This is a genomic window from Comamonas sp. BIGb0124, assembly GCF_003752175.1.
In the GTDB taxonomy this organism is placed as follows: Bacteria; Pseudomonadota; Gammaproteobacteria; order Burkholderiales; family Burkholderiaceae_C; genus Comamonas_F.
This window is the reverse complement of sequence record NZ_RJVF01000008.1, coordinates 1-56,927: the sequence shown is the minus strand read 5'-3', so window position 1 is coordinate 56,927 and position 56,927 is coordinate 1. Positions and strand designations below refer to the sequence as shown.

Genomic DNA, 56,927 nt, shown 5'->3' with positions numbered 1-56,927 from the left:
GCTCAACCGCGCGCACGCCTACAAAGCCTCGGTCGACCGGAACGCCGCTGCCGGCCAGGATCCGGATGCCGACGTCACGGCTGGCCTGTTCATGTATCCGGTGCTGATGGCTGCCGACATCCTGATGTTCAAGTCCCACCTCGTCCCGGTGGGCCGCGACCAGGTCCAGCACATCGAGATGGCACGCGACATCGCCAGCAGCTTCAATCATCTCTACGGCGAGCACCTGGTGCTGCCCCAGGCTGCCGTCGACGAGCAGGTCTCGACCCTGCCCGGCCTCGATGGCCGCAAGATGAGCAAGAGCTACAACAACACCATCCCACTCTTCACGCCGACGGCCGGCCTGCGCAAGCTGATCGGCGGCCTGCTGACCGACTCGCGCCTGCCCGGCGAGCCCAAGGACGTCGAAGGCAGTGCCTTGTTCCAGATCTACCAGGCCTTTGCCACGCCCGCTGAAACCGAGGCCATGCGCCAGGCCTATGCCGACGGCGTGGCCTGGGGCGATGCCAAGGACCTGCTGTTCCAGAAGGTCGACACGACCGTGGCGCCCATGCGAGCCCAGTACGAAGACCTCATCGCCCATCCGCAGCGTCTCGAGGAAATCCTGCATGCCGGTGCAGCCAAGGCCCGCGCCCATGCGACCCCGCTGCTGGCCACGGTGCGCCAAGCAGCAGGCCTGCGCCCGCTGGTGGCCGTCGCCGCGCCTGCTGCCGCCCGAAACACGGCTGCGACGCGCAGCGCGAGCTTCAAGCAATACCGCGAAGCCGATGGCCTGTTCTATTTCAAGCTCAACTCTGCCGAAGGCCAGACTCTGCTGCAAAGCGGCGGTTTTGCCTCGCCCAAGGATGCCGCGGCACTGATCGCCCGGCTCAAGACGCAAGGCTGGCCCGCCTACCAAGCCGAGGTGACCCGGTTCGACCCGGTTGACGAAACCAGTCACTCCGCGTTACAAAACGTACTGAGCCAGCTTCAAAAAGATTCCGAGGCTGCATCGAATGCTGCACCGGATTCCGCCACCACACGGTGAGTTTTTCCTCGGTCAACCACCCACACTTGAACCGGCCACTACAAACCATGTGCCTTTACGTCATCGACGACCACCCGCTCATGAGCGATGCCATGGGCATCATGCTCCGCAGGCTCTATCCCGACGGCCAGATCGTCAAGCTGGCACGGCTGTCTGCGCTGGCCTCGGCCGTGCGCACGCACGGTGAGCCGCGACTGATCTGCCTCGACCTGAAGTTGCCGGACACCACCGGCGTCTCCGGTGTCATGCAGGTCCGTGCCATGTTTCCCGAACTGCCGCTGGCCGTGATTTCTGCCTCGCCTGCCGACGACATGGAAGGTCCCTGCCTGGCTGCAGGCGCCGACGTCTACATCGAGAAATCGGCACCGGCACAGCAGATCCAGTCCGCGCTGGCGAGCCTGCTGGCCATCGACGAAGACCTTGCGGAAACGGCAGGCGCCAGCAGCCAGACGCTGTCGAAGCGCCAGAAGCAGCTCATCGGCATGCTCGACGAAGGCCTGAGCAATCGCGACATCGCCGACAAGCTCGCCATCAGCGAGCACACCGTCAAGGTTCACCTGTGGCGGCTGTTCCGCCGGCTGCAGGTCAAGAATCGCAGCCAGGCCGTGCATTACGCACGCCGTCACGGCTACCTGCAGAGCTGACGGCTCGGCGGACGAGCCTGACCGGTCCACCGAGCAGGTGGATCCGCCGCGGCCTTCGGGCCGTTTTTTTTTTGCGCGGCCGAAGCCGCCCTCAGAGGGCCGAGACTTCGGCGGCCACCCGGGCCTGCGGGTCGATCTGGCTGGTCACGCTGTCGTCGAGCGTGATGCGGAAGGTCGATCCGCGCCCCACGCGCGAACGCATGCGCAGCGAATGGCCCAGCGCGTGCGCGAGCCGCGAGACGATGGCGAGCCCCAAACCGACGCCACCGGTCGACGGGCTGCGCGCAAACGACGGCACGGTGATGAACTCGCCGAAGATGTCGTTCTGGTATTGCTCGGGGATGCCCTGACCGGTGTCGACCACGCTGACGCAGGCCCTGTGGTGCCCGCCGGGGGTGACACGGATCTGCAGCGACAGCAGGATTTCACCGCTGTGGGTGTACTTGATGGCATTGTCCAGCAGGTTGCCGACGATGCGCCGCAATTGCACCGAATCGGACAGCTGCGTCACGTGCCGGCTCGGCAGACGCAGGCGCAGCACCAGACCTTTTTCGCGCGCCAGCGGCTCGAACACCACGTACAGGTCGTTCAGCATCTGGTCGACACGCACCGGTGCGATGCGAAGGCTCATGCCGCCCGACTCGATCTGCGCATAACTCAACAGCGAGTCGAACAGGTTGTTGATGGCGCGGCTGGCCTGCACGATGCGGGGGGCCAGCTCGCCGCCTTGCGAAGGATCGTCTTCGAGGTACTGGGCATAGAGCGACAGCGCATGGATGGGCTGGCGGATGTCGTGGCTGGCAGCGGCCAGCAGCCGGTTCTTCAGTGCCGCGGCGCGCAAGGCGGCTTCGGTCTTGCGGGTCAGCGAGCGCGTGAGCTGCTGGTTGCGGTACTGCAGCCTGAAAGTGCTCTGCAGCACCTGATGGAAACGGTCGCCCCCCATGAGCAGGATCAGCCAGCACAGACCGACGATGATCATCAGGAAACTCTCGATCACCGGAATGTCGCTCCAGCCCACCGACAGCGCGTGGACGAGCATGACGGCGATCACGCCGCCGAACGCAAAACTCGTGTACCAGTACAGCACGGCGGGCCACGAAGAAAAACGATCGACGGCCATCGCGATGAAGGTGACCATGATGAGCAGGAATGCCGCCTGCAGCGAGATCGAGACCTTGCCGTAACACATCCAGAAGGCAACCGCCCACACCAGACCGCTGACCGCCCACAGCCAGCCGATGCGCAACTTGAAGCGTCTCAGCATGCCGTCTTCCGAGAGGCTGGCGTGCAGCTTGAGGTAGCGGGTGTAGACGTAGTGCCGCACGAAGATCAGCGCCAGGGCGAGTGCCAGCCAGGCCAGCACGGCCGTGTGGTCGATCTCCTGCCACAGCAGGATGGACGTGGTCAGCACGATGGCGATGCGCAGCGGCGTGCCCGAATACGAGTTGTGCATGAACACGTCGAGCAGCCTGGCGTCGACCCACTGGTCACGCCTTGCACGGCTCTCGGCGGATTTGGCCTGATAGGAATCGGTATTCGGCATAAGGGATTGCGGACGGTCTGAGCGCCCAAGCATACGTGAGGTCGGGCTCCTCGGGGCCGTCGGCGAGCCCCGACTCAATCTTCGATGCCGCGCTGCGCCGGTATGCCGGCATCGAAAGCATGTTTGACGGCACGCATCTCGGTGACCGTATCCGCCAGACCCACGATCTCCGGGGGACAGTCGCGCCCGGTGAGCACCACATGCACCGAACTTGGCCGCGCCTGCAGCGTGGCGAGCACGTCGGCCAGATCGAGCCAGCCGTAGATCAGCGGGTACGTGACCTCGTCGAGCGTGACCATGAAGAACTCGCCGCTCAGGATGTCGGCCCGGGCACGCGCCCAGCCGTCTCGCGCGAGCTGCGCCGAGTGTTCGAGATCCTTGCTTTTCCAGCTGAAGCCATCGCCCAGTCCCTCGATCGGCACGCCGAGTGTCTCGAACGCGCGGTGTTCGCCGAAACGCGCACTGGGCACTTTCATGAACTGGTAGATCTTCACGGCCTTGCCCCGGCCATGGGCACGCATCGCCAGACCGAAGGCGGCCGTGCTTTTGCCTTTGCCGTTGCCGGTGTTGACGATGATCAGGCCGCGGCGCTCGCCGGTGGGCTTCTCGTAAGGGGTTTCGGTGGGAGGGACAACAATTTCCATAGTCGTTCTTTCAATGCGGAAGGACAAGCCAATGGCCGTTCACGGCGTGCAATTCGATGCGGCCGTCGAACACATCGATCAGGCACTGGCGGGTCGCGGCCTCGGCCACGGCGCCATGGTGCAGCACCTGCCCGTTGCGCACCAGCAGCAGATCGTCGGCCTGCAGGGCCGCGCCCAGCTCGTGAAGCACGGTGAGCAACGTCGTGCCCGCGTCGCGCAGGCCACGCACCAGCTTCACCCAGTCGGCTTGATGGGGCGGATCGAGATTGGTCAGGGGCTCGTCCATCAGCATGACCTCTGCCTGCACCGCCAGCACGCGGGCCAGCAGGACCCGCTGGCGTTCACCGCCCGACAAGGTGGAAAACAGGCGGTCGGCCAGCGCTTCGCAGCCGGCCAGAACCATGGCGCGGGAGACGGCGTGGGCATCTCCATCGCCGGGCCGGCCCAGCCACCCCTGATGGGGCAGACGCCCCAGCATGACGATGTCGCGGACGTGCAGCTCGGCACTGACGGCTTCGTCCTGGCCCAGCCAGGCGAGGGTGCGGGCTCTTTCACGGCCGTTCCAGTCGTTCAGCGGCCGTCCCAACAGCTCCACACCGCCGCGCCGGGCCGGCAGCAGACCCGCCAGCGCCTTGAGCAGGGTCGACTTGCCACTGCCGTTGGGACCCACCATGGCCGTCCAGCGGCCGGCGGGCAAACGCAGATCGGCTGCATGCACGATGTCGCGTCCGGCCAGACGGATGCTCAGGTCGTGTGCGGCCAGCGCGCCCCTGTCGGATGGAGACGGTGTCGTGGGTTTCACGCCTGGCGCCTCGACATCATCCACAGCAGATAGACACCGCCGAGCAGCGCGGTCAGCACGCCGACCGGCAGCTCCTGCGGGGCCATGGCAGCCCGCGCCAGGATATCGGCCGCCAGCAGCAACGCGCCGCCCATGAGGGCCGAAAGCAGCAGCAGGCTGCGATGCAGCGGACGCACCGCCAGCCGAACCAGATGCGGCGCAACCAGACCGATGAAGGCCACCAGGCCGACCTGCGCCACGGCGGCGGCCGTTCCCAGCGCCAGCGCACCGATCAGCACGGCTTGGGCCAGCCCCAGCGGCAGCCCCAGGCTGCGGGCGGAATCGATGCCCAGGCTGAGCACATCCAGCGCCCGCGCACAGGCCCATGCAGGAAGCACCACGCCCACGGCGGCGATCGCCAGCACCCCGGCTGCCGTCCAGCCGGCAAAGGCCGTCGTGCCCAGCATGAAGACCTGCATGGCCTGCAGCAGTTGGGGGTGGCGCGCCATCGCGAGCGAAGCCAGCGCGCCCAGGACCATGCTGACCACGACGCCCGCCAGCAGCAGGCGCAGCGGCTGACGCGTGCCGCGGGCCAGCGTCAGGGTCAGCAGCACGGCCAGCACGGCGCCGCAAAAGGCCGCCCCGGTGAGACCCAGATTCAAGCCCAGGCTGTCCAGTCCGGGCGTTGCACCGACGGCGATCAACAGCAGCGCGACAGCCAGGTTGGCGCCTGCCGCACTGCCCAGCAGATACGGATCGGCCAGTGGATTGCGGAAGAGCCCTTGCGCGATCGCGCCGGACAGGCCCAACAGCGCGCCGGCCAACCAGGCGCACAGCGTGCGGGGCAGACGCACCTCCCACACCACCGTGGCCAGCGCCGAGGACGGATCGAAGAACACGTCGCGCCAGGCCGTCCACGGCATCCAGCCCAGGCTGCCGATGAGCAGCCCGGCGACCATCATCGCCCCGGTCGCCAGAGCCAGCATCGTGGCCAGCATGACCTGCGCGCGGGCCGACGACTCGGCTCTTGCAGGCTCGGTCGCAAACGTCTGGGCAGAAGGAGCGCTCACGGGCGCCTCCCGGCGTCGGGGGCGGCGTCCCCGCGTGCGTCCACCCGCTCGCCGCGCAGGCCGGCCATGCGTCCCGCCAGGCAGTCCGCCAGCAGCCGCGCGGCGTCGCCCAGCCGGGGTCCGGGGCGGACCAGCACATCCATCTCGTCGGCAGCGAAAACGCAGACGGCGTCCTGCTGCAAGGCACGCAGTCGAGACCAACCGGGTCGCGACGCCATCTCGCGCGCACCGTAGGCGCCGACGACGATGCGATCGGGCTGCGCCTGCAGCACGGTTTCCGGGTTGAGGCGAGGATAGGCTCCCAGTTCGGCAGAGACGATGTTGCGGGCTCCCAGCCGTTCCATCAACCCGCCGATGAACGAAGACGGGCCGGCCGCATAGGGGCCGCTGGCCAGTTCGACATAAAGCCGCTGACGGGCCTGGGCCGGCTTCAGCGTGGCGGCGGCCTGTGTCACCTCGGCGTCGAGCGTGTGCCACAGAGACTGCGCGCGGCGCGGTGCGTCGGGCAAGCCCAGCATGCGTGCGGTGCGCTCCAGCACCCGGGCGACGTCGTCCAGCGATTGCGGCTCGAACGAGGCGACGTTCAACCCCAGCGCTTCGAGCCGGACCGCGGCGCGCGACGAGCGGGACAGCAGCACCAGATCGGGGCGCAAGGCCACGACACGTTCGATCTGCGTCGTGTCCAGTCCCCCCAGGCGCGGCAACGCGGCCGCCTGCGGGGGCCAGTTGGAATAATCGTCGACCCCGACCAGCCGGTCGCAGGCGCCGAGCGCACAGACCGATTCGGTCAGCGAGGGCAACAGGCTCACGATACGGGCCGGCGGGCCGGACAGACGGACGGTCTGGCCACGGTCATCCTGCAGCACGATCGCCGCCGCGTTAGACGGCGCGCCCTCGGCGGCCTGGACGAGCCCGCCCGACAGCGTCATCAGGGTGACGGTCGCCCCCAGCACCACGCCGGCAGCGCGCCGCAACATGCCACCGCCACCGCCACCTCCCCCGCCCCCGCCCCTCTGCGGACGATGCGGTGGCGAAGGGCGCCGTGCGGGCACGAAACGCACCGCACGGGCCAGGCGAACGCGGGCCGGGATCAGGCTCATGAGCGGATTGTCGCCGAGCGCGTCGCCAAGGCCGATCAGCGCGGTTGCCAGCGCAGCGTCAGGAATGCTTCACGGCCCGGCTGGTTGTAGCCGTAGGCGGTCTCGTAGTCCTTGCCGGCCAGGTTGTTCAGGCGCAGTTGTGCGCTCCAGTCGCGGTTGATGGCGTAGCTGGCATACAGATCGGCCGTGGTGTAGCCGCCGAGCACCTTCTTTTCGGTCGCATAGGTCGCGTCGTTGAAGAAGGCTTCCTCGCGTTCGCCCACCACACGCAGCGCGCCACCCAGTTTCCAGGCACCCAAGGGATAGTCGGCACCGGCGGTGAGCTGGCGCCTGGCGCGGCGCGGCAGCAGGTCGCCCGTCACGGTGTTGCGGGGATCCAGCAGATCGAGATTGGCGTACAGCGACAGATCCTGCAGCTGGCCGCGGTAGCCCAGGCTCCAGCCTTCGATGCGGGCATACGGAATATTCACCGGACGAGCGCCCGAGGTGATGAAACCACGGATCTTGTTGCGGAAATAAGTGGCCGACAGTTCTTGCCCCGCCGCCGACCAGGTCAGGCCGATCTCGCCGTTGCGGCCCTTTTCGGGTTCGAGCTTGGTATTGCTGAAACCCGGGTAATACAGCTGGTTGAACGACGGCGCCACAAAACTCGTGCCGTAACTGGCATGAGCACGCAGGCTGGGCAGCAATTGATAGCCATAGCCCAGCAGACCGGTGGTCTTGTCACCGAATTGCGAGTTGTCGTCCCGGCGCACGCTGGCCTGCCAGGTGTGGCCTGCAGCCTCGCCATTGATGCCGGCAAACACCGACGTGATCGAACGGCGTGTCACCTCATACGCAGTCGTGCCGTCGACACGCTGGTCCAGCCGCTCCAGGCCGGCCACCACGGTGCCGACCGGCGTGACGATGTCGTTCTGCCATGTCAACTGATCCTGACGGGTCTTGAAGATGTCGGCAGACTGGCCGCTGACGGTCCAGTCCTTGCTGTCGTCGCGGCTTTGACGGTAGTCGATGCGTGTGGTCCAGACCCGGGTGACCTGTCCCTTGAGACCCAGACGGCCGACAAAGGTGTTGAGGCGGCCGTGCGGGTTGTCTGCCGGGACGGCCGCAAAGCTGCTGTCGTAATAGCTGCCGTCGTAATAGTTGCTGCTCTCGCTGCGCAGGAAACCGCCGGACAAGGTCCAGTCACGCGTCAAGTCCCAATCGAAAGCGCCATCGACGGAACGTTGACGGAAGCCGTCGCGATCCGGGTTGTAGGCTGCGGCATATTTGCCGTTGGTCGCCGAGATCCCGCCGTCGTTGAAGCCGCTCGCATTGAGGCTGTAGCCGACCTGGCCGGCCTTGCCGCTCACGCCTGCGGCCGCACCGCGGTAGTCGTGGCTGCCCACGGTGACTTCGGCATAGGGATGGGCACCGTCCTGGGTGCCGCGCCGCGTGAAGATCTGCACCACGCCACCCGCAGCGTCGGCACCGTACAGCGAAGAGGCCGGCCCCTTGAGCACTTCGATGCGCTCGATGCTGGCCAGCGGGATGTTGTTCCAGGTCGGTATACCCAGCGTGGCCGAACCATAGCGCACGCCGTCCACCAGCAGCAGCGTATGGCGCGATTCCGCACCACGGATGAAGACACTGCCGGCCTTGCCCCGTCCACCGTTGGCGGCGATCTGCACACCGGCGTATTGCTGCAGCACTTCCGCAAGCGTGCGGCCGGCAGACTGCTCGACCTGCTCGCGGGTGATGACGGTGACGTCGCTCACCACCGCATTGGCACGCGCCTCGCTGCGGGTGGCCGTGACCACGGTTTCAGCCAGTTGCGGTTCTTTGTTGTTCTGGGCCTGAGCGGACGTCGCCAGCCATGCAGCGGCGGCCAGTGCGGTCAAGCGCACGGTGGGGTGAAAAATAGCCATTGGAATGAGAAAAGCACGGACCCCCTGGACCGCCCTCCCCGACAATCCTTGGGTAATGTGGCGCGCCCTGCATGAAGCAGGCCGGCAGCCGCTGTGTTGGCCGGTATCCGGGCTGGCGGCACGCCTGCATCGCCTTCCCAGCCGCTTGTTCAAGGCAGCCAGTGGCATCTGTGATGCAGGTGGGGCATCGGGATGGACCTGTCGGGTACACGCTCTCACGCCGTACCCCACCCTCCTCCATCCAACCCCGTCCGCTTGACCGTTGCGGGGGCAGCGCAGGCACGAGCACGGCATCCTGTCTGCCGCGGCTCTCCTGCTTCCCGTTGAACTGCCACCCACTGAACATGAATGGCGAGCACCAACGCGGCGATTGTAGCGGTCCGGCTTCCGGCCATGCCTTCGTTACCGGGTATCGCTAACGGCCGCTGCACAAATGTGACTGCAATGCGACACCCCGCCGGGCCGGCTCGCGTGTCAGCCGGGTCCGAAGGCGGCTCGCTCAGGCCGATGCCACGGGGCAGGCCTGCGACCACAGCGCGTCGTGCACCACGATCTGGTTGCGTCCGGCGCTCTTGGCGCGGTACAGCGCCTGGTCGGCCGCCTGCAGCAGGCAGGACGCAGCCGAATCCGCATCGAAGGGTTGCCGGGACACATCGGGATACAGCGTGGCGACACCCGCGGACAGGGTGATGCCACTCGCCGGTTGCGCGCCTTCGGGCATCTGCAGGCCGCGCATGGCCTGCTGAAGACGCAAGGCCACCGCATGGGCGCCCTCGGGCGGGGTATGCGGCAGCACCGCCATGAACTCTTCGCCGCCGAAACGCCCCAGGCAATCACCCTTGCGGCTGATCACCGTGGCGATCTTGTCGGCCACCAGCCGCAGGCACTCGTCTCCGGCCTGGTGGCCGAAACGATCGTTGTATTGCTTGAAGTGGTCGAGATCCAGCATCAACAGCGAGGTGGGAGCGCCTGCGCGGTGTGCACGGGCCAGTTCGGTCCGCAGCACGCTGTCGAGGTGGCGGCGGTTGAACAGGCCGGTGAGGTAGTCCTCGTAGGCATGGCGCGCCAGTTGGCGGTTCATGCGCGCGAGCTCCTGTTCGACATTCTTCTGAGCGGTGATGTCCGTCATGGCAACCGACAGCCGCGGACGATCGCGCGGATCGTCGGGAAGCGTGGTGATGGTGAGATGGAACCAGCGCGCACCGATCTCGAGCTCGGGCTGCGCCTCGCTGCCCAACGTATCGAGAGCGGCGAAGCTGGCCACCAGACAGGCGTCGAGTCCGGGCAGGAACTGGCTCACAGGCTGCCCCTCGATGGCCGAAGTCGCCATGCCCAGCACGGCTGCCAGCGCCTGGTTGGCCATCACGAAACGCCGCTGCACGTCGACGATGCACAAGGGCACGGGCACGAAGTCGCAGACGGCCTCGAGTTGCAGATAGCGCTCGCCGATATCGGTGATGTCGCGATCGATCCCCCGGTAACCCACGAAGTCGCCGGCCGGGTTGAACAACGGCACCCCGCTGGTTTCGAGAACGACGATGGAGCCGTCGGGCCTGACATTGCGGTTGACCAACCCCCTGAAGGCCGAGTGCGTCGACGCGTACTGCTGGAAAATGCGCATCACGCGCTGCTGCTCGCCGTCGGGCATGAAGTCGAACGGCGTCCGGCCGACGACGTCCTCGGGCGGACGACCCAGCAGAACCCGGCACGCATTGGAGCTATAGGTGTAGCGGCCCTGGGCATCGACTTCCCAGATCCAGTCGGTGTTGTAGTCGAGTATCGATTGCAGATGACGCAGCGTCGTGGCTTGACTTGCCTGCTGCGCGGTGTTTTCGGTCGCATCCATGTCTTGCTTGGCCTATCACGACATTATTGTGTCGACAGGCAATTTTTGACCTGTCCCCCCTTACTGAACCGAAGAGTGTTCCACAGCCGTTCGCCGGACTCAACCCTTTTTGCCCGGGTCGATCGGGCAAAAATCCCTCGAAAACCGAGCGAGTCAGCATAAGACGACCGCATGCAGTCACCTGGTGCTAGCAAAACAAAAGTTTGACTTGGATCAGTTCAAACGGTCTCGCTGCGCAAGTTCCGGAAACAGCCGCCGCCAGCACAGCGCCACGGCAATCGTCCCCACCCCGCCCAGCACCACCGAGCCCACCGGTCCCAGCAAGGCCGCCGTGGCACCCGACTCGAACTCGCCGAGCTGATTGCTCGCGCCGATGAACACCGAGTTGACCGCGCTCACCCTGCCGCGCATGGCGTCGGGCGTCTCGAGCTGCACCAGGGTCTGGCGCACGACCACGCTGACCATGTCCATGGCACCGGTCACGGCCAAGGCCGCCATGGACAGCACCAGATTGCGGGAGAACGCAAACACCAGCGTGGCCACGCCGAAGATCGCCACCGCGGCCAGCAGTCGGGGCCCCACGCGCCGCTCGAGCGGCCAGCGGGTCAGGATCACCGAGGTGACCAGCGCGCCCAAGGCCGGCGACGCCCGCAGCAGGCCCAGGCCCCAAGGCCCGGTGTGCAGGATGTCCTTGGCGAACATGGGCAGCAAGGCCACCGCGCCCCCCAGCAGCACCGCAAACAGATCGAGCGAGATCGCGCCCAGCACCGGCTTGCGCTGCCAGATGAAACGCACACCGGCGAACAGGCTGTCGAGAGACATCGGCGCACGCGCCTGGGGCGTGTAGTTGTAGCGCAGGCCCGCCATCAGCAGGCAGCCGCCGATGAACAGCACCGCGCTGGTGGCGTACACCGCCGAGGCGCCCGCCACAAAGATCAGGCCCCCCAGCGCCGGCCCGCCGATGATGGCCGCCTGCAGCCCGGCCGACGAGAAAGCCATGGCCCGCGGCAGCATGGCCGGCGGCACCAGCGAAGGCACAAGCGACTGCTGCGCCGGCATCTGGAACGCCCGCACCATGCCCAGCACGACCGAGATCCCCAGCAGCAGATCGCGGGTGACCCAGTGGCCTTCGGTCGCCGTCACCAGCATGATGGCCGACACCGCATCGACACCGAGGCAGATCGCCACGATGCGCGCACGGTTGAACCGGTCGGCCGCATGGCCCGCCAGCAGGGTCAGGAGCAGCGCGGGGGCGAACTGGTAGAGGCCGACCAGGCCCAGGTCCCAGGCGCTGCCGGTCAGGTCGTACATCTGCCAACCGATGGCGACCATCAGCATCTGCGTGGCCGCGGTGCCCAGCAGACGTGTGCCCCAGAACCTGATGTAGGACCGCAGGGCCAGCAGGTCCCGGAAAGTGGGTCGGGTGTCGGGCATGGGGTGATGGTCGGCAGGCATGGGGCGCGACTTTAGCGCAAACGCCCGTCCCTTGCTTGCGCGCGGCTTCCCGCCAGGGCGATGGCCGCACCCGCCCGAACGCGGTCGCCCTCAGTCGGTCGAGACGGGACGCAACCCCTGCGTGCTGCGCGGCCCCACGGGCAGGCGCTTGACATACTTGAAGGTGCCGGTGGCGTGGGCACACAGCTGGCCGGCGGCATCGACGATGCGTGCTTCGGTGAACGCCATGGTGGCGGTGCGGTGCAACAGCTTGCCGTGAGCCACCAGTGCCCCCCGGGAGGGCCGCATGAAGCTGGTCTTCATCTCGATGGTCACCGCGCCCATGTCTTTTTCGACACTGCGCGCAGCGGTCGCCATCGCAACATCGAGCAAGGTCATGCAGGCACCGCCGTGGGCCACGCCGAACGAGTTGAGGTGGGCTTCCTCGGGGGTGTAATGCAGTTCCGAGGCGCCATCGGCAAACTGTTCGAGCGTGAAGCCCAGCAGGCTGACGAAGGGAATCTCGACGCCGAAACGGGGATCGGGTGTCATGGGGCTAGTCCTTGTGGCGGGTCCGTGCCGGTGCAAAGCCGGGTGCGATCGGGGCGAGACCCCCTGCATCCGCTCGTCTGCGCGGGCAAACCGCCACTCTAACCTGCTCAGCCGCCGGTCACCACGCTCATGCCGCCGTCCACGGCCAGCCACTGCCCGGTGATGTGTTTGCCGGCGTCCGATGCAAAGAGCAGGCACAGGCCCTTCAGGTCCTCGTCGTCGCCGAGCCGTCGCAGCGGGGCGCGGGCCGCCATGGCGTCCGGCCCGCCCGTGGCCTCGAGCAGGCCATGGGTCATCTTGCTCGGGAAGAAGCCCGGGCAGATCGCATTCACCCGGATGTTGTAGCGTCCCCATTCGGCCGCCAGCGCCCGGGTGAAATTGATGGCTGCACCCTTGGAGGTGTTGTAGGCCAGGGTCTGCATGGACACCGGATTGCCCCCCAGCCCGGCAATCGAGGCCAGATTGATGATGCTGCCGCCTTGCCTGGGAATCATCGAGGCCCGTGCCACGGCCTGCGACAGCAGGAAATAACCGCGGACATTCAGATTCATGACCTTGTCCCAGGCTTCGAGGGGATGCGACTCGGCGGGGGCGCCCCAGGTGGCACCGGCGTTGTTGACCAGGATGTCGAGATGGCCGAGGTGCCGATGGGCGTCGTCGCACAGGCGCTGGAGGTCGGCGGGATCCGCACAGTCGGCGGCCGCGGCGTGCACGTCGTGCCCGGCACTGCGCAGGCCGGCGGCGGCCTGCTCGAGCTCGGCGGCCTTGCGCGAACTGATGACCACGCGGGCGCCGGCCTCTGCAAGGGCCTGGGCGAACTGCAGTCCCAGTCCGCGTGAACCGCCCGTGACCAGGGCCGTGCGGCCCTCGAGATTGAACAGTTGCTGGATGTTGCGCGCCATGTCGTCTCCTGCCGGCCCGGTGGTCGTGCCCTGCCCCGCGCCTGCGGTACAGGGGCAGGCCCAGTGCCTGCACGCGTCATTGTGCGCACAAGAGATGGCCTCTCCTGTCTCAGTCGCGATAGCCCGATCGGGGGCCTTTTCGAGCGCCGATCAACGGCCGCCCGGAACGGCCATCACACGGTGTAGTCCATGCATTGGCGCTCCTTGCGCGCCGCACTCATGAAGGGCTTGAGCGCCACATGCTGAGGATGGTTCTGATAGGCGTCGAGTGCTGCCTGGTCCTCGAACGCCGAGTACAGCACCAGATCGTAGGTGCAGTCCATCCCCGGCTGCGCGATGGCCACTTCGAAGGCCAGCGTGCCGGGGACCAGCGATGCGCACGCATCGAGCAGCGCCTTGGCGCGCGTCAGGTTGGCGGCCTTGTCGGCGCCGTCGGCCTGCTCGTGGAAAGTCCAGAAAACGATGTGTTTGATCATGGAAGATGAAGGGCACGGCACGCCGAAACGCACCGTACCCGGCTCGGTTCAGTGGTCGGATACGTCCTTGCCATGGCCCACAGGGGTCATGAGGCGGTCGCAATAGGCGATCGCGATGGCGGACAGCAGGAAGGTGATGTGAATCACGGTCTGCGAGATCAGCACCTTGTCCGAATAGTTGTCGGCATTGATGAAGGTCTTGAGCAGATGGATGGAGCTGATGCCGATGATGGCCGTGGCCAGCTTGACCTTGAGCACGCTGGCGTTGACGTGGCTCAGCCATTCCGGCTGGTCGGGATGGCCCTCGAGGTTCATGCGCGAGACAAAAGTCTCGTAGCCGCCCACGATCACCATGATCAGCAGGTTGGAGATCATCACCACGTCGATCAGCGCCAGCACCACCAGCATGATGATGGTCTCGTTGAGACCGGTGGGCATGACATCGGTCTTGTAGCCGATGCTGCTGACCAGCTTGTGCAGCGCGTCGGTGTTGCCGAAGGCCGCCTCGAGCAGATGGACCAATTCAACCCAGAAGTGAAAAACGTAGATGCCCTGGGCCAGGATCAGGCCCAGATACAGCGGCAGTTGCAGCCAGCGGCTGGCAAAGATGAGATGCGGCAGAGGCCGGATCGGAAAACGTGCTTTTTCGTGCGAGACAGGTTTACGGGGGGTGCTCATGGAAGAAGACAGGACAAACACCAAAATCGGTGCAAGCGCGGACCCTGAGGCCGCGGCAACGGGACGATCGGGCGATCGCCCCGCGCGGAAGTCTAGCCCAGCTCATGGCGCTGCGGCGTGACAAACGTCCGCAGATCACTCCATCTCAACGAGGAGAGTTCCTTTTTTCATAGCAATGAGTACCCATCCGATGGATCGGGCACAGGCTTTCAGTTCATCATGGATTTCAAAGAATTTCGAAAATCCCGGCGGCCCCCATGCCGCCGCCGATGCACATCGTGACCGCGACGCGCCGGGCGCCACGGCGTTTGCCCTCGATCAAGGCATGCCCGACCAGCCGCTGGCCGCTCATGCCGTAAGGGTGGCCCACGGCAATCGCGCCACCGTTGACGTTCAAGAGATCCGGCGGAATGCCCAGCCGGTCGCGGCAGTAGAGAACCTGCACCGCAAACGCTTCGTTGAGCTCCCACAAATCGATGTCCTTCACGGACAGGCCCAGCCGATCCAGCACTTTGGGCACCGCGAAGACCGGGCCGATGCCCATCTCGTCGGGCTCGCAGCCGGCGACGGCAAACCCCAGGAACCGGCCCAGCGGCACCAGCCCGTGGCGCTGGGCGTAGGTCTCGTCCACCACCACACAGGCGCCTGCTCCGTCGGAGAACTGGCTGGCATTGCCGGCCGCCACCCGTCCGCCCGGCAACGCAGGGCGTATGGTGCTGACCGCCTCGAACGTGGTGCCGGGGCGTATGCCTTCGTCGTCGCTGACCGTGAGCTCGCGTGTGCGCAGCCCGGTGACGGCATCGGCCAGGCCGGCAACGACCGTGATGGGCGCGATCTCGTCCGAGAACAGCCCGGCCCGGCGTGCCGCCTCGGCCTTCTGCTGGCTGGCGGCGCCGTACCGGTCCATGGCCTCCCGGTCGATGCCGTAGCGCTGGGCGACCTGTTCGGCCGTCTGGAGCATGTTCCAGTAGATCTCGGGCTTGTGCTCGAGCAGCCAGGACTCTTCGGCCATGTGGCGGTTGGCCTCGTTCTGCACACACGAGATGCTCTCGACGCCACCGGCCACCAGTACCTCGCATTCACCCGCGACGATGCGCTGAGCCGCCAGCGCGATGGTCTGCAGACCCGACGAGCAGAAACGGTTCACCGTCATGCCGGACGTGGTGACCGGGCAGCCCGCGCGCAGGGCGATCTGGCGCGCGATGTTGCCGCCGGTCGCCCCCTCGGGGGTTGCGCAGCCCATCAGGACGTCCTCGACCTGCGCCGGCTCCAGCCCGGCGCGAAGGATGGCGTGCTGCACGGCATGCCCGCCCAGCGTGGCACCGTGGGTCAGGTTGAAGGCGCCCTTCCAGCTCTTGGCCAGGGGCGTGCGGGCGGTTGAAACGATGACGGCGCGGCTCATGACGCGGCTCCTCCTCTTGAATGATCGGCCCCGAACGAGCCGCCTTGAGCGGCCAGTTTCTCGAGCAGGGGTGCGGGCTGCCAGAAAGCGGCGTCGTCGTGCGGATTGGCGGCGAACCGCCGCATCGTCTGCACCACCGACAGCAGGCCCTGCTGGTCCGCAAAATGCATCGGTCCGCCCCGCCAGACCGGAAATCCGTAGCCCGTGAGGTAGACCATGTCGATATCGCCGGACTTGGCAGCGATGCCTTCCTCGAGCAGCCTGGCCCCCTCGTTGACCAGCGCATAGACCAGGCGCTGCACGATTTCCTGGTCGCCGATGCGGCGCGGTGCGAGACCCAGAGTCGCGCGGTGCGCCTCGATCATCTGCGCGACCTCGGCGCTCGGCAGCGCCGAACGCTGGCCGGGCTGGTAGTCGTACCAGCCGGCACCGGTTTTCTGGCCGAACCGGCCCATTTCGCACAGCCGGTCGGCGGTGCCGCTGTAGCGCATGTCCGGTTGTTCGCTGTAGCGCCGCTTGCGGATGGCCCAGCCGATGTCGTTGCCCGCCAGGTCGCTCATGCGGAACGGCCCCATGGCGAGTCCGAAGCGCTCGATGGCCTGGTCGATCTGGCCCGGCGTGGCCCCCTCGTCGAGCAGAAAACCGGCCTGCCGAAAGTATTGCTCGAGCATGCGGTTGCCGATGAAGCCGTCGCAGACCCGCGCGACCACGGCCGTCTTCTTGATCTGGCGGGCCAGGGCCATCGCGGTGGCCAGCACGTCGGGTGCGGTTTCGCGTCCACGCACCACTTCCAGCAGCTTCATCACATGGGCCGGGCTGAAGAAGTGCAGCCCCACCACATCCTGCGGCCGTCGCGTGCAGGCGGCGATGCGGTCGACATCGAGTGTGGAGGTATTGGTGGCCAGGATGGCACCGGGCTTGGCGACCGCGTCGAGCCGCCGGAACACCGCAGCCTTGACATCGAAGTCCTCGTATACCGCCTCGATGAGCAGATCGGCCCGGCCCAGGTCGCTGTCGTCGAGCGTCGGCTGCAGCAGGGCCAGCCGCTGGGTACAGGCTTCGGCCGACAGCTTTCCTTTCTTGACCCGGCCCTCGAAGATGCGGGTCACGGCGGCAGTGCCACGCTCGAGTGCCTCCGCGCTGCTCTCGAGCAAGGCCACGGGCAAACCGGCATCGAGGAAGTTGACCGCGATGCCGCTGCCCATGGTGCCCGCGCCCACCACGCCGACGGCCAGGACCGGCCGCCGCGGGGTGTCATCGGGCACATCGGCGATACGGGCCGTGCCGCGTTCGGCCAGAAACACATGGCGAAGGGCCCGGCTCACGGGTGTGTACATGAGGCCCATGAAACGCTCGCGCTCGTAGGCCAGCCCGACCTCGAACGGACGTGTGGTGGCGGCCTCCACCGCATCCACGCAGGCCAGCGGAGCCGGGATATGGGGTGCCATCGCACGAGCCGTGTTGCGCGCGAACTGAAAGAACGCCGCGCCCTGCGGATGTCCGGCCGGAAGCCGGCGCACCTGCGGCAGCGGACGGTCAGCCGCGACCGAACGCGCAAACGAAACCGCGGCATCGCGCAGTTGCTGCGGATCGCTGACCAGCAGATCAAGCAGCTTCTGGCCCGGCAGCCGGGCCACGGCCTCGGCCAGCACGGCTTCGCCCGACAGGATGAGGTTGAGCGCCGCCTCGACACCCAGCACGCGCGGCAGGCGCTGCGTCCCTCCGGCTCCGGGCAGCAGGCCGAGCTTGACCTCGGGCAGCGCCAGCCGCGTGCCGGCCGAAGCCACCCGGTAATGACAGCCCAGCGCGAGCTCCAGACCGCCCCCCATGGCCGCGCCATGCAGGGCCGCCACCACGGGCTTGCCGAACGACTCGATGAGCTCGATCACATCCAGCAAGTGCGGGGACTGCATGGCCCGGTCGGTGCCGAATTCCTTGATGTCGGCTCCGCCCGAGAACGTCCGGCCCGCGCCGTCGAGCACCACGGCCTGCACCGCGCCGTCGGACTGCGCGCGCAGCAGCGCCTGAACCACGGCACGCCGCGTGGCGAGGTCCAGGCCATTCACGGGCGGGTGATCCAGCGTGATCACGGCGATGTCGCCGAGGAATTGGTAAAGAGCAGTCATCCGCTTGCTTTCAGACACAGAAACATGGACATGGAACAGACCGCTCCCGGCCGGCCGCGCCGATCAGGCCCCGGGCCAACGGTAATCCTTGAGCTGCTCGCGCAGCCGGGTCTTGAGCATCTTGCCGGTCGCGCCGAGCGGGATCGCATCGACAAAGATCACATCGTCGGGCACCTGCCATTTGGCGGCCTTGCCGTGGTAATGCTGCAGCAGTTCCTCGCGGCTGACCGTGCTTCCGGGCCTGCGCGCCACCACCACGATGGGCCGTTCGTCCCACTTGGGGTGGGGCATGCCGATACACGCCGCCATGGCCACCCCGGGATGCGACATGGCGAGGTTCTCGATCGCGATCGAACTGATCCACTCGCCGCCCGACTTGATCACGTCCTTGCTGCGGTCGGTGATCTGCAGGTAGCCGTCCTCGTCGATGGTGGCGACATCGCCCGTGGGAAACCAGCCGTTGACCAACGGCCCCTCGCCCGCCTGGCGGTAATAGCCCTCGACCACCCAGGGGCCCTTCACATAGAGATCGCCAAAGGTCTGGCCATCGTGCGGCAGAGCGCGTCCGTCGTCGCCCACGATCTTCATGTCGACGCCGAAGATGGCACGCCCCTGCTTGGCCAGCAGGGTGCGTTTGAGGCTTTCGTCCATGCCGTCGTGTTTGCTCTTGAGCGTGGCCAGCGTCCCCAGCGGACTCATCTCGGTCATGCCCCAGGCATGCATGGCCCGCACGCCGTAATCGCGCTCGAAGGTGTCGATCATGGCCGGCGGGCAGGCCGAGCCGCCGATCACCGTGCGCTGCAGCGTGGAAAACCGCAGGCTGTGGGTCTGCAGATGGGTCAGCAGCATCTGCCAGACCGTCGGCACGCCGGCGGCGAAAGTCACGCGCTCGCTTTCCATCAGTTCGTAGAGCGACTTGCCATCCAGGCCCGGACCCGGAAAGACCAGCTTGGCCCCCACCAGCGGCGCCGAGTACGGAATGCCCCAGGCATTGACGTGGAACATCGGCACCACGGGCAGCACCACGTCGCGCGCCGACAGCGCCATCACGTCGGGCAGACTGGCGGCGTAGGCATGCAGGACGGACGAACGGTTGCTGTACAGCACGGCCTTCGGATGGCCGGTGGTGCCGCTCGTGTAGCACATGCCGCAGGCGGTGTTCTCGTCGAACTCGGGCCAGCTGTAGTCGTCGCCGTGCTCGGCCAGCACGCTTTCGTAGGCCAGCAGTCCCGGAATGCCGGTGTCGCGCGGCAGGTGTTCCTCGTCCGTCAGGGCCACCCAGTGCCGCACACCGGGGCACTGCTTGCAGATGGCCTGCACGATGGGCAGGAAGGTGAGGTCGAAGAACAGCGCCTGGTCGTCGGCATGGTTGACGATCCAGACGATCTGCTCGGGATGCAGCCGCGGATTGAGCGTGTGCACCACCCGGCCGCTGCCACCGGCGGCGTAATAGAGCTCCAGGTGGCGATAGCCGTTCCAGGCCAGCGTACCGATGCGCGCACCCGGCAGTTCACCCCACGCGTCGAGCGCATTGGCCAACTGCCGCGCCCGGCGGGCCACGTCCCGGTAGGTGCACCGGTGCAGGTCACCCTCCACCCGGCGCGACACGATCTCGCTGTCGCCATGGTGGCGCTCGGCGAAACTCAGCAGATTGGAAACCAGCAAGGGCTGTTTCTGCATCAATCCCAGCATGGGCTGTCTCCTGGTTGGGCCGGCCTGCTCCGGCCAGGCGTTCTGTGGCGGTCCGCCCTATGGTAGACCGAGCCCGCCCCTGCAGAATCCGAGGGGATGCTGCAAAAAATCAGTGCTTTCCCGCGTGATGCACGATGTTGTCGCCTGCATGACACCTGCGGCATCGTCACATCGGCCTGCCGCGCGTAGGTCTACTTCGCGCCGGCCTGCTCGCCCTGCACAGGAGAGGGACAATAGAGTCATGCAGACTGCTTCCTTCACGGCTTCCTCCGAATCCACCCCCAGCCCGGCCGACCCGACCGCCGGCGCCCCTCTGGCCGGCAGGCCAGCCTGGCTCAACCGCTTTCACAGCCTGGGACCGGCCTTCTCGACCGCATGGCCTGCGCGCGCCCTGCCCGGCCCTCACTGGGTGGCCCGCAACGAGGGCCTGGCACGCGAGCTCGGCCTGGACCTCGATTGGTTGGCGAGCGACGAAGCGCTGGATGTCTTCACCGGCAACCGTCCCTGGGGCGGCAACGCCAGCATCGCCACCGTCTACAGCGGGCATCAGTTCGGCATGTGGGCCGGCCAGTTGGGCGACGGGCGGGCCCTGCTGCTCGGCGAAACCCGCACGGCCGCCGGCCCGATGGAGTTTCAGCTCAAGGGATCCGGCCCCACGCCGTATTCGCGCATGGGCGACGGGCGCGCCGTGCTGCGCTCGTCCATCCGGGAGTTCCTCGCCAGCGAGGCCCTGCATGGCCTGGGCGTGGCCACCACCCGCGCGCTGTGCATCACCGGCTCGCCCGCCCCCGTGCGGCGCGAGGAAACCGAAACGGCCGCCGTGGTCACCCGCGTGGCACCCAGCTTCATTCGTTTTGGCCATTTCGAGCACTTCTCGCACAACGGCCTGCATGACGAGCTGCGGCAGTTGGCCGACTTCGTCATCGCGCACCACTACCCCGGTTGCGCCGATGAAACCCAGCCCTACACCGCCTTGCTCGCCGCCGTCACGGCACGTACGGCGGCGCTGATGGCGGACTGGCAGGCCATCGGTTTCTGCCACGGCGTCATGAACACGGACAACATGAGCATCCTGGGCCTGACCCTGGACTACGGTCCCTTCCAGTTCCTCGACGGCTTCGATCCCACCCACATCTGCAACCACAGCGACCATCAGGGCCGCTATGCCTACAACCGGCAGCCGAATGTGGCGATGTGGAACCTGTATGCACTGGGCCAGGCCCTGATGCCGCTCATCGGCGATTCGGACACCGCACTGGCCGCACTCGAGACCTACAAAGCCGACTTTCCCGGATTGCTGCGCCGGGCCATGGGCGCCAAGCTCGGCCTGCCGGAGCTCGATGCCGACGGCGAGATCCGTCTGCTCAATCCGCTGCTCCAGCTCATGGCCCGGGAGCGCACCGACTACCCCATCTTCTGGCGCCGCCTGAGCGAGGGGCTGCCGGGCACACCGCAGTTCGAGGCCGTGCGCGACCTGTTTCTCGATCGCCCGGCCCTCGACGCCTGGGCGGCCGACTACACCGCGCACGTGGCGGGGCGCGACACCGCGGCCATTTCGGCCGCCATGCTGCGCACCAATCCCAAGTACGTGCTGCGCAACCATCTGGCGCAAACCGCCATCGAAGCCGCCGAGAACGGCGACTTCCAGCCCACGCAGGACTTGCTGAGCGTGCTGTCGTCCCCATATGACGAACACCCGCAGCACGACGCGCTGGCTGGATTCCCCCCGGACTGGGCCTCCAACATCACCATCAGTTGCTCATCATGACCCACGATCAGACCGCCAATCAGCCTTCGCAACCACAACGCAGCGACGCCGAATGGCGTGCCATCCTCGCCGACAAGAACGCCGAGCCGGTGGCATTCGAAGTCACTCGCCATGCCGCCACCGAACGTCCGTTCACCGGCAAGTACAACCGTGTGTGGGACGATGGCAGCTATCACTGCATCTGCTGCGGTGCGCTGCTGTTCGACGCCAGCACGAAGTTCGACGCAGGCTGCGGCTGGCCGAGTTTTTCGGAAGCCGTGCCGGGCGCCATCCGCGAAATCGTCGACCGCAGCCACGGCATGGTACGCACCGAAACGGTCTGTGCCAGTTGCGACGCCCACCTCGGCCATGTGTTTCCCGACGGTCCGGCACCCACCGGCTTGCGCTACTGCATGAACTCCGCTTCGCTGGACTTCGAGCCCAAAGGCTGAACGGGCTTCGGAACAAGGAATAATCCCGTCCATGAAAGCCCTGCTCGACTTCGTCCCCATCCTGCTGTTCTTCGGCGCCTACAAGCTGACCGACATCTACATCGCCACCGGCGTGCTCATGGCCGCCACCTGCGTGCAGATGGCCGTGATCTATGCCATGGAGCGCAAGCTCCAGACCATGCAGAAAGCCACCCTGGTGCTGATCCTGGCGTTCGGCGCACTGACTCTGGGACTCCACGACGACCGCTTCATCAAGTGGAAACCGACCGTGCTCTACACGGCCATGGCGCTGCTGCTGCTGGGCGGCCAATGGCTGATGCGCCGCAACTTCCTGCATGTGCTGCTGGGCAAACAACTGGCGCTGCCGCCCGCCGTCTGGACCCGTCTCAATTACAGCTGGGCCCTCTACTTTTTGTTCATGGGGGCACTCAACGCCTATGTGGCCGTGGCCTACAGCACCGAAGCCTGGATGGACTTCAAGATCTGGGGTTATGTTTTCCCGATCGCCTTCATCCTGGCCCAGGGTCTGTACGTGAGCCGGCACATGAGCGGCAGCCAGGCAGAGCCCGCAGGGCATGCGCCGAGTCACCCGCCGTCGCACGATCAGGACGACAGCCAGCCCCCTCGCCAGCCATGACCCAGCAACATCCCGCCGCTGCTCCGGCCTTGCTCACCACGGCCGAGCTCGAACACCGCCTGCGTGCCGCACTGGCCCCCACCTCCCTCGAAGTCCTGGACGAAAGCGCTGCCCATGCCGGGCACGCCGGAGCCAATGCACAGGGTTGGGGAACGCATTTCCGCGTGCGCATCGCATCCCCTGAATTCGAAGGGCTGAGCCGGGTTCGGCAACATCGGCTTGTGTATGATGCCCTCGCCGATTGCCATGCCCTGGGCCTGCACGCGCTGGCCATCGAAACCGGGCCGCCCAGGCCCTGATCCGCATTCGTCGACCCTGTCCGACACTGCGAGCAGGCCGGGCATGCAACCTTTTGCGACCGGCCTGCTCTCAATGTTCAGACGTGAAGGTCACGCCAGCCCTTGAGGCGTGCCACCTGACGCTCCGATTTCAGAATAGACATCAACTTCAACGAGTATGTACATGAAAAACAAAGTCCTGAGCCTGGCCGTTGCTGCCACACTCGCCGTCACCAGCGTGGCGGCCCTGGCGCAGAATGCCGCCATCGTCAACGGCAAGCCAGTGCCCAGCTCGCGCATCGATGCGCTGATCAAGCAGTTCGAACGCTCGGGCCGTCCCGTGACGCCGGAACTGCGTGACCAGATCAAACAAGAAATCGTCATGCGCGAAGTGTTCATGCAGGCTGCGCAAGCCCAAGGCCTGGACAAGAGCGAAAACTACCGCACCCAGCTGGAACTCGCCCGCCAGGCCATCCTGATCCAGGACCTGTTTGCCCAGTACAGCGAAAAGCACCCCGTCACCGACGCCGAAGCCAAGGCCGAGTACGACAAGTACGCCGCAGCCAACGGCGGCAAGGAATACCATGCCCGCCACATCCTGGTCGAGAGCGAAGAGCAAGCCAAGTCCCTGATCGACCAGATCAAGAAGGGTGCGAAGTTCGACGAGCTGGCCCAGAAGTTCTCCAAGGACCCGGGATCGGGTGAGCGCGGCGGCGACCTCGACTGGGCTTCGCCCGACACCTACGTTCCCGAGTTCGGCCAGGCACTGACCCAGCTCACCAAGGGCCAGATGACCGAAACACCGGTCAAGACCCAGTTCGGCTTCCACATCATCCGCCTCGACGACGTGCGCGATGCCCAACTGCCCGCCTTCGAAGACGTCAAGCCGCAGGTCGTTCAGCAACTGCAGCAGCAAAAGCTGCAGGCTTACCAGAACGAACTGCGCAGCAAGGCCAAGATCCAGTAATGCGCTGACCGGCACTCTGGCTGGTGCCCGCCGCACCGGCCCGATTCGCACGCAAGACCCGCGACACGTCGACACCCGACGTCCGCGGGTTTTTTCATGGCCGTCAGACCACCTGATAGTCCAGTGCGGAGTAGGCGTGAACGGCAAGAGGCGGCAGCAGAACATAGTCCGCCATTGCAGCGACCCGGGCGTCGACTTCGTTCTGCAACACCTGACTGCCGTCGCTCAGATCGAAATCTTCCACGCGGAACGCCGATCCGCTATACCCGTTCACGACGGTCCATGTGTCGTGGGTTTCGAGAAGAGTGAGTTGGAGGTCGGTATCGTTTATCTCATGGGACCAAGACGGGGTGACAGCCAGATCATCATCGCTACCCGGCCTTTCCAGACTCACTGGATCGGCCCTGCGATCGCCAAAATAAGTGCCACTGTTGACCCCGCGATCCGGTATACGCATGTCGTTTCTTGCCTCAAACCACGAATCATCGATCCGCCGATATGCCGAAGACTCACCCAAGTCGAAATCGCCTTCATTCAGCCCATACGGGTTAGGACTAACATCATGACCACCCAATAAGAATTTCTTCGCCACCGATGTCTATACCAATTCGGGTCTGGCCACACCGCCAGAGGAAGTTTCGGGATCTATCTTATAATAATTTGCGTAATGCTTTGCTTCGCGCATATATCGACAATATAAATCATCGTCTTCCTTCATCAAAATTCTCCTAGAATAAAATAAAATCTACCGAACAACTTAATTTTCGTGATCGCGGCGCGACTCAGATCGGCGCAGTAGACGGGCTTGAAGTTCTTCGGCAACATTGCTCGACCATAAACCCCGATGTTGTGTGACCCCAATACATCTGAGCGCAGCGACACATCGAATCGAGACAGGTTGACTCCTTCCGTTGTCACAGCAGCCAATGACCATTCATGCTCGTACCCCTTGTAATCTATTGAATCAAGATATAAATTAATTTGATGGGCGCCCAACATATCTTCATTGACTTCAGTCTGATATGTAAACAAGACACACACCGTCCCATGCGAAGCTTTAGACCACTGAGCCAACTCAACGATCTGCCCCAATTCAACCGAATTTTCGAGGCGCTTTTGCCCTATCCAAGCCTCATTGCCAATCGCATGCCATGAGCAGCTCAGAGTCAACGCGACCCAAGACACCCCTATCAATAAAATCTTTCTCCGAGAACTCAGAAAACTCAACATGATGTTTAAGCCCAGTTTAATTGACGGTTAAAAAATCACTCACCACACGACATGGAAAACATCGCAGACTCATCGTCATACTGGACCTACGCTCCACAAACCAGTCGCAACCGTCATTGACACATCAGAAAGTCAACGCGGAAATTTCAGAAGCAAACCTCCCCAGATCGCGCCAAACCTTAAGCGGCGACATTCACCGGTTCCTGGCGTTTTTTTTGCGTCGAGATTGAATCCATGACTTAAATAGCCTACACAGGGAATCCCGCTCACACCGCGGCTGCAACACCAACCATGCATTCACAGGTTAAATCTCAAGATTCCATGCAGGCCCATTAAAACCATCAAGTACTCTGGCCGATTACCCGAGAATCCAAGCCCATCAAAACAATACACATCAATACATATTCAAAACGCACCATCCATGCACAACCTCAATCTTTCCTCGCCTAAACTCAACTCGAACAGCTACACCATAATCAGAGAAAAGCGTAAAATTTGATCGATGCGCATACCGAGCCATCACAACGCTAGAGCCACAACCCGAACAAACACTCATCGATCAATAAGCACTCGCCACATACCATCCATTAACAACAGCCACCCTACCCTCTCGAAAACCAACATCAACGATCACACCGTAATCATAGAAAAATGTAAACGGCAATCTGTGATTAAACCAAACAACAATCATTTAATACACGCATTCATCGATCGATCAGTTATTGAAAACCCACTCACAAAACGCCTTTCATGAAAAAACTCCCCAACCATCCGCATATCGGACCTGGATAAATTCAACCTCGATCTCCGCCAACTTTAAATTGTGAGTCAACAAATACCGAATCAAGGACCTGATCTCGGCGCCATTGCAAGCAAAGTTCCAAACGACACCCCAGCACATTTCTTGCACAGCCTACGCCGCGACATTCACCGATTCCGTGCAGCTTTGCATCGAGATGTAATCCATGATTAAAACAACCAGAAAAGGGAATTCCGCCTGCTCGGCGGCAGCCAGTGCCACCCATGAAATGACTGAATGAATTTCATAGCTCCGCGCAGGCGATTCAAACCAACACGCATTTTTCATTCGGGTTTTCCGCCATCAAAAGGCTCTGGCGCAGTGCAGCATGACGCTCCTATACTCGGCAGCGAATGGCGTTGCTGTCTGTCCCGGCCATTCACGTCTGTAGGCCCGGAGTGGTCTCGCTGGCGAATACGCCAGATGATTGGCGCTGGGCTTTCCTCTGTTCACCTTGGCGATAGAAGGAAATGCGATGACATGGCAACAGGTCTACGACCCCCTGGGCAATATGGTTCTGTCCACGCTGCTGGCGGCATTGCCGGTGGTGGTCATGCTGGCGGGGCTCGGGTTTTTTCATCTCAAGGCCCATGTCGCCGCAGGCGCGGGGCTGCTGGCGGCATTTGCGGTGGCGATCTTGGCCTACAACATGCCGGCGGGCATGGCGGGCGAAGCGGCGTTGCTGGGCGGGTTGACGGGGCTGCTGCCGATCGGCTGGATCGTGCTCAACATCATCTTTCTGCACCAGCTGACCGAACAGAACGGCAGCTTCAAGGTGCTGCAGGATTCCATCGCCAGCATCACGGAAGACCGCCGGCTGCAGTTGCTGATGATCGCGTTTGCGTTCGGGGCATTCTTCGAGGGCGCAGCCGGCTTCGGCACCCCGGTGGCCGTGACGGCGGCGATTCTGATCGGGCTGGGGTTTTCGCCGCTGGCTGCGTCGGGGCTGTCGCTGATCGCCAACACGGCGCCCGTGGCCTTCGGCGCGCTGGGCACACCGGTGATCACGCTGGCCAAGGTGCACGGCTACGACTTGATGGAAGTCACGGCGATGGTGGGCCGCCAACTGCCGTTTTTCTCGGTGCTGGTGCCGTTCTGGATGATCTGGGCCTTTGCCGGCCGCAAAGGCATGATGGAGATATGGCCTGCCATTCTGGTCACCGGACTGGCTTTCGCGATTCCCCAGTACCTGGTCTCCAATTTCATCGGACCTGAGCTGGTCGACATCATCGCGGCGATCCTGTCGATGGCCGCACTGATCGCCTTTCTGAGGTACTGGCAACCGCGCAAAGTCTGGACCAGCACTTCTCTGCGAGGCGGCAAGGACACCAGCGTCAGTCCCAACCCCGTCGTGGCACCGGTGAGCCACAGCCGCGAAGCGATCGTCCGGGCCTGGACGCCCTGGGCGATTCTCACGGTCTTTGTCTTCATCTGGGGTCTGCCGCCGGTCAAGGCGTTTCTCAACAGTCTGTTCGCACCGGCATTTCCGATTCCGGGATTGCACAATCTCATCCTGAAAGTGCCGCCGGTGGTGCCGACGCCGCATCCTGAAGCGGCCATCTACACCCTGAATCTGCTGTCGGCGACGGGAACCGGCATCTTGGCTGCGGCCATCGTGGGTGGGCTGGTGATGCGTTACAACATCGTCGGTTTGCTGAGCACGTTTGCGCGCACGGTCTGGCTGGTGCGGTTTTCCCTGCTCACCATCGTGCTGATGCTGGCACTGGGCACGCTCACGCGTTATTCGGGTACCGACACCACGCTGGGGCTGGCCTTTGCCAACACAGGCATGTTCTACCCCTTCTTCGGCACGCTGATGGGCTGGCTGGGCGTGGCACTGACGGGTTCGGACACGGCATCGAACGTGCTGTTCGGCGGCATGCAAAAGGTGGCGGCGGACCAGTTGGGGCTTTCACCCAACCTCATGGGGGCGGCCAACAGTTCGGGCGGGGTCATGGGGAAGATGATCGATGCGCAGTCCATCGTGGTGGCGTCGACCGCCACGCGCTGGTTCAACCACGAGGGCGACATCCTGCGCTACGTGTTTTTCCACTCGATCGCGCTGGCCTGCCTGATGGGGATTTTTGTCACGCTGCAGGCCTATGTCTTCCCGTTCACGCTGATGGTCGTCCACCCGGGCGGTTTGTGACGGGAGGTCTGCAGGGGTGTGCGGGCGAAGCGCGGCGATTTTGCCGGATAGGCGCAACAAGCCCGCACATTCCGTGACAATAGAGTCTTTACAGTCTGGCGCGCGATTCCGGCCGGGAATTTTTGCGCGATGCAGGAAACGATCTTCATGAGTGCCAACAACAATCTCCATGTCATTACCCACCCGCTGGTCCAGCACAAGCTGACGCTGATGCGCAAGAAGGAAGCCAGCACCAACAGCTTCCGCCGCTTGCTCAACGAGCTGAGCATGCTCATGGCCTATGAAGTCACCCGCGACATGCCGACTCAGGCCATCGAAATCGAGACCCCGCTCGAGAAGATGACGGCGCAGGTCATCGACGGCAAGAAGCTGGTGTTCGCCTCGATTCTCCGCGCCGGAAACGGCATTCTCGAAGGCGTGCTGAGCGTGGTGCCGGGCGCCCGCGTGGGCCACATCGGTCTCTATCGCGACCCCAAGACGCTGGTGGCCGTGGAGTACTACTTCAAGATGCCTTCCGAAATGGAAGAGCGCGACATCATCGTGGTCGACCCGATGCTGGCCACGGGCAATTCGGCTGCGGCGGCCATCGACCGGCTCAAGGAACTGAAGCCCAAGTCGATCAAGTTCATGTGCCTGCTGGCCGCACCCGAAGGCGTGGCCACACTGCAGAAGGCGCATCCCGATGTGCCGATCTACACGGCCGCCGTCGACCGTGAACTGAGCGATCACGGCTACATCCTGCCTGGCCTGGGCGATGCAGGCGACCGGATCTTCGGCACCAAGTAAGGTGCACGGCAGCGCCGGACAGGCGCTGCGACGTCTGCGCCGCCCGCTTCAGGTTCCGGGCGTGCGCGTCAGGCTCTCGCTGACCAGCCGTTCGGCGGGATAGGGGTGCATGTAGTGATGCGATTGTTTGACCGGTGCGGTCAGCCAGTCGTCGTAGGCACCTTCCGGAACGATCACGGGCATCAGACCCGAGGGCTGCGATTCGACCGAAAACGGCAGCAGCTCGCTTCGGTCGGCCGCCAGGGACAGCGCCACGAACGAGTATTCCCAGCGCTCGTCGATCTTTTCGCCATGCCACAGGCCGGCCAGCGCGAGAGGCAGGCCATCGGCACGCCGCACGCGCTTCAGCGCCGGCCGGCCATGCGCGAACGTGCGCAAGATGATGGATTCGGCGGGAATCAGGCAATGCCGGTGCATCTGCCAGGCATCGTGGAACCGTGGATCCTCGGCCAGGCGATCCGCCTGCGCGACGCAAGGCGCAAGCTTGTGCCCGTCCATCAGATCCATCTTGTGTGTCTTCAGGCCAAAGCTGCCGGGACGGGTTTCACGGTACTTCGCCTCTTCGTCTTCGTTGGGGCCGAAGGGAACACGAATGAAAGCCGCGATGTCGCCGGGAAAGACACATTCGGGCTGATCGATGGACAGCGTGTTGCCGAACGCCGCTTGATAGCGTCCGACGTCTGAAACAGTTTCAAAGTACTTGAGCATGGGAACAACAACTCCGGGGTGCGCCGACACTATACGGGGTGCAACGCATGCTCCCCTGTCGGACAAAGACGGGCTTGACTCTGGGCGGGTGGCGTATGGGCCAATTTTCACCAAGCAAAATTGGTAATACCAATAATAGAAAATTTGCAAGAATAAACCTGCACATCTAGGGTAAACACTGTGATAACCCCGGTTTACGGGCCCAGACAATACCGTCACCCGGCGAACTGGTTTGAGTCAAACCACATTGGTACTACCAATCAAAGGAATTCGAAGACGTCGAATTCTTCGGATTCATCTCGCCGGCACGACGTTCCTGTCCCTGCCGCCAGCCCCAGCCCGTCACGGCCCCATCGGTCGAGACCGGCCCAGCCAGCCCGGCAGCGCAGGCACTGCGGCCCATTCGCGCGGTGGATCCTCCGCCTGCGCAGCTCACAACATCAAGTGGAGTTGATCGAACATGCAAACACAAGCATGGCTGCAGAACTATGACCCGGTTGGCAACATCTGGTTGTCGGCCCTGGTCGCGCTCATACCCATCGTCTTTTTTTTCCTGGCCTTGACCAAGCTGAGGCTCAAGGGTTACGTGGCGGGCACCATCACGGTGCTGCTGGCGCTGGCGGTCGCCCTGTTCTTCTACCGCATGCCCGTGACGGCCGCTCTGGCCTCCGTGGTCTATGGTTTTTTCTACGGCCTGTGGCCCATCGCGTGGATCATCGTGGCCGCCGTGTTTCTGTACAAGATATCGGTCAAGACGGGGCAGTTCGAGATCATCCGGGCATCCATCCTCTCGGTCACCCCTGACCAGCGCTTGCAGCTCATCCTGGTCGGTTTCTGTTTCGGCGCCTTTCTGGAGGGAGCAGCCGGTTTCGGCGCCCCGGTGGCCATCACGGCCGCCCTGCTGGTAGGCCTGGGCTTCAAGCCGCTGTATGCCGCCGGTCTGTGCCTGATCGCCAACACGGCACCGGTGGCTTTCGGGGCCATGGGCATTCCGATCATCGTGGCCGGACAGGTCTCGGGACTCGACCCCTTTGCCATCGGCCAGATGGCCGGGCGCCAGTTGCCGTTCATGACCATCATCGTGCTTTTCTGGATCATGGCCATCATGGACGGCTGGCGCGGCGTCAAGGAAACGTGGCCGGCCGTGGTGGTGGGCGGCGGATCGTTTGCGGTGGTGCAGTTCCTCACGGCCAACTACATCGGCCCTGAGCTGCCCGATATCACCTCGGCCCTGGTGTCCTTGGTCGCGCTGACGCTGTTTCTCAAGGTGTGGCAGCCCAAACGCATCTTCCGCTTCGAGACCGAAGGCGGTACGGCTGCACCGGCGACGACAGCCCCGCCGGCCCAGGCTATCACGTTGACGCTGGGCCGCGTGCTCAAGGCGTGGTCGCCCTTCATCGTGCTCACGGCCATGGTGACGCTCTGGAGCATCAAACCCTTCAAGGCCCTGTTCACGGCCGGCGGCGCACTGGCTTCGACCGTGATCAACATTCCCGTGCCCTTCCTTCACAACCTGGTCGAGAAGATGCCTCCTGTGGTGGCACAGGCGACGCCGTATGGCGCGGTCTATTCCTTCAACTGGCTTTCGGCCACGGGCACGGCCATCGTGATTGCCGCAGTGATCACCATTGCGTATCTCAAGATGAAGCCGGCCCACGCATTGCGCACGCTGGGCGAGACGTTCAGGGAACTGGCGCTGCCCATCTATTCCATCGGCATGGTGCTGGCCTTTGCCTTCATCGCCAACTACTCGGGGCTGTCGGCCACGCTGGCCCTGGCACTGGCTCACACGGGCAAGGCGTTCACGTTCTTCTCGCCCTTCCTGGGCTGGATAGGCGTCTTCCTGACCGGCTCCGACACCTCGGCCAATGCCTTGTTCGGGGCGTTGCAGGCGACCACGGCGCAGCAGTTGGGCTTGCCCCAGGTGCTGATGGTGGCGGCCAACACCACGGGCGGCGTGACGGGCAAGATGATTTCGCCGCAATCCATCGCCATTGCCTGCGCGGCGGTGGGGCTGGCGGGCAAGGAATCCGATCTGTTCCGCTTCACGGTCAAGCACAGCCTGATTTTCGCGGCGATGATCGGCATCATGACGACCCTGCAGGCCTATTGGCTGACGTGGATGATTCCCTGATGTCCGATCCGGAGGGGCGATTCATCCCGCCAGCGGCGACGCCCGCGAAGCCGGCCTGCCCCTTCCGAGATTGACGAAAGAAAGCCAGACACCATGCGTATTTCCGACCAAGCCGTGCACCAGTTGCTGGCGCTGATCCAAGCCGGAGGTTTCCAGGCCGGCCAGCGCCTGCCGTCCGAGCGCAGCCTGGCGGAGCAGCTCGGCGTGTCGCGTACGTCGTTGCGCGAGGCGATTCAGCAGCTCATCAGCCAGGGCGTTCTGTCGAGCCGCGTGGGGGCCGGCACCTTCGTGCAGTCGCCGGCAAACCACTGGCCCCAGCGCTCGGTCGAGCCGCTGGCAGCCCTGATCCTGTCCGATCCGCAGTACCGCTACGACGTGCTCGAGGCCCGGGTGGCGCTCGAGACATCGACCACCTGGCACGCCGCACTGCGCGCCACGCCAGAGGACAAGGACAAGATCCGCCGCTGCTTCGACCTGATGGTCGAGCACCAGCAGGGCGGCGACTCCGAACGGTCGGCGCAGGCCGATGCGCAATTCCACCTGGCCATTGCAGAGGCCTCGCACAACCTGGTGCTGGTGCAGGTGATGCGCGGCCTGTTCGACCTCGTGCTCAGCACGGTGGCACAGAACCGCCGGCTGATGTTCATTCACGACAGCCCCCATACCGTGCCGCGCCTGACCGGCCAGCACGAGGCGCTGATGCAGGCGATCGTCGACGGCGACCCCGAACGCGCCCGCGCGGTGGTCGGCGAACACCTCGACTACGTGCGCGCCACCCTGATCCAGACCGACGAGGACACGGCCCGCCGCGAGCGCGCGGCCCGCCTGTCCTCGCCGCCCCATGCCCCGACGGGGCCCTGACGCCATGATCATTTCCTCTTCGACCGACTACCGCGCGGCCGCGCAAAAGCGGTTGCCGCCCTTCCTGTTCCACTACATCGACGGTGGTGCCTATGCCGAGCACACGCTGCGGCGCAATGTCGAGGACCTGGCCGGCGTGGCGCTGCGCCAGCGCGTGCTCAAGGACATGAGCCGGCTCGATACCGGGATCGAGCTGTTCGGCGAGAAGCTGGCTCTGCCGGTGGCGTTGTCGCCTGTCGGCCTGACCGGCATGTACGCCCGGCGCGGCGAGGTGCAGGCGGCTCGCGCGGCAGACCGCAAGGGCATTCCCTTCACGATGTCGAGCGTATCGGTGTGCCCGATCGAGGAAGTCGCGCCCCGCATCCAGCGTCCGATGTGGTTCCAGCTGTACGTGCTCAAGGACCGCGGTTTCATGCGGAACGCGCTCGAGCGTGCGCAGGCTGCCGGTTGCACGGCCCTGGTCTTCACGGTGGACATGCCGGTGCCCGGTGCCCGCTACCGCGACGCCCACTCGGGCATGAGCGGCCCGCATGCGGCGCTGCGCCGTTATGTGCAGGCGGCGACCCATCCCCGCTGGGCCTGGGACGTGGGCCTGCGCGGCAAGCCGCACGACCTCGGCAACATCTCGGCCTACCTGGGCAAGCCCACCGGCCTGGCCGACTACATGGGTTATCTGGGCGCGAATTTCGACCCTTCCATTTCGTGGAAGGATCTGGAATGGATACGCGATTTCTGGAAGGGTCCGATGCTGATCAAGGGCATTCTGGATGCCGACGATGCGCGCGATGCGGTGCGGTTCGGCGCCGACGGCATCATCGTCTCCAACCATGGCGGGCGGCAGCTCGACGGTGCGCTGTCGTCGGCACGCGCGCTGCCGGCGATCGCCGATGCGGTCAAGGGCCAGATCAAGATCCTCGCCGATTCGGGCGTGCGCAGCGGCCTGGATGTGGTGCGCATGATCGCCCTGGGCGCCGACGCCGCGATGATCGGCCGGGCCTACATCTATGCGCTGGCGGCCCAGGGCGAATCCGGCGTGAGCCATCTGCTCGACCTGCTGGAAAAGGAAATCCGCGTGGCGATGACGCTCACCAGCGTCAGCAGCATCGCACAGATCACCGGCGACCTGCTGGTGCGGGAGACACGGCCATGAGCACGACCCGAGACACGACACGGCCTGTCCGCACCGGCGACGCCGCCGGACGCGAAGCGGTGCTGAATCGCCTGCGCCAGGTCGTCGGCGCAGCCCATGTGCTGACGGACGATGCCCAGACGCGCCGCTTCCGCAAGGGCCATCGCACCGGGCAGGGAGAGGTGCTGGCCGTGGTGAGGCCCGGCACGCTGCTCGAGCAGTGGCAGGTGCTGCAGGCCGCAGTGGCGGCGGACTGCATCGTGATCATGCAGGCGGCCAACACCGGCCTGACGGGAGGCTCGACGCCCGACGGCGATGTCTACGACCGCGACGTGGTGCTGATCAACACGCTGCGCATCCCGGGCATTCAGGTGCTGGGCAAGGGCGAGCAGGTGGTCTGCCTGCCCGGGGCGACGCTGGACAGGCTGGAGCAGACGCTGGCGCCTCTGGGACGCGAGCCGCACTCGGTGATCGGTTCGTCGTGCATCGGCGCTTCGGTGCTGGGCGGCATCTGCAACAACTCGGGCGGTGCACTGGTGCGGCGGGGCCCGGCCTACACCGAGCTCGCGCTGTACGCGCAGGTGCAGGCCGACGGCTCGCTGACACTGGTCAATCATCTGGGCATCGACCTGGGCTCGACGCCGGAAGACATCCTCACGCGCCTGCAGCTCGGGCAATACGGCGAGCAGGACGTGCGCCACGATCCCACCCGTGCGGCGGCCGATCCCCGCTATGCCGAGCATGTGCGCGACGTGGACGCCGAGACCCCTGCGCGTTTCAACGCCGACCCGTCGCGGCTGTTCGAGGCCTCGGGTTCGGCCGGCAAACTGTGCCTGTTCGCCGTGCGGCTCGACACGTTTCCGAAAGAAGCCAGCACGGTCTTCTACATCGGCAGCAACGATCCGGCCGATCTCACCACCGTGCGCCGTCACCTGCTGACGGCGCTGTCGCGCCTGCCCATCGCGGGCGAGTACATCCACCGTACCGCCTACGACATCGGCGAACGGTATGGCAAGGACACCTTCCTGCTGATCGACCGGTTCGGCACGGCTCGGGTGCCGGCCGCCTTTGCGCTGAAGAGCCGTGTCGATGCCTTCTTCGAACGGCTGGGGCTGCGGGGCGTGAGCGACCGGGTGATCCAGGCGGTGATGAACCGGCTGCCCAGCCATCTTCCGGCACGCATGCGCGAATGGCGCGACCGCTTCGAGCATCACCTGCTGGTGCGGGTGTCGGTCGACACCGCACCGGCCACTCGCGAGTTCCTGTCGGCGTTTTTCGATGGCCGTGCCAGCGGCGCTTTTTTCGAATGCGACACCGACGAGGGACGCAAGGCTTTCCTGCACCGCTTTGCGATTGCAGGGGCCGCCATCCGTTACCGGGAGGCTCACCCGAACACAGTGGGCGACATCGTGGCCCTGGATGTCGCGCTGCGGCGCAATGACCGCGAGTGGGTGGAGCAACTGCCCGCCGACCTCGAGGACGGCATCATCCACAAGCTGTACTACGGACACTTCTTCTGCCATGTCTTCCACCAGGACTACATCGTGCGCAAGGGCGTCGACCCGCTGCAGATGGAGCATGCGATGTGGACCCTGCTCGATGTGCGCCGCGCCGAATATCCGGCCGAGCACAACGTGGGCCACCTGTATGTCGCCAAGCCCTCGCTGGCCGGTTTCTACCGCCAGCTGGATCCGACCAACACCTTCAACCCGGGTATCGGGCACACCAGCCGCGAACGGGGTTGGGAGGATTGCTGTGCAGACGGGGCAAAGGGCTGGCCCCAGGGCTACCGGGAGAACGCCGGCTGAGGCGTATCCGATGAACCCTGTCGAGGGTCTGCACGCGGACATGCTGCGGGCGCGCCGCCGCCCGGTTCAGTGCCGTCTGCCGTCGGCCGCCGCTCAGTGCTCGAGTGCCGGGATCAGATGCAGGCCGGTGCGCTCGACCAATTGCGCATAGCTGATGGGCTGCAGGGATTGCGGGCCGTCGGCGTTCTGGTGCCAATGCGCCCACGATTTGCCGGTGGAAGGATCGTAGACCAGCTTGAAGACATGGCTGGGCACGGCCACCTTGCCCGGGCCGATGGTCTTCTGCACGGTGCCGTCGTAGACCGGGCCGGTGTAGACATAGATATCGCCGGTGGCGCGCAGGGCGTACTTGCGCGTGTCGTCCTCGATCTTGGCCCAATCGCCGCCGTTGTGCTTCTGGTTCTGGGGAACCATGTTGGCCAGGCTGAAGGATTGCGCCATGCCTTCTTCCGTCGGCATGTCGGCGGCCGGGGCCATGTGGCCGCGCGAGTAGCCCGAACCCTTGTAATCGGCCAGTTCGGCGCGTTCTGCGGCGGGCAGGCGTGCATCGGCATAAAACCGGTCGGTGCGCTTGAGGCCGCTGCCTCGCTGAAGCGATGCGCGGCTCAGCCGCTCGACGACAAAGACAGGGGTCTTGGTCTGTCCGCTGTGCAGCACGGCGAAGGCACTGAAGCACAGTTCGCGCAGGTTGCCCGACGAACCCGACAGAACCGGCGGCTCGCCGGGAAAGAACTGGCGGCACTGATCGAACCGCGTGGCGACCGCAGGGCCCGAGGCACGCCGCACCGGCGCCGCGGTGGCGGGTGTGCTCGAAGCGCCGGAGCCGATGCCTGGCAGCTCGATCGCGCTCAGGTCGGGCAGGTGCTTCTGGATACGGCTGTTCCAGCCGGGGTCGAGGGTGCAACTCGTGACCTGAAGCGCTGCCAGCGACGAGGTGACGAGGGCGGCCCAGAAACCGAAGGAGCCGCGGGTGGATGTTTTACGGGAGGACTTGCGGCGTGAACCGGCCGCACGGGACTTCTTGCTTGCCATGGGCTGCCGATGGTAGCCGCAAATCGAGCGCGCCCGCGCCTCTGGGCCCGGAATGTTCGTCCGGGCCCGTTCTTCTTCGAGCGACGGCCGGAGACCGGCGAACGGGCGGCACAGGGGCCGCGTACGCTGGCCTCACGCCTCCCGCCGTCGCCTCCGCGCCAGAGCCGGTGTCAGAACAGGTAGGAACCGCTGACCAGGAAGGTGCGCGGAGCGCCCGGCATGCTGTTCGAGCGCCAGTAGGTCTTGTCGAACAGATTGGTGACGGCCAGCGTGACCGTCCATGGCAGCGGACGCCAGCCGATGGATGCATCCCAGCGCGCATAGCCAGGCACCTGGATGGGCGACGTCAGACTGGTCGAGCGGCTGCCCACGAAGGTGGTTCCGATCTCGCCATACCAGGCCGGATCGGGCACATAACGGGCGTACAGGCTGCCGTTGACGGTGCCGGTGTTTGCCAGTCGTTTGCCTTCGTTGGCCGGGTTCATGCGGTCTTCGAGCACCTTGCTGCTCTGGATGCCCAGGCCGCCGCGCAGGTAGAAGTTGCTGGCGACACGGCCGCTGGCACTGAACTCGACGCCACGCGAACGGTCCGCGCCGCGCACGGCCCAGAGGTAGGGATCGTTGAGATCGGGCTGGTAGCGAATGTTGTAGCGGCGCAGGTCGTACACGGCGAACTGCGTGGACAGGCGGCCGTCGAACCAGTCGCTCTTGATGCCGGCTTCGTACTGGCGCGAGTACTCGGGTTCGGAATCGAAGACCGCATCCTGCGTTGTCGATATCGAGATGATGCCGCGTCCGCCATAGGGCGCGTAGCTCTTGCTGTAAGAGACGTACACGCTATGGTCCTTCACCGGCTGCCACACCAGGCCGGCACGGGGGCTCCAGGCACTGCCGCCGGTATCGCGCAGGAAACCGTTGATGCGGTTGGTGCTGCGGAAGTCGTAGCTGTCGTAGCGGGCGCCCGCCATGAGCTTCCACTGCGGGGTGAAGCTGATCACGTCCTGCACGTACAGCGCACGCGAACGCACTTCGTGCAGGTTGTGCTGCGACGGCGCACCGCGCACCGGACGTGCCGACCAGCCCAGCGGGCCCGGGGGGTTGTATGGATCGATATATGCGTTGGTGGCGTTGGTGCTGAAGAGACGCGGGGCGCGCTCTTCTTCGCTGAACTCGAAGCCGGCCAGCAGGTCGTGCCCGATACCCCAGGTCGAGGCCTTGCCGGTGACATCCACCATCTGCGTCTTGGTGACGTTCTTGGTCTCTTGCCAGGCATAGCTCTGACGCACCGCGCCGGGCCAGGTGCAGGTGGTACCGGTGCTGGTCCGTCCGGCGGCATTGCAATAGGTGCCGAGATAGAAATGGTCGAAGTTCTGCTCGGCCGTGCGGTGGCTGGCGGTCCAGCGCACCGACCAATCGGGCGCCCATTCGTAGGCCAGCACCGAGCGGAACATGCGCAATTCGTCTTCGATGTAGTCGCCCGGGTGGGCAAAGCCGTTGCGCAGCGACACGCCGGGCGGCAGATTGTCGTAGGAAGGTCCGCGATCGGGCACACGCCACACGTTGTCGTGGGTGTACTGCGCCACCCAGGTCAGGCCCTTGTGGTTGTCGTAGGCCACGCTGGGCGAGACCATGGTGTTGCGGTTGCGGATGCCGTCTCGAAAGCTATGCGCCTGCTCGCGGTCGGCTGTGAGCCGCACGGCCCAGTTGGGGTTGAGCACGCGGTTGATGTCGGCGGTGGCACCGACGTTCTGCCACGAACCGGCACGCAGGCCCACGCTGCTGACCGCATCGAAGCTGGCCTGCTTGCTGACCATGTTGACCACGCCGCCGCCTGCTCCACGGCCGTACAGCACGGAGGCCGGTCCCTTCAGCACCTCGATGCGCTCCACGTTGGCCGTGCTGCGGCGCACCTGGCCGCTTTCGCGGATGCCGTCGCGGTACATGTCCCCATAGCTGGCTTCGAAGCCGCGGATCATCACGCCTTCGCCCCGCGTGTCGTAGTAGGTCTCGACGCCGGGCACGCCCTGCAGCATCACGCTCAGGTCGTTGATGCCGTAGGTCTTGAATTTGCTGACTTCGATGGAGTCGATGCTTTGCGGAATGTCCTTGACGTCCATGGCCGTCTTGGTTGCGGTGGAGACGCTGGGGGCCCGGGCGTCGTCCGGGTCCAGCGCGTCGGCCTTGACCGTCACGGTGGACAGCGTTTTTTCCGCTGCGCCGGTCTGGCCGGTGGTCTCGGTCTGTGCCCAGGCCGGGCCTGCCGTCAGGGTCAGCAGCGCAACCCCTGCAGCCACGGCACGAAGGCCATGGTGTGCTCCGGGTTTTCGTGTGCTGTCGATCGTTGAAGATTGCCGTGCGGTGCGGCTGGCGTCTGCCGCATGGCGAGCTGCGGTGTCTGGCGTCATGTGTTGTGTCCCTCGACATTGTTTTTAGAAGAGGACGGATTCTATTAACACAACTAAAAATGATTATTATTAGTCTTATGTAAACGAGGTGTAATGTCTCGTCCAACCAACAGCGATGTCCACAGCGAGAGGATGGCGGATGCGGGCAGGCCTGCCCCACCGGTGCGACACAGGCCGGCTACGCCGTAACGCCCTGCCAGCAAGCGGCGCACAAATGAAAAGACGGCAGTTGCGGGAGTGCCGCACGCTGCCGTCGTGGTCCGGGATGCTTGCCGTCCGACTTCGACGGCGGCGAAGCTCGTTTCAGAGCTTCGGCCGAATCAGGCCAGGTCGCGGACCTGCGGTTCGCGAGACCAATGCCGGCGCGGCCCGGTCTTCACCAGCGCCTCGATGGCGACCACGCCCTCGCCTCCCGCATCGACACCCGCTTTCTCGAGCAGGACACGGGTGCCGTCGCAATGCGCGATCGTCTTGCAATGGCCATACGCGTCCATGAACCACTGGACGGCTGCCGCATCGCTGCACAGCGCCTGGGCCTGATCGGGCATGAGGATGCTGGCGACCGCATCGAACAGCACCGAAGGCGAGCCTGCCAGTTGGCCGTCCGCCTTGAGCGTGCCGCCCTTCACGGGCAAGCCCCCCACCTTGGGCGCCACCAGAAATGCCGTGCCTCCGGCTTTTTCGATGGACTTCTTGAGTTTTTCGATCGCGGCCTTGTCGGAACCCTGCGCAAACAGAATGCCCACCTTGCGGCCGGTCCAGACGTTGCCTGCTTGTTTCTGGATGGACAGCGCGTCCGAGGGCTTGAGCTCGATGGGCTCGCGTGCGGCGGGAGCCTTGTCGGGCAGCGGCATGCCGAGGCCGTCGGCCACGCGAGCGGCCAGCGATTCGTCGACCTGGCGCAAGCGGGCCAGGATGCGCAGGCGGACATGCTCGAGCGATACCTTGGACAGCTCGAAGACCAGCGCCGAGGCGATGTGGGCCTGTTCGTTCGCGGTCTGCGACCGGAAGAACTGGCGCGCCTGGCTGTAGTGGTCGGCGAACGCTTCGGGACGCAGCCGCAACTTGTGATTGCCGTCGTTGCGCTCGGCATTTTCTTGAAACGAGGTGAAACCCGTCTCGGGACAGGCCCTGGGGCCGCTGTCCTCGCCGGCCTCGTGCAGGCTGTTGGGTTCGTAGTTGGCACGCCCGGTCGGCACCAGCGTCTGCATCATGCCGTCGCGCTGGAAGTTATGGAACGGGCACTTGGGCGCATTGATGGGAATCTGGTGGAAGTTGGTGGTGCCGAGCCGCGATTTCTGGGTGTCGAGGTAAGAAAACAAGCGCCCCTGCAACAAAGGATCGTTCGTGAAATCGATGCCTGGAATCACGTTGGACGGCAGGAAAGCGACCTGCTCGGTCTCGGCAAAGAAGTTGGACGGATTGCGATCCAGCGTCAGCCGGCCGATGACTTGCACGGGCACGTCTTCTTCGGGAATGAGTTTGGTCGCATCCAGCACGTCGTAAGGCTGTCGCGCGGCCCAGGCCTCGTCGAACACCTGCACGCCCAGGTTCCACGACGGCGGCGAACCCGAGGCAATCGCCTCGTACAGATCGCGGCGGTGGAAGTCCGGATCGGCCCCGGCAATCTTGACCGCTTCGTCCCATGTCGTCGACTCGAGGCCCAGCTCGGGTTTCCAGTGGAACTTGACGAAACGCCCCTCCCCCTGAGCATTCACAAAACGGAAGGTGTGCACCCCGAACCCTTCGATCATGCGCAGGCTGCGTGGAATGGCCCGGTCCGACATCGCCCACATGATCATGTGCATGGACTCGGGCACCAGGCCGATGAAATCCCAGAAGGTGTCGTGGGCCGAAGCGGCTTGCGGATATCCCCGGTCGGCTTCCATCTTCACGCTGTGGATGAGGTCGGGGAACTTGATGGCGTCCTGGATGAAGAAGACCGGGATGTTGTTGCCGACCAGGTCCCAGTTGCCCGCGTCCGTGTAGAACTTGACTGCGAAGCCGCGCACGTCGCGCGGCGTGTCGACCGAGCCTGCGCCGCCGGCCACGGTCGAGAAACGGACGAACACCGGGCAGCTGTTGCCCTTCTTCTGGAAGATGGAGGCCTGGGTGAGCTCCGGGATGGCCTGTGTGCATTCGAACACCCCGTGGGCGCCCGAGCCGCGTGCGTGCACGATGCGCTCGGGAATGCGCTCGTGGTCGAAATGGAAGATCTTCTCGCGCAGCACAAAATCCTCGAGCAGCGTCGGCCCCCGCTCGCCGGCCTTCAACGAATTCTGGTTGTCCGAAATGCGGTGTCCGAAGTTGTCGGTGAGGTGGGCTTGCGCATCGCCAGGGCCGCTGCCCATGTCGACATCCTGGTGGGTTTCGCCGCCCTGCCCGACCCGCGTCTTCACGGCGGGCCGGCCGGAGCCCGGAATGGCCTGGTCGAGAGGGTTCGTGGATGCGGGCGAGGCCTGGGCTTCGTTGGGAATTCCGGCGGCGGGTTTCTTCGGCATGGGGCGCTCCTGTGGCGTGGGTGTTTCGATCCGAGTCGTGGTCTCACAACTTGTTCTCAGGAACTGCACCGCACCGGCTTGCGCCCATCGACTGTGGAGCGCCCGACGGGCGGCTCAACTCCTCTGTCCGAGGCTACAGGAAAGCCCTTTCTTTCCCTAGGGCTCGACTGTCCGAAAGCAGATGGCCTTGGCGTCGGCGCGAGACTACGCCGACGTGATCGACGCGGCTCTGCCCGCTGGCAACGGCCGCGCGGAGCGGGACCCAGGGTTTCCCCCGGGTTCACTGGGTTTTCGGCTTTCTGGCCGAATGCAGCGATGACACAAGAAGCTCACCCTCCCGCCAAGCCGCCGATCGGTCCCGCAACCCAACTCTGCATGTCGCTGGCCGCAAGGCCCGGACGCTTCGGCTCTCGTTTCCACAATGCCCTCTACGAGATGCTCGGACTGGACTTTGTGTACAAGGCGTTCACTACTACCGATCTGGCTGCCGCGATCGGCGGCGTAAAGGCGCTGGGTATCCGGGGCTGTGCGATTTCGATGCCCTTCAAGGAAGCGGTGATCCCCCTGCTCGACCGACTCGATGCGTCTGCCGCCGCCATCGATAGCGTCAACACGATCGTCAACGACGCCGGCCATCTGACGGGCTACAACACCGACTACAGCGCCGTGGCCGAGCTGCTGAATCGCGCGGGCATCGCGGCAGCCACGCCGTTTGTCTTGCGCGGCGCGGGCGGCATGGCCAAGGCCGTGGCAGCCGCGCTGCGTGATCGGGGCCATCGGAGCGGGACGATCGTGGCGCGCAACGAAGGCGTCGGACGCGAACTGGCCCGCAGCTACGGCTACGACTGGGCGCCGGAGGCAGAAGGCCTCGATGCGGCCCTGCTCATCAACGCGACGCCCCTGGGCATGGCGGGTGCCGATGCCGACCGGCTGGCGTTCTCTGTCGATCAGGTGGCGCGCGCCGAGGTGGTCTTCGACGTCGTGGCGACGCCGGTGGAAACGCCGCTCATGCAGGCCGCGTCGCGCCTGGGCCGGCAGCGCATTTCGGGCGCCGACGTCGCCGTGCTGCAGGCACTCGAGCAGTTCGTGCTCTACACCGGCATCCGGCCGGACGATGGGCAGGTGGCGAAAGCGGCTGGCCTGGCGCGTGCCTGAGCCGCACACAGAGCGGTCCGCCCGCCCTAAGCGTCGATACGCAGCTCGACCGCCTGCCCCGTCCTCGCACTGAGGGCAATGGCATCCAGCGTCGCGGCGATGTCGATGCTGGCCCGTGCGGCCTGCTGCGCCGCGGCCAGGTCGTGGCGCGCGACCAGATCCGCAAAGGCTTCCGCAGCAAACCGGAAACCGCTGCCGCTGGGCGTCGAGACCGCTTCGAACGGCAGGCTCTGCAGCGTGCCACGCCGGATTCTCAGCAGGCTGGGCAGATAGCCGTGCGCATCGCCCTCGGGCCGGTCGCTGGCGTGATTGAGATACTCCGTTTCGATGGTGCCCTTGCGGCCGGCGATCACGGCGTGCCGGTGATTGGCCGTGTCCATGGCGCACGACAGCATGGCATGCCGGCCGTCTGCATACTCCAGCAGCGCGGCGGTGCGCATGTCGACATCGCTGGAGGCATAGCTGGCCATGGCCAGCACACGGCGTGGCGCCTCGCCCATCACCAGCCGGATCAGGCTGACCGGGTAGCTCCCGGCATCGAGCAACGCCCCGCCGCCGAGACTCGGTTGAAAACGGATGTTGGTCTGCGGGTTGCCCGCTGAAAAACCGAAGCTGGCGGACACCGACACCACCTCGCCGATGCTGCCGTCCCGCACCAGGCCCAGCAGAGCCTGCGTCTGGGGCTGGTGTGCGTAGGGATAACTCTCGAGCAACACCACACCGTGCTGTGCTGCGGCTTCGGCCATCTGCCGGGCCTCGTGCAGATTCAGCGCCAGCGGTTTTTCGCACAGCACATGTTTGCCTGCACGGACGGCCGCGATGGCCCAAGGCGCATGCAGGCTGTTGGGCAAGGGCAGGTAGATGGCATCGACGTCGGGGTCGGCCAGCAGGGCCTCGTAGCTGCCGAGCGCCCGCTCGACTTGATTCTCGCGTGCAAAGGTCTGGGCGTTGTCGGCCTGGCGGCTGGCCACGGTCGTCACCACCAGGCGCGTGCTGCCGCGCACATCGCGAATGAATTGGCGGGCGATATTGGCGCAGCCGAGCACGCCCACACGCAAGGGCTGGCCGCTGAAGGCAAAAGAAGAAGACATGAAGGTTCCTGAACGCGGACGAGCCGCACGAGTGGTCGAAGCCGATGGAAGAATCAGCGGGGCGTCTCGGGGCCCTGGGCCGGTGCCGGGCCGGATCTGCGCGTTCCCGGGGTGAGGGCCGTGCGGCCACCGTCGACGGGCAGGACGACGCCCGTGACGTAGGTGGCCTCGTCCGAGGCGAGGAAACACACGGCCGATGCGACTTCCTCGGGGTAGCCGGGTCGCCCCATCGGGGTCTGTGCAACCAGAGGCACAAAGGCAGCCGGCAGACCGACGCCCCGGTCGGCTGTCATGGCCCGGGCCACGCAGTTGACACGGATGCCATGCGCCGCAAACTCGTCGGCCATCAGATGGGTCAACGGCACCAGTCCGCCCTTGGCCACCGAATAGGTGGGCAACTGGGGATTGCCCAGCGTTCCATCCACCGATCCGACATGAACCACTGCAGCACCGCCGGCACGCTTGAGCAAGCCCAGAAAAGCCTGCGTGGCGTGGATGGGACCGAGCAGGTTGACCTCCAGCGCCCGTTGCCAGGCCTGTGCCGAGGTCGTTTCGAGGGTGCCCACGACGGCTTGGGCCTGGCAGTTGATCAAGGCGTGGACCGACGTTCCGTCACGGCTGCAGAGTTCGGCGGCCTGGGCCAGCGCCTGCGGGTCGCAAGGGTCGGCTTCGATGGTCTCGAGCCACCCGCCGTGACGGCGGGCCTCACGCGCCAACGCGGCCAGCGCGCCGGCATCCGTGTCGATGGCCCAGACCCTCGCCCCTCTGGCGCTGAAGGCCAGTGCACAGGCCCTGCCCAGATGGGCCGACACTTGCGGCCCCGCCACGAAGCCGCTGCCTGCGGGAGTCGAAACGGCAGCGACGACCACCGTTTTGCCACTGAAAAAATGCATGCGCGATTCCTTCATTCCGCTGTGAGCGTGATGCGGGTCTTGCGGACCATGTCGGCCCACTTCGCCGCTTCGTCGACCATCGACGCCTGAAACTGCGCCGGTGTCGACTCGGGCGGCACTTCGAGCACCATATCCGCATAACGCTTGCGCAGCGCCGGGTCGGCCAGAACCTCGCGCAGATCGCGATTGACCTTGTCCAGGATGGCGGGCGGCGTACCGGTCGGTGCGATGAACCCCCACCACAGGGGCAGCGTGGCCCCCACGCCCTGCTCGTCCAGCGTCTTGACATCGGGCAAGGCGGGACTGCGGCGGCTGGCGGTGACCGCCAGCGGCTTGAGCTTGCCCGACTTGATCAGCGGCAGAGCCGAACCCGCGATCATCATGGCCGACGACACCGTGCCAGACAGCAGATCCGGAATGAACTGCGACTCGCCCCGATAGGGAACGTGCGTGAGCCCGCCGTCGAGCTTGAGATTGACGAACTCGGTCCCGATGTGCGGCACCGCGCCCACGCCCGCGCTGGCGTACGAGACCTTGCCCGGCGTGGCCTTGGAATACGCAGCCAGTCCTGCCAGGTCGTCGTAGGGCTGGTTGACCCCGGCCACCACGATCATGTAGGTGCTGGCGACGGGGGCGATGGCCGCGAAGGCCTGCGCCGGGTCATAGGCCTTGCCGTGCATCAACACGTTCATCGCCACCGGGCCGGTGGCCGTCTGCATGAGCGTGTAGCCGTCTGCAGGGGCGGCCTTGAGAGCCTGCGTGGCGATCAGCCCGTTGGCCCCGGCACGGTTGTCGATGATGACCGGCTGCCCCCATTTCTGGCGAAGGCCATCGGCAAGGAGTCGAGCCTGCACATCCGAAGCGCCACCGGCGGTGGAGTGCACGATGAGCTTGACGGGCTTGGAGGGCCACGCTGCGATGTCCTCGGCCGCGACGGCCGGGGAGCAGGCCAGCAGGCCCGAGACCGCGGCGGCGGCGGCCAGCGCACAGCCGTTGAAGTGGCGCCGAGGCGCCGCAAAAGCACGATGGATCATGATGTCTTGTCTCCTGTCTTTTTCTGCATTTTTTCTGTCTTGTATTTCGCGTCGGTTCGGGCCGGGCATACCGGGCCCTGCGGCTCAAGCCGGCAGGCCGGCGTGAACCGCCGCCACGGATTCGCGCGACACCTTGGTCAGCAATCCGATGTCGCCGCCGCAGGTCACGAAGTTGAATCCCTGCTCGATGCGCTGCAAGGCCGCCTGGGGCCCCGAGCAGAGGATGCCAGCCACTTTGCCCTTCGCACGGGTGCGGGTGCAGATGGTGTGAATGGCGTTCCGCACATCCGGATGGTCGGATTCGCTCGACGGAGGCTGGCCCAGGGCAATGGCCAGGTCGTTGGGACCGACGAAGATGCCGTCGAGCCCTTCCACCGCCAGGATCTCGTCGAGCGCGTCGAGGCCGCCTCGGGTCTCGATCATGGCCATCTTCACGATCTCTTCGTTGGCGTGCGGAAAGTAATCCGACCCGCCGTACAGTTGCCCGCGCACCGGTGCATACGAGCGTGTGCCCAACGGCGCGTAGCGGCAGGCCGAGACAAAGGCCCGGGCTTCCTCGGCGCTCGAGATCATGGGACAGATCACGCTGTAGGCGCCCGCGTCGAGCACCCGGCAGATCGACGTCGGGTCGTTGCCCGCGAGCCGCGCCATGGGCATGGCCGGTGTCGCGCTGAGGGCCTGGAACATGCCCAGCGCCTGCTCGAAGCTGATCATGCCGTGCTGCAGGTCGAGTGTCGCCGCGTCGTAGCCCAGATGGCCCAGGGTTTCGGCGGCCAGGCTGGAAGGAATGGACAGCCAGGCGCTGACTGCCACGCCGCCGCGTGCCCAGATGGCCTTCAAGGGATTTTTTCTCACGTTGTCTCCGTTTCGGGGTAGGTATGACGTGAATTTAAGCGGGTTGATTCAAAAACGAAATCGAATTAAATTTGTCGATTCTTAAACATCATCTAACAATCGATGCCGCTGCGCCGTTTGGCGCAGCCCTGCCCTGTCTGGCATTCCTCCCATGAACATCTCGACACGCCAACTGAAGGTTTTCGTCACCGTGGCCCATGCCGGCAGCCTGGTCGAGGCCTCGCGGCTGCTGCACCTCACCAGCGCCGCGCTGAGCGTGAGCATCAAGACGCTGGAGCAGGAAGTCGGTTTCCGGGTCTTCGACCGCACCACGCGTGCCCTGCGCCTGACCGCCGAGGGCTCCCGCTTGCTCGCAGTGGCCACCACCATGCTCGAACAGCACGAGGCCACGGTGCACGCCATCGAGGACATCCGCCTGCAACGCTCGGGCCGGGTCCGCATTGCGACCACGCAGTTGCTGAGCTGCACGCTGATGCCGCCTGCCTTGACCCGTTTTCGCGCGCAATGGCCGCAGATCGAGGTGGTGCAGGTACCCGCGCTGTATGACAACTTCCAGGGCCTGCTGCTGCGCAAGGAAGTCGACATGGGCATCGGCCCGCAGCGGCTGTGCGACGACGATCTGCAGGCCACGCCCTTGTTTGCCTCGACGCTGTACCTGGTGTGCTCGATCCATCATCGTTTTGCCAGCCGCCAATCCGTGCAGTGGAAGGAGCTCGACGGCGAGAAGATCTTCCTGGTCGACAAACGCGGCGCAGGCTGGCTGGCACGCGACGCCGGTTACCAGTTGCAGTTCGAGCACACGGTCGATGTCGGGCACTTCAGCACCGCCCTGGCGCTGGCTTCGGAAAACGAAGGCGTGCTGTTCGGCCCGGGCTTCACCCGCCCGCTGCTCCTGCCCTACACGCTGGCGATGATTCCCCTGGCCGCGCCTGCCGCCAAGCGAAGCTTCATGCTGTATGTCAACGCGCAGGACGCACCCAGCGCGGCAGCCGCCCAGTTGGCCGCGCACCTGAGCCGCGAGTTCCACGATCTGACCTGATGAAACGACGCATCAGGCACGCCCTCGCTTCGGCGTCGAGGCGCCTGGGCCTGCGACAGCCTGCCGGCCGGGCCGCCCGCCGCCGTTGAACGCGACTCGTGAAGGACTGCACAAAAACCGGTGGCAGCCAGGAAAATCGGGCATGATGTCCGATGAGCCTCGCACATAGACCACTCTTCGGAGGATCGACATTCCCTCCAGCCGCCGCGTGACGGATCTGGTCGGTGTGCTTTGAGATGCGAGCCGTAGTCTCACAAGCCAAGGAGCGCCTTCACCGCGCAAACGATCCGCATGACCAAAACGCAAGACATGGGCACTGTCGCCTCCAAGGTGCTGCGCCTGCTTCAAGGCAAGGCGGCCGCTGTCGACACACCCGAAATCTGTACCCAGATGGGATTGACCGAGGCTTCGGCCCTGAGTGTGATGAGGCGCTTGATGAGAGACCGGCTCGTCACCCCCTGCGGCACCGACGCCTACGAGCTCACCCCGGCGGGCGAAGCCTGGCCCCGGACCATTCGCTCCCAGAACGCCGTGCAGCCGCCTCAGTTCTCGAACATGAACACCAAGTATGTCCCGCCCCCTTCGGATCATTTCCGCCCGGGTTCGGAGCAGGCCAAGAAGGTCCCCAGCCGCGGCTTCTGACGGTGCGCACCGCACGGTCGCGGCAGCCGATGGCACACGCCGCCTTGGCTCACTTCGCCGAATGTGGCGCAGGTGATGGCGTAGGCGGAAAGAGCGAGGCCCGGGCGGCTTCGGATGGCAAGACGCAGGTGACATCGTGTCCGCAGCCGGGCACCACGGTGAGACGCCTGCTGTGATCGATGCCATTGCGGCTGTCGCCGGATGGGATGAACGCCTGCTCGTAAGCCAGGTACGCCTGCCCTCGCTGAAGCCGATACGGCCCCTGAAGCAGGGCCGCACACGATTTGTCGAGGATGGGATAGAACGCCCCCTTTTCCGCACTGCTGTCCCGTTCACCCTCCAGATAGGCGATCTGCGCCTTGGCATAACGGGCCTTGGCCTCGGCCGCCGGCCTTCCCAACGCGGCCGGCAGTGCCTCGACGCCGTATTTCCAGCCGTCGTAATCCCTGCAGGCGCCGGGGTCGGACGGCACGTCGAACCGGAAGGTGCAGCCTGCGGGAAAATCCGCTCCGCCACCGCATGCCTCCCAACCGACGGGGTTTCCGGCCAGGGTGGGCACGGGTCGCACCGGATCGAAGTAAAGCCAGCTTCCCGGGTCCGCAATGACATACCGGAGCGTCACGCCTGCGGGCGGATCGCCGGCGAAGCCGACACTGTGCTGCAGCATCTGGGCCCCTGCAGAAAATCCCGCCAGCGTGATCGTCTGCAAACCGGGCCACTGGCGCACCAGTTCCGCGACCAGCGCATCCAGCGCAGCAAACGAGCCGATCGGCACCGCACCCTGCGATGGACTGCCGTCCAGCCAACTGCTGCAGGTCCACAACGCATCGCCGGCCTCGGGTGGCGGCACGCCACGGGCACGGCAGCGCGCGGATCGATCCTCGGCGACCTGGAACAGCGGAGCGGCGATCAAGGTGTCATCGAGCCGGCCGGCCCGGCGCGCGGCCAGCAGTGCGGCGTCGAAACTGCGGTTTGCATCCCGAGGATGCCCGTGCATCACGACGATCGCCGACCGTGGCGACGGTCCCTGCGCCGCGCCGGGCAGGCGCGAGGTGTAGTAATGCATGCGCCCGGCGCCGGCCGGAAGCGCGAAGGCGACAAAACAGGCGGGCGTCGCTCGGCGGTCGCATGGGGGGGGCTCGGCGGCGGACGCCGTCTGGGCCCACGCACCGGCCATGAACGGCCCCAGTAGCAGCACCCACATCACGAATCGACGAAGAGCGGAAGGTCTCGGGTGCAGGGTCGTTTTCAGGACGCGGGGCATGGGGGATACAAGCTGGAAGGGCCTGCCTGCGCAGTGTTCGGCCAGCGGGGTCAGTGGCTGAGGTGCATCCAGAGATTGTCCTTGCCGTTCAGGACGCCCACCGCGCGGATGTGACGGATCGACTCACCCAGATGTTGCTCGAGAACCGGCAGGATGCGATCCAGCGCCTGGCGATCGCTCTTCAGGTCATCGACGATCGAGGCATCGCGAATGAACTCGTAGACGCCAGGCTGATCCAGCTGGAAACAAAGGTCTTCGCCCGCCCCGCTGTCGGCGACCATAAAAACGACCAGCGAGGGATTGTCGACTTCGAAGTCCTGCAGAAGGTACTCGTTGTCTCGCCGGGGATACATTTTGTAGGCCATCACGCATTCTAGCCGTCGCACCTGCCGGGCACGCAGGGCACGCTCGCCGAGTCATCCTCCGAAACAAGACCCTTGCGGATTCGTCTGAAATCGATCAGTGCTGAAAGACTTCATTGAAGTTGCAGCACTCCTGCGCCAGCATGACGATGGAGGACAGGAAGGAACGGCCCTGCTCCGAATGCTGCAATCCGACATACGGAATGGGCGGCAACGGCTCCAGCACCTGGACCTCCATCAACTGTGCCGACCGGATCAGCGGCCGCAGGCACTCGCGGGGCATGTAGCTCACGCCCAGTCCGGACATCGTGAGCCCGATCGCCGCGACCAGATTGCCGACGGTGATGGTCTCGGTCGGGCGGATGCCTCTTTGGCGCAGCCAGGCGTCGTAGAAACGGCCGGTTCCGGAATGAGCTCCTTGTGTCAGCAAGGGGAACTTCACCAGATCGTGCACGTGGATGGCCCGGTCATGAGGCAACAGGCCGGGTTTGCAGAACCAGGCGTGCTGCACCGCCCCGATCGGCGTGCTGAGCAGCAGTTCGTCCGGCGCATGCTCGGCCACGAACACGACATCCAGATTCTGGTTGAGCAGCCGGTCACGCAGCCCGATGCTGCTGTCGAAGGTCGGCTCCAGCACCACTTTGGGGAAATAGGCATGGATCGAAGCCACCAGCTTGGGCAACCACGTCATGGCCGTCAGCTCGGTGATGCCGACGCGTAGACGGCGGGCGATGACGTCGGGGCGGCTCAGTTCCTCGATTGCGGCATCGCGTTTCTCCAGCAACTGACTGGCGATGAGGAAAAAGGCCTCTCCCCTCTCCGTCAACCGGGCCGATCGGCCGCTGCGATCGAAGATCTGGATGTCGAACGACGACTCGAGCTCTTGCACCCGCTTGGAAACCGCGGCCTGCGAGGTATGCAGACGGACGGCCGCCTGACTGAATCCGCCCGCCTTGACGATCCAGAACACGGCTTCGAGTTGCTTGAACGTCATCATGGTGCATTTTTCTCCGGCCGGCTTTTGATCATTCCATTTTAGTATTCAAAAACATCGATAAATATCGTTTTTATTTATGTAAAAGTCTCTTCAGAATGCGCTGCATCCCTTCAACAGCCTGCGTTTCTGAAAGAGTCCAGCTTGCTCCAAGCCCCCGTTTCCCATTCCGAAGCCGCACCGACATCGGTCGCCCCCGCATGGCTGGCTTCCTTCGCGCCGGTGCCCACCGCGCATCTCAGCGACAACCTTCAGCGCATGAGCGGCATGGTCGGTCTGCAGCGCTACCACGGCCGGAAAAAGCTGCTGGGCACGGCCTGCACGGTGAAGGTTCGCCCCGGCGACAACCTGTTCATCTACAAGGCGCTGACCGAGCTGGCTGCCGGCCAGGTCCTGGTGATCGACGGCGGTGCCGAGGTGACCCAGGCGCTGGTCGGTGAACTGATCATGCTGCAGGCGATCCGGCGGCAATGCGCCGGCTTCGTCATCGATGGTGCGATCCGCGACAGCGCCGCTTTCGCCGCGGCGGATTTCCCGTGCTACGCACGGGCCGTCTCGCACCGGGGTCCCTACAAGCTGGGGCCGGGTGCCGTCGGCGTGCCGGTGGCCATCGGCGGGCAGGTGGTGATGCCGGGCGACGTGATCGTCGGCGACGAGGACGGCGTCGTCAGCTTTCCGCAGAGCGCGGCGCCCGGGTTGCTGGACGCCGTGGCGCGCACCGCGGCCAAGGAAGAAGCCATTCGGGCCGAGATCGCCGGGGCGGGCGCCCGCCCGGCCTGGCTCGACCAGGTGCTCTCGGCCCACGGATTGTAAGGAAGACCATGACTGCCAACCTCCGCATCGCCCGGCCGCTGATGGCCGCCAAACCCTCGCCCAGCATCGCAGCCAAAGCCCGGGTGGACGCCCTGCGCGCCGAGGGCCGCGAAATCGTCGACTTCACGGTCGGCGAACCCGATTTCCAGACCCCTGCCCACATCGTCGAAGCGGGCAAGCGGGCGCTCGACGAGGGCCAGACCAAATACACCTCGTCGCTGGGCACGCCGGCCTTGCGCAAAGCCGTGGCGGCCAAGCTGCTCAGGGAAAACGGCCTGAGCTACGACGTACAGGACGTGATCGTCGGCGTGGGGGCCAAGAACCTGATCTTCAACGCACTGGCGGCGACCCTGGAAGCCGGCGACGAAGTGATCGTCCCTGCGCCGTGCTGGGTGTCGTACCCGGATATGGTGACCCTCAACGGCGGCACACCGGTGATCGTCGACTGCCCGGAAAGCCAGGGATTCAAGCTGGCTCCCGAGGCGCTCGAACAGGCCATTACCGCCAACACACGGTGGCTGGTGCTCAACACGCCGGGCAACCCGACGGGTGCGGTCTACACGGCAGGCGAACTCGAAGCCCTGGCCCGGGTGCTGGACGCGCATCCCCAGGTCTGGGTGCTGACGGACGAGATCTACGAACACTTCGTCTACGACGAGGGCCGGCACCGCTCCATCCTGACGGTGGCGCCCGGCCTGAAGGCCCGGACCCTGCTGATCAACGGCGTGTCCAAGGCCTATGCGATGACCGGATGGCGCATCGGTTATGCCGCCGGCCCGCGTGAGCTGATGAAAGTGCTGGCCCTGCTGGCGACCCAGACGATGACCTGTGCGAGCGCCATGAGCCAGGCCGCAGCGGTGGCGGCCCTCGATGGCGATCAGGCCTGCGTGCGGTCGGCCGCCGCGTTGTTCCAGTCGCGCAGGGATCTCATGATTCGCCGCCTGCAAGCCACCGACGGCATCGCATGCCAGTCGCCCGCAGGGGCTTTCTACGTCTTTGCCAACGTCCAGGGGCTGCTCGGTAAAAGACGGCCGGACACCGGCGCCGTGCTGCAGTCGGACGTCGATGTGAGCGCCTATCTGCTCGACCGCGCCTCGGTTGCCACGATCGACGGCCAGTCCTATGGCATGTCGCCGTACCTGCGGTTGTCGTTTGCCACCTCCACAGAACAGATCGAGCGCGGTTGCCAAGCCCTACGGGCCGCGGTCTCGGAACTGCAGTAACTCCTCTCGCCCTCCTTCCCGTCTCCAAGGTGCCTCCATGAAGCTTCCCGTTCCCACCGTCCTTGCCGCCGTGCTGCTGAGCGCCGCATTCACCGCCTCGCACGCACAGTCCGAAGGGACTCTGGCAAAAGTCAAAGCCACGAAAACGATCACGATCGGCAACCGCGACACCTCGCTGCCGTTCAGCTACAAGGTCGGCGACGGCAAGGATCCGATCGGCTTCACCAACGACATCTGCCTGAAGATCGTGGACGCCGTGAAGCAGAAGCTCGGCATGGACGATATCGCGGTCCGGTACACCACGCTGACGTCGACCAACCGGATTCCGTTGATCCAGAACGGCACGGCCGACCTGGACTGCGCGACGACGACCAACACCCTGGCGCGGGCCGAGCAGGTCGATTTCGCGCCCAGCCATTTCGTGGCGACGATCACGGTGGCCACCCGCAAGGACTCCGGCATCCGCTCTTTGGCAGACCTCGGCAACAAGACGGTTGCCACCGTGGCGGGCAGCACGTCGATCCAGTTGCTGCGCAACTACCGCCGCAACGAAAACGTCGAAGTGCGGGAGATCTCGGGCAAGGACCCGTCCGAAGCCTTTCTGCTGATGTCGAGCGGACGGGCCGATGCCTACGTGCTCGACGACGTTCAACTGGCCAGCATGATCGCCACCTCGGGCCAGGCCGATGCGTTCGTGATGCTCAAGGAGTCGCTGCGCGAAGAGCCTTACGGGATCATGTTCCGCAAGAACGACCCCGAGTTCAAGGCGCTGGTCGACGAGACCGTGACGGGGCTCATGACATCCGGCGAGATCGCCCGGATCTACAGCCGCTGGTTCACCAGCCCCGTGCCGCCGATGGGTGTCAACCTCGGTTTTCCGATGACCGATGCAGTGAAGGCGATCTACGCCCAGCCCAACAACAAAGGCATCTGATCGAAGCGCCGGATGGCGCAGGCGTCGGACCTGCACGACGGCGGCAACGACGGGCCGCCGGTGGGCAGGGCCCCGGCCGTCCGGGCCGCGGGTCTCCGGCCGGAACGGTCAGGCCCGCCGGGACTCGCGGGTCACCAGCCAGATGCCCAGGCAGACCAGGATCAGCGCCGCGAGGTAATGCCAGTCGAGCAGTTGCTCGCCGAGGAACAGGGCCGACAGCGCTGCACCGAAGACCGGCACGGTGAAGTTGTAGATGGTGACCTGGCTCACGCGGTTGTGCTTGAGCAGCAGGCTCCACAACGAAAACGCCACCGCGGACAGCAGAGCCAGATACACCAGCAGTCCCCAGGCCAGCGGGCTGGAGCGGTGCAGTTCGCCGCCTGTCAGCCATCCCAGCAGCAGCAGCGCCAGCCCCCCGATCAGCAGTTGCCATCCGGTCATGACCATGGGGTCCATCTGCCGCGACAGCTGTTTGCCGTAGATGCTCGAGGCCGCGAGGATGAAGGCCGCCAGCACCACGCTGCCCTCGCCCATCCACGAGAAGCCGCCCAGCAGGCCATCGGCTCCGCCGCGGAGGTTGACCACCATGACGCCCGCGAAACCGATCAGGCAGCCCCAGCTCTTGGCATGCGTGAGCCTGTCGTTGTGGTAGACCCAGTGCGCGATCAGCACACTGAAGAAGGTGGCCGTGGCGTTCATGATGGCGCCCTTCACGCCGGTCGTGTAGGCCAGGCCCAGGTAGAAAAACACGTATTGGAGCGTGGTCTGGGCCAGCCCGAGCACCGTCAGTTGAAAGGCCCCCAGCCTGCCCTGTCCGCCGAGCCGCTTGCCCAGCAGCCGCGCCAGCAGCAGGACCATGAGCCCGGCGCCGGCAAAGCGCCAGCCGGCAAAGACCAGCTTGCCCGGCAGATCGCTGGCCACCAGTCCGAACAGCTCGTAGCCGCCCTTGATGGCGGGATACGAGCTTCCCCACAGCAGACAGCACAGCAGGGCCAGGCCGGCCACCATTGAACGACGCGTCAACCACATGTCGAAATTCTTTCTGAAAACCGATGCCCGCTCGAGCAGGCCCTCAAAGGGAAAAAGGCTCCGGATCGCTCCGGAGCCCTGTTCATCGTAAGTGTGAATAAAGCTTCAAAGTCCGAGATACCGGGGCAGCCACAGCGACAGCCAGGGGATGTAGGTGACCATGCCCAGCACCAGCAGCAGTGCCAGGAAGAAGGGTTTCATGGCCGACAGCACCTCCCCGATGGAGAGTTTGGCCACCGCCGATCCGGTAAACAGCACCGCACCCACGGGCGGCGTGATCAGGCCGATGCCCAGGTTGAGCATCATGATCATGCCGAAGTGCACCGGGTCGACACCGATCATCTTGATGACGGGCATCAGGATGGGCGTGAGGATCAGGATCAGCGGCGCCATGTCCATGATCGCCCCCAGCACCAGCAGCAGAACGTTGATGAGCGCCAGCAGCACGTACTTGTTGTCCGACAGACTGGTGAGGAAAGACGTCACCGTCATCGGAATCATCATGATGGTCATGATGTAGCCGAAGGCCGCCGCAAAGCCGATCAGGATCATCACCACCGTCACCGTCTTGACCGTGCGGTGCAGCAGCTTGGGCAGGTCGCGCCACTTGTAGTCGCGGTAGATGAACATGGTCACGAAGAACGCCCACACCACGGCGATGGCAGCCGACTCGTTGGCCGTGAAGACCCCCGACATGATGCCGCCCAGGATGATGACCATGGTCATCAGGCCCCACAGCGCATCGGCGCAGATCTTGAGCGCCTGGCGCAGCGGAATGACCTCGCCCTTGGGGAAGTTCTGGCGGCGGGCCGTCCACAGGCACAGCAGCGCGATCACGCCGCCGAGCAGCAGCGCCGGGAAGACGCCGGCCATGAACAGCGCGGCAATCGACACCGAGCCGCCGGCCGCCAGCGAGTACAGCACCACGTTGTGGCCCGGCGGCAGCAGGATGGCCTGCACCGAGCAACTGACCGTGACGGCCGCGGCGAACTTGCGTGGATACCCTTTTTTCTCCATCTCGGGAATCAGCACCGAGCCGATCGAGGCGGTGTCGGCCACGGCAGAGCCCGAGATGGCCCCGAAGAAGGTCGAGGCCAGCACGTTGACCAGCGCCAGGCCGCCGCGGATGAAGCCCACGAGCACGCCGGCAAAGGCGATCAGCCGGCGCGCCATGCCGCCCTCGGCCATGATGGTGCCGGCCAGCACAAAGAAGGGAATCGCCAGCAGCGAGAACTTGTTGACGCCGGCCGCCAACTGGATCATGACCGCGTCGAGCGGCAGGTCCACCCACAGCGCACCCACCAGAGCCGACAGGCCCAGCGAGTAGGCGATCGGCACGCCCAGGAACACCAGGGCAAAGAAGCTGCCCAGAAGAATCAGCGCGTCCATGTCAGACTTCCTCCAGCGCGTGACTGGCTTCGTGGGAGATGACCTGCCGATCCGATTGCGGACCCAGCAGGCGTTTTTCGATGACGAACAACAGGGTGATGGCCGCGCCGATGGGCACCGGCAGGTAGGTCGCACCGACCGGCAGCCACGGCAGCTCGGCAATGCCCTGGCGCCAGGTCTCGAGGCTCAGGTTGAGGCCGAACCACACCACGAACAGGCACAGCGCCATCATCAGCAAGTCGACCAGCAGGTTGACGGCGCCCTTGAGGTGCGCGGGCAGGCGGTCGCTGACCATGGTGACGGCGATGTGGCCGCCGGCCCGATAGGCCACGGAGGCGCCGATGAAGGTGAACACCATCATCAGCAAAATGGCGATGGGCTCGGGCCAGTCCGATCCCGTGCCCAGCACGTAGCGACTGAAGACGCCCCAGGGAATGATGAGGGACATCAGCGTGATCGCTGCGCCGGAAAGCCAGACGGCCGCCACGTAGAGGGCGTCCATCCAGCACAGAAAACGTTGGCTCATGGTGTTGGAGAAGAAGTGGGAAGAGCAGGAGTGGGAAGGGCAGGAGGAGAAAGCCGGCTGCCGCCGGCACAGACCCAACGCCCGTGCCGAGCTCCCGCAGGAGCCGGACGACAGGCGCAGGGCCTCGACGAGGCGGGCAGATGGATCAGTTGACCGCTTCGATGCGCTTCATGAGATCGACGTAGTTGGCGCCGTACTTGGCGCGCACCGGTGCGGTGGCGTCGTAGAACGGCTTGT

At 65.1% G+C, this 56,927-nt stretch carries 50 protein-coding genes and 1 riboswitch (1 of these 51 running past the window's edge); of the genes, 19 read left to right on the top strand and 31 right to left on the bottom strand.

Translation table 11 applies throughout. The features are described from left to right. Nucleotides 1–1,027, top strand: partial view of a tryptophan--tRNA ligase gene (locus EC845_RS01515; protein WP_123295461.1) — the 3' portion only. 314 nt of this gene lie to the left of the window's left edge; only the last 1,027 of its 1,341 coding nucleotides appear in the window; the start codon falls outside the window, past its left edge; the stop codon is at nucleotides 1,025–1,027. Nucleotides 1,028–1,074: 47 nt separating this feature from the next. Then, the gene (locus tag EC845_RS01510) at nucleotides 1,075–1,671 is read left to right on the top strand and encodes a response regulator transcription factor (RefSeq protein ID WP_123295460.1); all 597 of its coding nucleotides are present in this window, start codon (nucleotides 1,075–1,077) and stop codon (nucleotides 1,669–1,671) included. 91 nt (nucleotides 1,672–1,762) lie between these two features. Here EC845_RS01510 and EC845_RS01505 read toward each other — a convergent pair whose 3' ends face one another. From EC845_RS01505 to EC845_RS01435, 15 genes are all read right to left on the bottom strand, one after another. Next, nucleotides 1,763–3,214 (bottom strand): HAMP domain-containing sensor histidine kinase, encoded by a 1,452-nt coding sequence (locus EC845_RS01505; protein WP_158615580.1) that lies wholly within the window; start codon nucleotides 3,212–3,214, stop codon nucleotides 1,763–1,765. 74 nt (nucleotides 3,215–3,288) lie between these two features. After that, entirely contained in the window at nucleotides 3,289–3,858 is a 570-nt protein-coding gene (gene cobO, locus EC845_RS01500; protein ID WP_123295458.1) for a cob(I)yrinic acid a,c-diamide adenosyltransferase, read from the bottom strand. A 10-nt stretch (nucleotides 3,859–3,868) separates the two neighbouring features. Continuing rightward, a complete protein-coding gene (locus EC845_RS01495; RefSeq protein WP_123295457.1) occupies nucleotides 3,869–4,660 on the bottom strand; it encodes an ABC transporter ATP-binding protein in 792 nt (263 codons plus the stop codon). After that, a complete protein-coding gene (locus EC845_RS01490; protein WP_370451248.1) occupies nucleotides 4,657–5,637 on the bottom strand; it encodes a FecCD family ABC transporter permease in 981 nt (326 codons plus the stop codon). The genes EC845_RS01495 and EC845_RS01490 overlap by 4 nt, the downstream gene beginning before the upstream one ends. Nucleotides 5,638–5,705: 68 nt before the next feature. After that, a complete protein-coding gene (locus EC845_RS01485) occupies nucleotides 5,706–6,809 on the bottom strand; it encodes an ABC transporter substrate-binding protein (RefSeq protein WP_233597896.1) in 1,104 nt (367 codons plus the stop codon). A gap of 35 nt (nucleotides 6,810–6,844) precedes the next feature. Further along, nucleotides 6,845–8,716, bottom strand: a complete 1,872-nt coding sequence (locus EC845_RS01480; RefSeq protein WP_123295455.1) for a TonB-dependent receptor domain-containing protein — start codon at nucleotides 8,714–8,716, stop codon at nucleotides 6,845–6,847. An 80-nt stretch (nucleotides 8,717–8,796) separates the two neighbouring features. Next, nucleotides 8,797–9,094, bottom strand: a riboswitch (cobalamin riboswitch). A 121-nt stretch (nucleotides 9,095–9,215) separates the two neighbouring features. Continuing rightward, on the bottom strand, nucleotides 9,216–10,562 hold the full coding sequence (locus EC845_RS01475; protein WP_123295454.1) for a diguanylate cyclase: 1,347 nt from the start codon (nucleotides 10,560–10,562) through the stop codon (nucleotides 9,216–9,218). A gap of 213 nt (nucleotides 10,563–10,775) precedes the next feature. Then, nucleotides 10,776–11,996 carry an MFS transporter gene (locus EC845_RS01470; protein ID WP_199739696.1) on the bottom strand — a complete coding sequence of 407 codons (1,221 nt, stop codon included), beginning with the start codon at nucleotides 11,994–11,996 and terminating at the stop codon, nucleotides 10,776–10,778. A 111-nt stretch (nucleotides 11,997–12,107) separates the two neighbouring features. Then, the gene (locus tag EC845_RS01465) at nucleotides 12,108–12,548 is read right to left on the bottom strand and encodes a PaaI family thioesterase (protein ID WP_123295453.1); all 441 of its coding nucleotides are present in this window, start codon (nucleotides 12,546–12,548) and stop codon (nucleotides 12,108–12,110) included. A 107-nt stretch (nucleotides 12,549–12,655) separates the two neighbouring features. Next, on the bottom strand, nucleotides 12,656–13,450 hold the full coding sequence (locus tag EC845_RS01460; protein ID WP_123295452.1) for an SDR family oxidoreductase: 795 nt from the start codon (nucleotides 13,448–13,450) through the stop codon (nucleotides 12,656–12,658). Between the two features lie 173 nt (nucleotides 13,451–13,623). Beyond that, nucleotides 13,624–13,926 (bottom strand): Dabb family protein, encoded by a 303-nt coding sequence (locus EC845_RS01455; RefSeq protein ID WP_123295451.1) that lies wholly within the window; start codon nucleotides 13,924–13,926, stop codon nucleotides 13,624–13,626. 48 nt (nucleotides 13,927–13,974) lie between these two features. After that, the gene (locus tag EC845_RS01450) at nucleotides 13,975–14,604 is read right to left on the bottom strand and encodes a YqhA family protein (RefSeq protein WP_123295450.1); all 630 of its coding nucleotides are present in this window, start codon (nucleotides 14,602–14,604) and stop codon (nucleotides 13,975–13,977) included. A 226-nt stretch (nucleotides 14,605–14,830) separates the two neighbouring features. Beyond that, entirely contained in the window at nucleotides 14,831–16,006 is a 1,176-nt protein-coding gene (locus EC845_RS01445) for an acetyl-CoA C-acyltransferase (RefSeq protein ID WP_123295449.1), read from the bottom strand. Next, entirely contained in the window at nucleotides 16,003–18,132 is a 2,130-nt protein-coding gene (locus EC845_RS01440) for a 3-hydroxyacyl-CoA dehydrogenase NAD-binding domain-containing protein (protein ID WP_123295448.1), read from the bottom strand. Before EC845_RS01440 ends, EC845_RS01445 begins: the two co-directional genes overlap by 4 nt. A 63-nt stretch (nucleotides 18,133–18,195) precedes the next feature. Next, nucleotides 18,196–19,824, bottom strand: a complete 1,629-nt coding sequence (locus EC845_RS01435) for a 3-(methylthio)propionyl-CoA ligase (protein ID WP_123295447.1) — start codon at nucleotides 19,822–19,824, stop codon at nucleotides 18,196–18,198. Nucleotides 19,825–20,065: 241 nt separating this feature from the next. Between EC845_RS01435 and EC845_RS01430 the strand changes: the two genes are divergently transcribed. From EC845_RS01430 to EC845_RS01410, 5 genes are all read left to right on the top strand, one after another. After that, nucleotides 20,066–21,592, top strand: coding sequence for a YdiU family protein (locus tag EC845_RS01430; RefSeq protein WP_123295446.1), 1,527 nt, complete (start codon nucleotides 20,066–20,068; stop codon nucleotides 21,590–21,592). Next, on the top strand, nucleotides 21,589–22,023 hold the full coding sequence (gene msrB, locus EC845_RS01425; protein WP_123295445.1) for a peptide-methionine (R)-S-oxide reductase MsrB: 435 nt from the start codon (nucleotides 21,589–21,591) through the stop codon (nucleotides 22,021–22,023). Before EC845_RS01430 ends, msrB begins: the two co-directional genes overlap by 4 nt. A 31-nt stretch (nucleotides 22,024–22,054) precedes the next feature. Further along, nucleotides 22,055–22,660 carry a septation protein A gene (locus EC845_RS01420; RefSeq protein WP_123295444.1) on the top strand — a complete coding sequence of 202 codons (606 nt, stop codon included), beginning with the start codon at nucleotides 22,055–22,057 and terminating at the stop codon, nucleotides 22,658–22,660. Continuing rightward, the gene (locus EC845_RS01415) at nucleotides 22,657–22,959 is read left to right on the top strand and encodes a BolA family transcriptional regulator (RefSeq protein ID WP_123295443.1); all 303 of its coding nucleotides are present in this window, start codon (nucleotides 22,657–22,659) and stop codon (nucleotides 22,957–22,959) included. The genes EC845_RS01420 and EC845_RS01415 overlap by 4 nt, the downstream gene beginning before the upstream one ends. A gap of 163 nt (nucleotides 22,960–23,122) precedes the next feature. Further along, a complete protein-coding gene (locus tag EC845_RS01410) occupies nucleotides 23,123–23,905 on the top strand; it encodes a peptidylprolyl isomerase (RefSeq protein ID WP_123295442.1) in 783 nt (260 codons plus the stop codon). 103 nt (nucleotides 23,906–24,008) lie between these two features. Here the strand turns inward: EC845_RS01410 and EC845_RS01405 are convergent, their stop codons facing one another. Next, nucleotides 24,009–24,497: a calcium-binding protein gene (locus EC845_RS01405; RefSeq protein ID WP_148077211.1), complete on the bottom strand. Its 489-nt coding sequence runs from the start codon at nucleotides 24,495–24,497 to the stop codon at nucleotides 24,009–24,011. A gap of 125 nt (nucleotides 24,498–24,622) precedes the next feature. After that, nucleotides 24,623–25,135, bottom strand: coding sequence for a hypothetical protein (locus EC845_RS22005; RefSeq protein WP_148077210.1), 513 nt, complete (start codon nucleotides 25,133–25,135; stop codon nucleotides 24,623–24,625). 1,274 nt (nucleotides 25,136–26,409) lie between these two features. Between EC845_RS22005 and EC845_RS01400 the strand changes: the two genes are divergently transcribed. Both EC845_RS01400 and upp read left to right on the top strand, forming a co-directional pair. After that, the gene (locus EC845_RS01400; RefSeq protein WP_123295440.1) at nucleotides 26,410–28,083 is read left to right on the top strand and encodes an L-lactate permease; all 1,674 of its coding nucleotides are present in this window, start codon (nucleotides 26,410–26,412) and stop codon (nucleotides 28,081–28,083) included. 147 nt (nucleotides 28,084–28,230) lie between these two features. Continuing rightward, a complete protein-coding gene (gene upp, locus EC845_RS01395) occupies nucleotides 28,231–28,869 on the top strand; it encodes a uracil phosphoribosyltransferase (protein WP_123295439.1) in 639 nt (212 codons plus the stop codon). A 48-nt stretch (nucleotides 28,870–28,917) separates the two neighbouring features. On the opposite strand, the gene EC845_RS01390 is transcribed toward upp, so the two are convergent. Then, nucleotides 28,918–29,577: an SOS response-associated peptidase family protein gene (locus EC845_RS01390; RefSeq protein ID WP_123295438.1), complete on the bottom strand. Its 660-nt coding sequence runs from the start codon at nucleotides 29,575–29,577 to the stop codon at nucleotides 28,918–28,920. 460 nt (nucleotides 29,578–30,037) lie between these two features. Here EC845_RS01390 and lldP point away from each other — a divergent pair, with 460 nt between their 5' ends. From lldP to dld, 4 genes are all read left to right on the top strand, one after another. Then, a complete protein-coding gene (gene lldP / locus EC845_RS01385; protein WP_123295437.1) occupies nucleotides 30,038–31,711 on the top strand; it encodes an L-lactate permease in 1,674 nt (557 codons plus the stop codon). A gap of 93 nt (nucleotides 31,712–31,804) precedes the next feature. Continuing rightward, entirely contained in the window at nucleotides 31,805–32,572 is a 768-nt protein-coding gene (gene lldR / locus EC845_RS01380) for a transcriptional regulator LldR (protein ID WP_123295436.1), read from the top strand. A 4-nt stretch (nucleotides 32,573–32,576) separates the two neighbouring features. Then, nucleotides 32,577–33,722, top strand: coding sequence for an FMN-dependent L-lactate dehydrogenase LldD (lldD, locus tag EC845_RS01375; protein ID WP_123295435.1), 1,146 nt, complete (start codon nucleotides 32,577–32,579; stop codon nucleotides 33,720–33,722). Further along, nucleotides 33,719–35,509 carry a D-lactate dehydrogenase gene (dld, locus tag EC845_RS01370; protein ID WP_123295434.1) on the top strand — a complete coding sequence of 597 codons (1,791 nt, stop codon included), beginning with the start codon at nucleotides 33,719–33,721 and terminating at the stop codon, nucleotides 35,507–35,509. The genes lldD and dld overlap by 4 nt, the downstream gene beginning before the upstream one ends. A gap of 93 nt (nucleotides 35,510–35,602) precedes the next feature. Here the strand turns inward: dld and EC845_RS01365 are convergent, their stop codons facing one another. The 3 genes from EC845_RS01365 to EC845_RS01355 form a co-directional block, all read right to left on the bottom strand. Then, nucleotides 35,603–36,541 carry a DNA/RNA non-specific endonuclease gene (locus tag EC845_RS01365; protein ID WP_199739695.1) on the bottom strand — a complete coding sequence of 313 codons (939 nt, stop codon included), beginning with the start codon at nucleotides 36,539–36,541 and terminating at the stop codon, nucleotides 35,603–35,605. Nucleotides 36,542–36,711: 170 nt separating this feature from the next. Continuing rightward, a complete protein-coding gene (locus tag EC845_RS01360; protein WP_123295432.1) occupies nucleotides 36,712–38,946 on the bottom strand; it encodes a TonB-dependent siderophore receptor in 2,235 nt (744 codons plus the stop codon). A 320-nt stretch (nucleotides 38,947–39,266) separates the two neighbouring features. Then, nucleotides 39,267–41,447 carry a catalase gene (locus EC845_RS01355; RefSeq protein ID WP_123295431.1) on the bottom strand — a complete coding sequence of 727 codons (2,181 nt, stop codon included), beginning with the start codon at nucleotides 41,445–41,447 and terminating at the stop codon, nucleotides 39,267–39,269. Nucleotides 41,448–41,762: 315 nt separating this feature from the next. Between EC845_RS01355 and EC845_RS01350 the strand changes: the two genes are divergently transcribed. Continuing rightward, entirely contained in the window at nucleotides 41,763–42,602 is an 840-nt protein-coding gene (locus tag EC845_RS01350; protein ID WP_123295430.1) for a shikimate 5-dehydrogenase, read from the top strand. Between the two features lie 26 nt (nucleotides 42,603–42,628). Here the strand turns inward: EC845_RS01350 and EC845_RS01345 are convergent, their stop codons facing one another. From EC845_RS01345 to EC845_RS01330, 4 genes are all read right to left on the bottom strand, one after another. Beyond that, nucleotides 42,629–43,693, bottom strand: a complete 1,065-nt coding sequence (locus EC845_RS01345) for a Gfo/Idh/MocA family protein (protein ID WP_123295429.1) — start codon at nucleotides 43,691–43,693, stop codon at nucleotides 42,629–42,631. 53 nt (nucleotides 43,694–43,746) lie between these two features. Then, nucleotides 43,747–44,586 (bottom strand): SDR family NAD(P)-dependent oxidoreductase, encoded by an 840-nt coding sequence (locus EC845_RS01340; RefSeq protein ID WP_158615579.1) that lies wholly within the window; start codon nucleotides 44,584–44,586, stop codon nucleotides 43,747–43,749. 11 nt (nucleotides 44,587–44,597) lie between these two features. Further along, nucleotides 44,598–45,620 carry a tripartite tricarboxylate transporter substrate binding protein gene (locus EC845_RS01335; RefSeq protein ID WP_158615578.1) on the bottom strand — a complete coding sequence of 341 codons (1,023 nt, stop codon included), beginning with the start codon at nucleotides 45,618–45,620 and terminating at the stop codon, nucleotides 44,598–44,600. 84 nt (nucleotides 45,621–45,704) lie between these two features. Continuing rightward, on the bottom strand, nucleotides 45,705–46,475 hold the full coding sequence (locus tag EC845_RS01330) for an HpcH/HpaI aldolase/citrate lyase family protein (protein WP_123295426.1): 771 nt from the start codon (nucleotides 46,473–46,475) through the stop codon (nucleotides 45,705–45,707). 151 nt (nucleotides 46,476–46,626) lie between these two features. Between EC845_RS01330 and EC845_RS01325 the strand changes: the two genes are divergently transcribed. After that, nucleotides 46,627–47,514 (top strand): LysR family transcriptional regulator, encoded by an 888-nt coding sequence (locus EC845_RS01325; protein WP_123295425.1) that lies wholly within the window; start codon nucleotides 46,627–46,629, stop codon nucleotides 47,512–47,514. A 291-nt stretch (nucleotides 47,515–47,805) separates the two neighbouring features. After that, nucleotides 47,806–48,156: a hypothetical protein gene (locus tag EC845_RS01320; RefSeq protein ID WP_123295424.1), complete on the top strand. Its 351-nt coding sequence runs from the start codon at nucleotides 47,806–47,808 to the stop codon at nucleotides 48,154–48,156. Between the two features lie 49 nt (nucleotides 48,157–48,205). Here EC845_RS01320 and EC845_RS01315 read toward each other — a convergent pair whose 3' ends face one another. The 3 genes from EC845_RS01315 to EC845_RS01305 all read right to left on the bottom strand — a co-directional run bounded on the left by EC845_RS01315 (nucleotide 48,206) and on the right by EC845_RS01305 (nucleotide 50,779). After that, a complete protein-coding gene (locus EC845_RS01315) occupies nucleotides 48,206–49,360 on the bottom strand; it encodes a hypothetical protein (protein WP_123295423.1) in 1,155 nt (384 codons plus the stop codon). A 110-nt stretch (nucleotides 49,361–49,470) separates the two neighbouring features. Next, nucleotides 49,471–49,785: a hypothetical protein gene (locus EC845_RS01310; RefSeq protein ID WP_123295422.1), complete on the bottom strand. Its 315-nt coding sequence runs from the start codon at nucleotides 49,783–49,785 to the stop codon at nucleotides 49,471–49,473. Nucleotides 49,786–49,879: 94 nt separating this feature from the next. Beyond that, entirely contained in the window at nucleotides 49,880–50,779 is a 900-nt protein-coding gene (locus tag EC845_RS01305; protein ID WP_370451220.1) for a LysR family transcriptional regulator, read from the bottom strand. 141 nt (nucleotides 50,780–50,920) lie between these two features. Between EC845_RS01305 and EC845_RS01300 the strand changes: the two genes are divergently transcribed. Genes EC845_RS01300 through EC845_RS01290 form a run of 3 tightly spaced genes read left to right on the top strand, consistent with a single transcriptional unit; the run spans nucleotide 50,921 to nucleotide 53,746 of the window. After that, a complete protein-coding gene (locus EC845_RS01300) occupies nucleotides 50,921–51,589 on the top strand; it encodes an RraA family protein (protein WP_123295421.1) in 669 nt (222 codons plus the stop codon). A gap of 8 nt (nucleotides 51,590–51,597) precedes the next feature. Beyond that, nucleotides 51,598–52,812: an aminotransferase class I/II-fold pyridoxal phosphate-dependent enzyme gene (locus tag EC845_RS01295; RefSeq protein ID WP_123295420.1), complete on the top strand. Its 1,215-nt coding sequence runs from the start codon at nucleotides 51,598–51,600 to the stop codon at nucleotides 52,810–52,812. A gap of 37 nt (nucleotides 52,813–52,849) precedes the next feature. Next, on the top strand, nucleotides 52,850–53,746 hold the full coding sequence (locus EC845_RS01290) for an amino acid ABC transporter substrate-binding protein (protein WP_123295419.1): 897 nt from the start codon (nucleotides 52,850–52,852) through the stop codon (nucleotides 53,744–53,746). Nucleotides 53,747–53,854: 108 nt separating this feature from the next. On the opposite strand, the gene EC845_RS01285 is transcribed toward EC845_RS01290, so the two are convergent. The 3 genes from EC845_RS01285 to EC845_RS01275 all read right to left on the bottom strand — a co-directional run bounded on the left by EC845_RS01285 (nucleotide 53,855) and on the right by EC845_RS01275 (nucleotide 56,690). Continuing rightward, nucleotides 53,855–54,775: a DMT family transporter gene (locus EC845_RS01285; protein ID WP_123295418.1), complete on the bottom strand. Its 921-nt coding sequence runs from the start codon at nucleotides 54,773–54,775 to the stop codon at nucleotides 53,855–53,857. 105 nt (nucleotides 54,776–54,880) lie between these two features. Further along, a complete protein-coding gene (locus EC845_RS01280; protein WP_123295417.1) occupies nucleotides 54,881–56,164 on the bottom strand; it encodes a TRAP transporter large permease in 1,284 nt (427 codons plus the stop codon). Nucleotide 56,165: 1 nt separating this feature from the next. Then, nucleotides 56,166–56,690: a TRAP transporter small permease gene (locus EC845_RS01275; protein WP_123295416.1), complete on the bottom strand. Its 525-nt coding sequence runs from the start codon at nucleotides 56,688–56,690 to the stop codon at nucleotides 56,166–56,168. Nucleotides 56,691–56,927 lie beyond the last annotated feature (237 nt).

What these genes read in the sequence shown, in the direction of transcription:
- EC845_RS01280 (WP_123295417.1), bottom strand. Translation starts at nt 56,164, where the DNA reads ATGGACGCGCTGATTCTTCTGGGCAGCTTCTTTGCCCTGGTGTTCCTG.
- EC845_RS01455 (WP_123295451.1), bottom strand. Translation starts at nt 13,926, where the DNA reads ATGATCAAACACATCGTTTTCTGGACTTTCCACGAGCAGGCCGACGGC.
- EC845_RS01490 (WP_370451248.1), bottom strand. Translation starts at nt 5,637, where the DNA reads ATGCTGGCCACGATGCTGGCTCTGGCGACCGGGGCGATGATGGTCGCC.
- EC845_RS01340 (WP_158615579.1), bottom strand. Translation starts at nt 44,586, where the DNA reads ATGCATTTTTTCAGTGGCAAAACGGTGGTCGTCGCTGCCGTTTCGACT.
- EC845_RS01465 (WP_123295453.1), bottom strand. Translation starts at nt 12,548, where the DNA reads ATGACACCCGATCCCCGTTTCGGCGTCGAGATTCCCTTCGTCAGCCTG.
- EC845_RS01320 (WP_123295424.1), top strand. Translation starts at nt 47,806, where the DNA reads ATGACCAAAACGCAAGACATGGGCACTGTCGCCTCCAAGGTGCTGCGC.
- EC845_RS01400 (WP_123295440.1), top strand. Translation starts at nt 26,410, where the DNA reads ATGACATGGCAACAGGTCTACGACCCCCTGGGCAATATGGTTCTGTCC.
- EC845_RS01420 (WP_123295444.1), top strand. Translation starts at nt 22,055, where the DNA reads ATGAAAGCCCTGCTCGACTTCGTCCCCATCCTGCTGTTCTTCGGCGCC.
- EC845_RS01325 (WP_123295425.1), top strand. Translation starts at nt 46,627, where the DNA reads ATGAACATCTCGACACGCCAACTGAAGGTTTTCGTCACCGTGGCCCAT.
- EC845_RS01480 (WP_123295455.1), bottom strand. Translation starts at nt 8,716, where the DNA reads ATGGCTATTTTTCACCCCACCGTGCGCTTGACCGCACTGGCCGCCGCT.
- EC845_RS01390 (WP_123295438.1), bottom strand. Translation starts at nt 29,577, where the DNA reads ATGCTCAAGTACTTTGAAACTGTTTCAGACGTCGGACGCTATCAAGCG.
- EC845_RS01435 (WP_123295447.1), bottom strand. Translation starts at nt 19,824, where the DNA reads ATGCTGGGATTGATGCAGAAACAGCCCTTGCTGGTTTCCAATCTGCTG.
- cobO (WP_123295458.1), bottom strand. Translation starts at nt 3,858, where the DNA reads ATGGAAATTGTTGTCCCTCCCACCGAAACCCCTTACGAGAAGCCCACC.
- EC845_RS01310 (WP_123295422.1), bottom strand. Translation starts at nt 49,785, where the DNA reads ATGGCCTACAAAATGTATCCCCGGCGAGACAACGAGTACCTTCTGCAG.
- lldP (WP_123295437.1), top strand. Translation starts at nt 30,038, where the DNA reads ATGCAAACACAAGCATGGCTGCAGAACTATGACCCGGTTGGCAACATC.
- lldD (WP_123295435.1), top strand. Translation starts at nt 32,577, where the DNA reads ATGATCATTTCCTCTTCGACCGACTACCGCGCGGCCGCGCAAAAGCGG.
- EC845_RS01360 (WP_123295432.1), bottom strand. Translation starts at nt 38,946, where the DNA reads ATGACGCCAGACACCGCAGCTCGCCATGCGGCAGACGCCAGCCGCACC.
- EC845_RS01410 (WP_123295442.1), top strand. Translation starts at nt 23,123, where the DNA reads ATGAAAAACAAAGTCCTGAGCCTGGCCGTTGCTGCCACACTCGCCGTC.
- lldR (WP_123295436.1), top strand. Translation starts at nt 31,805, where the DNA reads ATGCGTATTTCCGACCAAGCCGTGCACCAGTTGCTGGCGCTGATCCAA.
- EC845_RS01305 (WP_370451220.1), bottom strand. Translation starts at nt 50,779, where the DNA reads ATGATGACGTTCAAGCAACTCGAAGCCGTGTTCTGGATCGTCAAGGCG.
- EC845_RS01355 (WP_123295431.1), bottom strand. Translation starts at nt 41,447, where the DNA reads ATGCCGAAGAAACCCGCCGCCGGAATTCCCAACGAAGCCCAGGCCTCG.
- EC845_RS01295 (WP_123295420.1), top strand. Translation starts at nt 51,598, where the DNA reads ATGACTGCCAACCTCCGCATCGCCCGGCCGCTGATGGCCGCCAAACCC.
- EC845_RS01430 (WP_123295446.1), top strand. Translation starts at nt 20,066, where the DNA reads ATGCAGACTGCTTCCTTCACGGCTTCCTCCGAATCCACCCCCAGCCCG.
- msrB (WP_123295445.1), top strand. Translation starts at nt 21,589, where the DNA reads ATGACCCACGATCAGACCGCCAATCAGCCTTCGCAACCACAACGCAGC.
- EC845_RS01475 (WP_123295454.1), bottom strand. Translation starts at nt 10,562, where the DNA reads ATGGATGCGACCGAAAACACCGCGCAGCAGGCAAGTCAAGCCACGACG.
- dld (WP_123295434.1), top strand. Translation starts at nt 33,719, where the DNA reads ATGAGCACGACCCGAGACACGACACGGCCTGTCCGCACCGGCGACGCC.
- EC845_RS01505 (WP_158615580.1), bottom strand. Translation starts at nt 3,214, where the DNA reads ATGCCGAATACCGATTCCTATCAGGCCAAATCCGCCGAGAGCCGTGCA.
- upp (WP_123295439.1), top strand. Translation starts at nt 28,231, where the DNA reads ATGAGTGCCAACAACAATCTCCATGTCATTACCCACCCGCTGGTCCAG.
- EC845_RS01485 (WP_233597896.1), bottom strand. Translation starts at nt 6,809, where the DNA reads ATGAGCCTGATCCCGGCCCGCGTTCGCCTGGCCCGTGCGGTGCGTTTC.
- EC845_RS01415 (WP_123295443.1), top strand. Translation starts at nt 22,657, where the DNA reads ATGACCCAGCAACATCCCGCCGCTGCTCCGGCCTTGCTCACCACGGCC.
- EC845_RS01450 (WP_123295450.1), bottom strand. Translation starts at nt 14,604, where the DNA reads ATGAGCACCCCCCGTAAACCTGTCTCGCACGAAAAAGCACGTTTTCCG.
- EC845_RS01335 (WP_158615578.1), bottom strand. Translation starts at nt 45,620, where the DNA reads ATGATCCATCGTGCTTTTGCGGCGCCTCGGCGCCACTTCAACGGCTGT.
- EC845_RS01315 (WP_123295423.1), bottom strand. Translation starts at nt 49,360, where the DNA reads ATGTGGGTGCTGCTACTGGGGCCGTTCATGGCCGGTGCGTGGGCCCAG.
- EC845_RS22005 (WP_148077210.1), bottom strand. Translation starts at nt 25,135, where the DNA reads ATGTTGAGTTTTCTGAGTTCTCGGAGAAAGATTTTATTGATAGGGGTG.
- EC845_RS01290 (WP_123295419.1), top strand. Translation starts at nt 52,850, where the DNA reads ATGAAGCTTCCCGTTCCCACCGTCCTTGCCGCCGTGCTGCTGAGCGCC.
- EC845_RS01275 (WP_123295416.1), bottom strand. Translation starts at nt 56,690, where the DNA reads ATGAGCCAACGTTTTCTGTGCTGGATGGACGCCCTCTACGTGGCGGCC.
- EC845_RS01285 (WP_123295418.1), bottom strand. Translation starts at nt 54,775, where the DNA reads ATGTGGTTGACGCGTCGTTCAATGGTGGCCGGCCTGGCCCTGCTGTGC.
- EC845_RS01445 (WP_123295449.1), bottom strand. Translation starts at nt 16,006, where the DNA reads ATGAGCCGCGCCGTCATCGTTTCAACCGCCCGCACGCCCCTGGCCAAG.
- EC845_RS01510 (WP_123295460.1), top strand. Translation starts at nt 1,075, where the DNA reads ATGTGCCTTTACGTCATCGACGACCACCCGCTCATGAGCGATGCCATG.
- EC845_RS01345 (WP_123295429.1), bottom strand. Translation starts at nt 43,693, where the DNA reads ATGTCTTCTTCTTTTGCCTTCAGCGGCCAGCCCTTGCGTGTGGGCGTG.
- EC845_RS01470 (WP_199739696.1), bottom strand. Translation starts at nt 11,996, where the DNA reads ATGCCCGACACCCGACCCACTTTCCGGGACCTGCTGGCCCTGCGGTCC.
- EC845_RS01440 (WP_123295448.1), bottom strand. Translation starts at nt 18,132, where the DNA reads ATGACTGCTCTTTACCAATTCCTCGGCGACATCGCCGTGATCACGCTG.
- EC845_RS01365 (WP_199739695.1), bottom strand. Translation starts at nt 36,541, where the DNA reads ATGGCAAGCAAGAAGTCCCGTGCGGCCGGTTCACGCCGCAAGTCCTCC.
- EC845_RS01460 (WP_123295452.1), bottom strand. Translation starts at nt 13,450, where the DNA reads ATGGCGCGCAACATCCAGCAACTGTTCAATCTCGAGGGCCGCACGGCC.
- EC845_RS01350 (WP_123295430.1), top strand. Translation starts at nt 41,763, where the DNA reads ATGACACAAGAAGCTCACCCTCCCGCCAAGCCGCCGATCGGTCCCGCA.